We start from the raw sequence: 57,671 nt of genomic DNA on the forward strand, positions 1-57,671 counted from the left end.
AAAACTGCGCCATCTAAAACATGCTAAGCAACTTTTATTTCACCTGACCTCTTATAAAAACTTCAAAGGTCGATTACAATACCGCCATCTAAAAGGCAGCTGCCTTTATCTGCAAGCAAATAGAGTGGATTTTCTTCTTCATGGCAATCAAACTTGCAATTAATGGTTTTGGTCGAATCGGGCGCAATATCGTCCGTGCTCTGTATGAATCTGGGCTTGAAGATCAAATCAAAATTGTCGCTATTAACGAATTAGCCGACCCTAAGGGCATTGCCCATCTCCTTAAATACGATACATCTCACGGCCGCTTTTCTTTCCCTGTTAATCTTGGTGAAGATACTTTAACGGTTGCTAATGATTCTATTGCTTTGTTTGCAGAAGAAAACCCTGTAGAACTGCCTTGGAAAACACTTGATGTTGACGTGGTTCTTGAATGCACTGGGGTGTATCACTCTCGTGAACATGCAGAGCTACACATAACTGCTGGTGCAAAAAAAGTATTGTTTTCACAGCCTGCAGATGCTGATGTTGATGCCACGATTGTGTATGGTATTAACGATGATGAATTAAAAGCAGAACATACCATTGTTTCTAATGGCTCATGCACCACGAATTGTATTGTGCCAGTGATTAAAGTGTTAGATGACGCATTTTCGATTGAATCTGGAGCAATTACGACGATTCATGCCTCGATGCATGATCAGCAAGTGATTGATGCCTATCATCATGATTTACGTCGTACTCGTGCTGCAAGCCAGTCTATCATTCCGGTAGATACTAAGCTTGCTCGAGGTATTGAGCGTATTTTACCTAAGTTTCATAGCCGCTTTGAAGCTATCGCTGTTCGTGTACCAACTATCAATGTTACGGCGATGGATTTAAGTGTAACAGTGAATACAGATGTCAATTTAGCGACTGTCAATCAAGCACTTAAGTTAGCAGCCAAAGATCGTCTTGAGGGTATATTAAGCTACACAGAAGAGCCATTGGTATCAGTAGATTTTAATCATGACCCACATTCTTGTATCATAGATGGCACTCAGACACGTGTTAGTCATAAACGACTGATAAAGTTGTTAGTATGGTGTGATAATGAGTGGGGCTTTGCGAATCGTATGCTCGATACCGCGCGTGCGATGATGGCTGTAAGTCAATAATTTATAAATATAATATTAGTATCGTTAACAAAGGAGAAGTCCATGTCGGTCATTAAAATGGCAGATTTAGATTTAAACGGCAAACGCGTGTTAATTCGTGAAGATTTAAATGTGCCTGTAAAAGAAGGTAAAGTGACCTCTGACGCACGTATTCGTGCAGCATTACCTACAATCAAATTAGCGTTAGAAAAAGGCGCTAAAGTAATGGTAATGTCACACCTTGGCCGCCCTACGGAAGGGGAATATGATGAAGCCTTTTCACTTGCCCCTGTAGTTAATTATTTAAATGACGCACTTGAGCAAACTGTTCGTCTTGAAAAAGACTACCTAGAGGGCGTAGACGTTGCTGATAACGAAGTAGTTGTTTTCGAAAACGTCCGTTTTAACGCTGGCGAAAAGAAAAACGACGAAGCTCTGTCTAAAAAACTAGCTGCATTATGTGATGTTTACGTAATGGACGCATTTGGTACAGCTCACCGTGCACAAGCATCTACTCACGGTGTGGGTTTATTTGCTGACGTTGCATGTGCAGGCCCACTACTTGCAGCAGAGTTAGACGCACTAGGTAAAGCACTTGATAAACCAGCTCGTCCTTTAGTAGCTATCGTTGGTGGCTCTAAAGTATCGACTAAGTTAACTGTACTTGATTCACTTTCTAAAGTGGTTGATCAACTTGTAACAGGTGGTGGTATTGCTAATACCTTCATTGCAGCGGCAGGTCACCCGGTAGGTAAGTCTTTATTTGAAGCTGATTTAATTGATGAAGCAAACAAATTAAGTGCGGCGGCAAAAGCCAATAACGGTGAAATCCCGGTACCAACTGATGTTGTTGTAGGTAATGAGTTCTCTGAATCTGCAGTGGCAACATTAAAAGATGTGAATGAAGTAACAGACGAAGATATGATCTTCGATATTGGTCCAGATACAGCAAACCAATTAGCAAAAATCATTGCTAATGCAGGTACCGTTGTATGGAATGGTCCAGTAGGTGTATTTGAATTTGATCAATTTGGTAACGGCACTCGTGCTATTGCTGATGCGATTGCTAACTCAAATGCATTCTCGATTGCTGGTGGCGGTGATACGCTTGCAGCGATTGATAAATACGGCATTGCCGATAAAGTTTCTTACATTTCAACCGGTGGTGGTGCTTTCCTTGAATTTTTAGAAGGGAAAAAATTACCAGCAGTTGCTATGCTTGAAGAACGCGCTAAGTAATTAGTGCGTATACCAGCGTAATTATTAAGTAATTACGCTGGTTTAGCTGTTTATAAAATACCTCTCACCCTCGTTTTATTTACAGCTGTTACGGTTAGCGCAAGCTTTTCGTGATGCAGTGATGCATCAAAAAATAACTTATCCGTTCAAACTAGATAGTAGGGAACTACTGTCGATACAATTTGGAGAATACCAAATGGCTTTAATCAGTATGCGACAACTTCTTGATCATGCAGCTGAAAATGGTTACGGCGTACCTGCTTTTAACGTTAATAACCAAGAGCAAATGCGTGCAATTATGGAAGCGGCTGATAAAACAAACAGCCCTGTAATTGTACAAGGCTCAGCAGGCGCACGTGCCTATGCTGGTGCCCCTTTTATTCGTCATATGATTTTAGCAGCCGTTGAAGAATGGCCTCATATTCCAGTTGTAATGCACCAAGACCACGGTACTTCACCAGGTGTATGTCAGCGCTCAATCCAGTTAGGCTTTTCATCAGTTATGATGGATGGCTCATTAATGTCTGATGGTAAAACCCCTTCAAGCTACGAATACAATGTTGATGTGACTCGTCAAACCGTTGAAATGGCCCATGCGTGTGGTGTATCTGTTGAAGGCGAGCTAGGTGTTCTAGGTTCACTTGAAACAGGAGAAGCAGGTGAAGAAGACGGTGTTGGTGCAGAAGGTAAACTTTCTACTGATCAAATGCTAACAGATCCTGAAGAAGCAGCTGATTTTGTTCGTAAAACTAAAGTTGATGCACTTGCTATCGCTTGTGGTACTTCACATGGTGCGTATAAATTCACTCGTCCACCAACAGACGATATCTTAGCAATTGATCGCATCAAAGAGATCCACGCACGTATCCCTAACACTCACCTAGTAATGCATGGGTCGTCTTCAGTACCACAAGAGTGGTTAGAAGTGATCAACCAATACGGTGGTGAAATCCCTGAGACCTATGGTGTGCCAGTAGAGCAGATCATCGAAGGTATTAAATACGGTGTTCGTAAAGTAAATATCGATACTGATCTTCGTTTAGCGTCAACAGGTGCTATTCGTCGTCACTTGGCTTTAAATCCAGCTAACTTCGATCCACGTAAATACCTAGCTGAAGCAACGAAAGCAATGACAGAGATCTGTGTTGCTCGTTACGAAGCCTTTGGTACTGCGGGTCAAGCAGCTAAGATCAAGCCTATCTCTTTAGATGATATGCACCTTAAATACTTATCGGGTGAACTTGATCCACAAATCAAATAATTGATAGTAAATTGAAAAAACCGGCTTCTGATGCCGGTTTTTTTATGCCTTGCTCAAGCCGGATCAACGATATACTTACTCGTACATTTCAGGATCAATGTTTTACTAACCTTGGCTTTCACAGATCATTATTTTACTAGTTGGATACTGATCAATGACTTTTTATTGTTCACCTTTTAAACGAATTACAGATCACCTTAACATTAAATCAACAAGTTATCTTATTCTCTAAGTAAAAAACTGATCTGAGATTGATCAACTTAGTAAAAACCTGATCCTGATCTGGTTAAGTTAGTAGATCAGTGATCCGTAATTTTTAGGCGAAATATTTCCCCCTTGCCTTGACCAAAAGCCCTTTATGTTCGATTTTTAAGTTACTGCTTAAATTAAGGATCGCTACCATGAATAAACCTGCCATGATGTTGTCGAGCTTTGCAATGTGCTTTATTTCATTTCATAGTGCTGCTGAAGCCGTAGATGTGTATGGTCGGGCCCATTTAGGGGTTGCTAATAGCGATACTGGCGATGGCAGTGAAACTTCCATTGAGAGCTATAACTCACGTATGGGGATCAAGGGTAGCGGTGAAATAAGTGATGGTTTAAAAGCTGTATATAAGTTTGAATTTGCAGTAAATGCGGCTGATCAAGATAGTGATGGTAAAACTGAAGAGAATATTACCGCTCGTAATCAATATGTTGGCCTTCAAGGCAGTTATGGGCAGGTAGTGCTTGGTCGTCACGATACCGCGTTAAAGGTATCGCAGGGTAAAATTGATTTAATGAACGACTTTAATGGAGATGTTAAAGCCTTGTTTAATGGTGAAAATCGTCTTGGCGACGTGGTTCATTATAGTTCGCCCGTTGTCGGCAATATGCAATTTGTGGTCACTTATATTGCTGAAGATAATTCCAAACAAGATGAAGAAACCGGCGTTTCTGCGGCATTTATGTATGGCGATAGTAAATTTAAAAAAGCGCCTTACTTCGTAAGTGTTGCCCACGATAGTAAAGTAGCCGGCTACGATACAACACGGTTTACGGCGCAAGGTAAATTAGGTGATTTAACTTTAGGCGGTATGTATCAACAAAGTGAAAAAGTAACAGGTTCTGACAAAGAAGATGGTTTTTTAGTGAGCGCATCTTACAAAATCGATAAATATAAGTTACTAGCGCAGTATCAAGATACTGATGGCAGCTTTGGAAAGTTGAAAGACTCGGGTAGCGGTACCTCTGTTGGTGTTGAACGAAGCCTGTCAAAACAAGCACGTATGTATATGTGGTATACGCAATTCTCACTAGATAATAATGCTGATGAAGATCATGTGGCGGTCACTTTAAGGTATGACTTTTAATCTCGAATTCATCTTTTAAGCGTAAAAAATGGCTATTTTTGCATTGATTCTTTTGCGCTTTTTCAATTACTCGTTAGACTTTCATAAAAATGTCATACTTAGTCATAATAATGAAACCAGTTCGCTAACGAAAGAGATAAATTGGAATGTCACGTAAAGTACTAGTCGTCGATGACGAAGCACCTATCAGAGAGATGCTGGTTTTTGTTTTAGAGCAAAATGGTTTTCAAGCAATTGAAGCAGAAGATTATGACTCTGCAATTGAAGCAATGGTAGAGCCATACCCAGATATGGTTTTATTAGATTGGATGTTACCAGGTGGTAGCGGTATTCAAATTGCGAAAAAATTTAAGCAAAGCGAATATACTCGTCAAATTCCTATCATTATGCTGACAGCACGCGGCGAAGAAGAAGACAAAGTACGCGGTCTTGAAGTTGGCGCTGATGACTACGTAACAAAACCATTTTCGCCAAAAGAATTAATGGCGCGTATTAAAGCGGTTATTCGACGCGTTTCACCAACCTCATTAGAAGAAGCCATTGAAGTACATGGTTTACGTCTTGACCCTATTTCACACCGTGTAACATCAGAAGGTAGTGAATTAGATATGGGGCCTACTGAATTTAGACTACTGCATTTTTTCATGACTCATCCTGAACGTGTTTACAGCCGTGAACAATTACTTGATCATGTATGGGGTACAAATGTATACGTAGAAGACCGTACTGTTGATGTGCATATTCGTCGTCTACGTAAAGCTATTGCACCATTGGGGCATGACCGTTTAGTGCAAACCGTTCGCGGTGCAGGCTATCGTTTTTCAAGTAAATTATAAGTGTCATAGGAATGACCTTAACAAGCTAATTTACATACTTAAGGTAAAGTGAGTGTATGTATCGAGTAGTGAATAAACAGGCGTTAGCAAAACGTCTGTTTATGTATTTCTTACCTTTGTTATTAGTTGGCGTACTTGTAGGTGCGCCTTTTTTGCTTTTATTTTTAGGTTCTTTTGCACTTTTAATTTGGCATTATCATCAATTATATCGCCTTAGTGATTGGCTTCTAAATCAACGTAGCTTTAACCCACCTGAAGGGGAGGGGGCTTGGGAGCAGGTCTTTGAAGGAATTTATCATTTACAACATCGTAACCGTAAAAAGCGCAATGAGCTGGCAGATTTAATTCGCCGCTTTCGAGATGGTGCAGAAGCCGTACCTGATGCGGTTGTAGTACTACAAAAAGATCTAAGCATCATTTGGTGTAACCAACTGGCTTTAAAAGTTTTAGGTTTACAGTGGCCAACTGATCATGGACAACGCTTAGATAATCTCATTCGCGATCCTAAATTTGCAAAGTATATGCATAAAGCATGTTTTGACGAACCACTTGAGCTTGATGGCGGCCATAGCTACGATCAAACGTTAGAGTTTCGTGTTATGCCCTATGCAAGTTCACAATTGATGATGGTGGTACGTGATGTTACACGTTTAAAGCAACTTGAGCAGATGCGAAAAGACTTTGTGGCCAATGTTTCTCATGAGCTGAGAACACCGCTTACTGTGGTGACAGGCTACTTAGAAATGCTTGATTCAGACAGCTTACCTCCCCCTGCTATGTGGCAAAAAGCACAAACAACCATGCTTGAGCAATGTCAGCGTATGGATAGCTTGGTTAATCAATTACTGTCGTTATCGCGAATTGAAGGAGCGCGTCGGCAAGATAACGACAAGCCAGTAAATGTGCCTCAGCTACTTACTTATATTCAAACCGAAGCAAAGTCATTAAACCAAGAGAAAGGCCATGAGCTTATTTTTAATGTTGATGCAAGTTTAGATATTAAAGGGGCCGAAGACGAATTAAGGAGTGCCTTTTCTAACTTAGTATTTAATGCCATTCATTACACAAAGCCAGGTGGCAAGATTGTGGTTGATTGGCAGTTTAAAAATAACCAAGCCGCGTTTAGTGTGACCGATAATGGTGATGGTATTGCCGCTGAGCATATTAATCGTTTAACCGAGCGCTTTTATCGTGTTGATAAGGCTCGTAGCCGCACTACAGGTGGTTCTGGTTTAGGTTTAGCTATTACAAAACATGTGCTTACAAGACATGACAGTCGCTTAGATATCAGCAGTAAGTTGGGACAAGGCTCGACCTTTGCGTTCGCATTCGGTAGCGATAAAGTCGTGCGTATTGCTAATAAAACGGAAAAAACCGAAAAAACAGCAAAGTCATAAAAATGTCATTTAAGGGTAATCTAACTGTCATCTAGTGTCATTAGAGTAGACCGCAGTTAGGAAATGGGACGAACAAATCGGAGTAACCCCTATGAAATTCAAAAATCTCGTTGCCGCAATGGGTGTGGCTGTAACAACATTTGTATCAGCACAAGCAGCTGCAGTTGATAAAGATATGCCTGAGTACACTAAAACAAGTGGTATCTCTGGTAACTTCTCATCTGTAGGTTCTGACACTCTTGCTAACATGATGACGTTCTGGGCAGAAGAGTACAAGCGCTTCTATCCAAACGTAAACATTCAAATCCAAGCAGCGGGTTCTTCAACTGCTCCTCCAGCATTAACTGAAGGTACAGCAAACTTCGGCCCAATGAGCCGTCGTATGAAGTCAAAAGAAATCGAAGCATTCGAAAAGCGTTACGGCTACAAGCCAACTGAAGTACGCGTTGCAATCGATGCTCTAGCTGTATTCGTACACAAAGATAACCCAATCAAAGGTTTACGTATTGACCAAGTTGATGCGATTTTCTCTTCTACACGTAAATGTGGTGCAGATGCACAAGTTAATCGTTGGAGCGAAGTAGGTCTTGAGGGTGATTGGGCTGCAAAAGATATCCAGCTTTACGGTCGTAACTCAGTATCGGGTACTTACGGTTACTTCAAGAAGAAAGCACTGTGTAAAGGTGACTTCCGTAACAACGTAAACGAACAACCAGGTTCTGCATCCGTAGTACAGTCAATCTCTTCTTCTGTGAATGCGATTGGTTACTCAGGTATCGGTTATAAAACGTCAGGTGTACGTACAGTACCTCTTGCTAAGAAAGGTGATAACTTTGTTGATGCAACATTAGAAAACGTTGCAAAAGGTAAATACCCACTATCTCGTTTCTTATACGTTTATGTGAACAAGCACCCTAACAAACCGCTTTCACCAATCGATGCAGAGTTCTTAAAAATGGTTCTTTCTGTAGATGGTCAAAAAATTGTTGAGAAAGATGGTTATGTGCCACTTTCAGGCAAAATGGCAATGGCTGAACTTAAAAAGCTAGGCCTTCTGTAACAACCATACAGACATAGATGAAAAAACCGCTCATTGAGCGGTTTTTTTCGTTTAGCTTTTGGCAAATAGCTTGGCTTTTATTCGCTTTTGAGCGAGGCGTACTTGTTTACGCTTTTTACCTGATGGTGCCTTAAAGCTTTGAATTGGCATTACCGTTGGGTATTCATTGGGTAATGTAGGCACACTAAAGTTAGCGTGTTCATCTTTAGGCAAAGCAATTTCTTGTTGGTGTACACGAAGTGCCGCTAAGGTATCATCGTTTTCAACTTCGCTTGGGCATAAAAATAAACCCATTTTACGCATTTTAACACCTAAGCCGATGCTGCTTGAGTAGCGCACAATTGGTGCTGCCAAAATAAGGCCCACTAAAATCGGTGATAACCACCAAAAGAAAGTCGGTGTGTAATAGTAAGCAACCGAGCCCCAAATAATCGCCGTAATAGTCGAAAATAATGTATAACCAATCGCTTCTTTCCACGGCACCATTCTGCCTTCCCGAGGCTGTGCATCCCAACTTACTTTTTTACCTAAAAATACGCACACTACAAAATAGCTATGAAATACCATCATTAGCGGTGCAATCACTATCGCAAAAATCGTTTCGATTAGTGAACCTGCAATTAGCTTCATAGTGCCACCAAAGGCCTTATTACGGTGAACTAAAGTCACAATAACACCCATTAATTTAGGTAGTAATAACAGCACTGCAGTAATAAATAACAACGAATCAATTAAGTCAGTTTTGGCAATTTGCCAAGTTGGGAAAAGCTGATAAGCATGGTTAAAGTACACGTCGCTATTAAGTGCACGAGTCACCGCATCTAATGTGCTTAATGCCAGCATAGATAACCAAATTAACGATGAGATATATGCTGTGGCACCAAATAAAAAATGCATTTTACTCATTAGCTTAAGACCCGATTTAGGCAATAAACCTAAATGCTGGATATTACCTTGCACCCAACGTCTATCACGGATTGCGTAATCGAGAATGTTACTTGGTACTTCTTCGTAGCTACCTTCAATATCACTAAGCAGTAACACATCCCAACCACTACGATGTAGAAGTGAAGCTTCTACGAAGTCATGGCTTAAGATTTCACCACCAAATGGGGCATTGCCTTTTAGAACTGGCAAACCGCAGCATTTAGTGAATGCTTCAACGCGAATAATCGCATTGTGACCCCAGTAATTTGCTTGGTTTGTTTGCCAAAAAGCAGACCCTGTTGCCAACATTGGGCTATATAAAATGGATGCAAACTGTAAAAAGCGACCAAAAAAAGTGTCTTGGCGAACTGGGATGGGAATAGTTTGGATCAAACCTGATTTTGGATTACTGATCATGCTAGAAGTCAGCTCAAGCATACATTGACCCGTCATAATGCTATCGGCATCAAGTACAATCATGTGATCGTATTGGCTGCCCCAACGTTCGCAAAAGTCAGTTAAATTACCTACTTTACGGTGTTTATTGTCTTCACGGCGACGATAAAAAGTGTGCTTAGCTAAATCACCTAAGCGCTCAGTGAGTGCATTCCACGCTTTAAGTTCATTACGTGCAATTTCAGGGTTTTGGGTGTCACTGAGCAAGTAAAAATCATAATGTGGCATTTGCCCTGTTTTAGCCAGCGAGCGTAAACTTACCTCAAAACCTGCGATTACACGCTCTGTATCCTCGTTGTAGATAGGCATAACAATGGCTGTTTTAGTTTGGCTCAAGGCATGCTGATTAATTTCGATTGGCTTTTGACGTTTTAAGGTTAAAGGGTCAATACGAAATAATTGCAGGATGAAGCCCATGCAGCCACTACAAAAAGCTGTAACGATCCACGCGAAGGTAACTGTAAATAATGCTAGTAAAGCGTACTCAAGCGGTGTCATGCCGTTAGAATTTAAAATATCGAACATGATCCACACGCCGTAAGCGGTAATGGTGAGCGCTAGGCTCGAAAAAAGCCAAGCGCGGGTTTTCTTAAATGGCATTGCTGTTGCCTTTAATTCTTTACTATTGGACGTCGTTTGGATACCAGACATAGCTCCATACCTCGCTGATTTCTTTATCACGTAGTTTTAACGATAAGCGCATATCAACAGGCTTATCTCCCTCTGGCGCCACTTTAAAGGCTACGCGCCATCCTTGATTGTTTGGTAACTGTTGTACCGTTTTATCACTTATTTGCCCTGCAGAGAGTGTAAGATCCGCTTGCATGGCGAAATTAGCAGATAATTTGTTAATAGTTTCCCCACTAAAGTCGACGGTAAATTGGCGATGGCTTTTAGGTGGTGGGTTCTTCTCACCCGGAAGTGCTGCACTGCCAATTCGGGTTCTTAAAACACTCGCTTTATCTTGAGCTGCAAGCGTGGCATTGAAAGTCGAAAGCTTGTAACTAAAACTTAAGCTGTCACCAGCTTTCATTGGCTGATCTGGCACCCAGTAGCTAACAATATTGTCGTTGGTTTCTGTATCTGTAGGGATTTCTACTAGCTCAACACGACCTTTACCCCAATTACCCACTGGCTCAATCCACATGCTTGGACGGTTGTGATAATGCGCTTCGGTATCAAGGTAGTTATTAAAGTCACGATCTCGCTGTGCTAGACCAAACCCTTTCGGGTTGTCGTAGCTAAACGAAGTAACGCTCAATTTCTTCGGATTATTCAATGCACGCCAAACCCATTGGCCTTGTTCTGATTGCATTAAAAGGCCATCAGAGTCATGTACTTCAGGACGGTAATCATCAAAGAACTTGGTACTGTTTTCGCCGTGATAGAACATGCTTGTTAACGGGGCAATACCGAGCTTTTTGATGTCTTTGCGTGCAAAAATTTGCAGCTGTGTTTTCACTTCAGTATTCGTTGAAGGTGTTAACTCAAAACGATATGCGCCTGAAACTGATGGGCTATCGAGTAGTGCATAGAGCACGATAGTTGTGTCTTCTGGTGCCGGTTTTACTAACCAGAACTCTTTGAAAACGGGAAACTCTTCACCTGAGCTGAGTGCTGTATCAACTGCAAGACCACGAGCTGACAGACCATATACTTGATGCGGGCCAACTAAGCGAAAATACGAAGCACCTTGGAATACAGCTACTTCATCTTTATATTCGTTGTTATTCAGTGGAAAATGCAAACGAAAACCCGCGTGGCCCAGTTGCGTATTAGCAATGGCAGTATTGATCTCTTGCTCTAACGGTGCAGCGGTTGCATCGTAACGATAGTAATCGGTTTTAAACGGTAAACTTTTTACTTCAGCATTTTGCTCAAGGGTATTTATTGCAACTGGTGAGCGATATAAAAAACCTGGGTGGAATAACTGCACTTCATAAAGGCTTTGATCTTTCCAAATTGCTTGCTCAGTACGAAAACGGATTGCACGATAGTCCTGATAACCAATGCTAGTTAATGCTTCAAGTTCTAATTCTTTAGGCGCAACATACGGCTCAGATGCTAATTTTTTCGCACGTGCGGTGATAACTTCAAATAACTTTTCTTGAGGTATAGTGATCATTGCAGGCTTAAGCTCAACAGCGGCATTATCCTTTACTTGCTGTTTTTCATTTTCGGTAGCTTGAACCTCTGCGGCTGTTTGTTCTGTTTTAGTCGCTTTTGGCTGGTCTGGTTCTTCAACAGCGTAACTATGACCTGCACTCATGGCTAATAATACGCCCAAGAAGGTCTTCTTTTTGACAGCGCTGAAGAGCTTAGTTCGGGTTTCTGGTCTCATTCAATTTTCCTTTAGCCGTAAATCACGTTAATTCATTCATACCCCTTAGCAATTCCTGAACCCAAATAAAAAATAATATTCTCAATGACTTTGAGTTGGTACAGCTAAATGCGAAGAGTAAAATTTTGAAATTAGTGAGAAACAATTACATGGTTGCAGTTGTTTATTCGTCACCAATATGGAGAAGTTTAATGAACGAAAGCTTGCCCTAATATGAATAGCTTAATGGGTAAATAAAAATATGAACAAAATTACCAGAGGCTTAATTATGAAAGCGAAATTGTAATCGAGGAAAGGGGGAGTATAGGCACTGAACAGGCTTTCAGTGCCTCAAAATTAATCTAAACGAATCAATGGTATTATTTAACTTCGCCTAATTTTTCTGCATTTGCTTTACATTGATTGTAAGCTTCAATGCACTTATTGCTACAGACTTTATGAACTAAGCCATCAGCGGTACTTTGTTGTTCACAACTTGCTTCACATTGATAGTTTTGTTGAGCACATTGCTGCATTTCTGGATTGTCAATTTTGTTTGAGCAGGCAGACAGTAATGTCATTGCAAACAATGTAGCTGCAATTGCTGGTAGTTTTTTCATGCTTATCCCTAGTTTATGTCTTTTCTTTGCAATCCATCTTACCCAGATTACAGCTATTTAATCCAGCTCAACTTGTAAATTGTCAATTAAACGCACTGAGCCTAAATAGGCGGCAGCTAAAATAACAAGTTGTTTGTCAGCCGCAGTGGCAGCTTTTAGTGTTGAACGATCTGCTATAGCGTAGTAGTCAGGCTTTAGCCCTGCAGCTTCAAGCTGTGCTTTTGCAGCAGCTTCGAGTGCAGCAATGTCATCGTTACCTTTTTTAAGTGCCGCTGCAGTATTGTTTAGTGTGGCAAACAGAACTTTTGCTGTGTCTTTTTGCTCGTCAGATAAGTAACCATTACGAGAGCTCATCGCTAGGCCTGATATTTCACGGCAAGTTGGAACGCCAACAATTTCAACAGGGATAGATAAGTCGCGCGTCATGGTTTTAATGACTTGCAGCTGCTGAAAATCTTTTTCACCAAAACAGGCAAAATCAGGTTGAACTAGGTTGAATAACTTAGTGACAACCGTTGCGACACCTTTGAAGTGACCAGGACGTGAGCCACCACAGTAACCCATAGAGACACCAGGTACATCGACAAAACTTTGCTCGCCTAAACCATTTGGATAAATGGTCTCAACGGATGGTGTAAATACAATATCAGTACCAAGATCAGCTAAACCTTGTTTATCTTCGTTTAATGTACGCGGATAGCTATCAAGATCTTCATTTTTACCAAACTGCATCGGGTTAACAAATATACTCACGACTACTTTATCAGCGAGTGTCTTGGCTTTTTCAACAAGTGAAAAGTGGCCTTGATGTAAATTGCCCATAGTAGGCACTAGCGCAATGCTTAAGCCTGCTTGACGCCAAGCCTTGATTTGACTGCGTAAGGATTTTATTTCAGTGATTGATTGCATTTATTTAAACTCGTGTTCGGCACTTGGGAAAGCACCACTTTTTACATCTTCACAATACTTTTGCACTGCAGCTGGCATATTGCCGGTTTCTAACAAAAAGTTCTTTGAAAACTTTGGAATATAGCCTGCAGAAATACCTACTAGGTCGTGCATTACTAAGATTTGACCATCGGTCTGATTACCTGCCCCAATACCGATCGTAGGAATGCTCAGCTCATCTGTAATACGCTTAGCAAGCTCACTAGGAATACACTCTAAAACAAGTAATTGTGCACCAGCAGCCTCAAGTGCTTTAGCATCGCTAACCATTTTGTCTGCTTGAGATTGCTCTCGGCCTTGAATTTTAAAACCGCCAAATACGTGTACTGATTGTGGTGTTAGGCCTAAGTGACCACAAACAGGAATACCTTGCTGGGTCATCGCACGGATGCTGTCGTGAAGCCATTCACCACCTTCAAGCTTGACCATGTTTGCCCCTGCACGCATAAGCTCAGCAGCATTTTTACAAGCATCAGTTGGGTTGGCATAAGTCATAAATGGTAAGTCTGCAATAACAAATAACTCACGGCTACCTGCTCGTACGCATCGCGTATGATAAGCAATATCTGTGTTGGTTACCGCTAATGTATCATCAGCACCTTGCAAAACCATACCTAACGAGTCACCCACTAAAATCACTTCGACGCCATTATCATGAAACAATTTAGCAAAACTGGCATCGTAGGCCGTTAATGCGGTGATTTTTTGTTGTTCATGTTTCATTTTATTAAGTGTTGAAACGGTGATTTTAGACATAATTTCCTCTAAGGCTTAGCCTTGGTTGATTACTGCTGAGGGAGTTGTTGTAAACCGTTTAAAGGTAACGTTTTTGTTATATCAGCAAGTGATTGATTACTCGGTAGTACAAGCGTTGGCGCAATTTCCAACAATGGATAAACAACAAATTCTCGCTGTGTTAGGCCATAATGAGGCACGGTCAAGCGAGGGGTGTCTATCACGTCATTACCAAACAATAGAATATCTATATCAAGGGTGCGAGGACCCCAGCGTTCTTCTTTTCTAACACGGCCATGTTCAAGTTCGATAGCTTGAGTTAAATCAAGCAATTGTTCTGGCTCAAGTGCAGTTTTAACACAAGCGACCGCATTTACATAATCGGGTTGATCTTGAGGCCCCATAGGTTTGCTTGCGTAGTCATGCGATACACAAACAAACTCAACATCTTTTAATGCTTTTAGGGCAGCGACAGCAGCATGAATTTGTTTACGTGGCGCGTTTAAATTAGCGCCTAAACCTAAATAAACGGTATGCATGCTTAGTCTACTTTTTTCTTGCGCGGACGACGGCGACGTTTAGGACCGCCTTGGTGCCCTAAATTTTTAACCATCTCTTTTTGGCCATTGATGTCTTGGCTTAGGTAGGCTGTCCACCAATCTGCTAGCTCTTTCAGCTGTTCTTCACCTGCCTGCACACGAAGTAGTAAGAAGTCATAGGCGGCTTTGAAGCGAGGCTGTTGAGTGAGCCTGTAAGCGCGCTGACCACCTCGTTTATCAAGGCGTTGTTGAATATGCCAAATATCGCGTGCACCAAGTGTGAAGCGTTTGGGTACTGCGACATGTTGTGCGTTTTCACTCAGTACTTTATTCATCGCTTGTGCAAATGCATCGTACTCTGAAAGTTGATCACGTAGTTGTAACTTCTTAGCAATACTCAGTAATGGGAACCACAACAAGGCTGCAAAAATAAATGCTGGGGTGACTTTTTTATCTGCGTTAATACGTTTATCGGTGTTTTTAAACATTTGCAGGATAAACGCATGTTCTAGGCCATCAGGGTTTGCATCTAAGATTTTATCAAGCGCTGGGAATAATGCTTTGAATAACCCATACTGGCGCAGCATTAAGTAGTTTTCTTCAGCTTTGCCGTTTAAGAACAACTTAAGTGATTCTTCAAATAAACGAGCAGGCGGAATATGGTCAAGTAAATTAGCAAGGCCTTTAATTGGCTTTTCGGTGCCTGGTGCAATGCTCATGCCCAGTTTTGTTGCAAAACGAACAGCACGCAGCATGCGCACAGGGTCTTCCCTGTAGCGTGTTTCAGGGTCGCCAATAAGCTCAATTTGTTTTGCTTTTATAGCACTAATACCGTTGGCATAGTCATAGATACAAAAATCGTTAATTGAGTAATAAAGTGCATTAATAGAAAAATCGCGTCGCTCGGCATCTTCTTCGATGCTGCCATAGACATTATCGCGAAGTAGTTGTCCGTGTTCGCTTGATTGGCTAATTTGATTTTTACTTTCGTCAGCTTCGTGATGACCTCGCATGGTCGCCACTTCAATCACTTCTCGGCCAAATACAATATGGGCTAAACGAAAACGACGACCGATTAGGCGACAGTTGCGAAATAGCTTTTTGATCTGTTCAGGCGTTGCGTTTGTTACAACATCGAAGTCTTTAGGTTGTTGACCTAACAATATATCTCGAATACAACCACCAACAAGGTAGGCATCAAAACCACCTTCTTTAAGGCGGTATAATACTTTGATTGCATTTGGGCTAAATTGTTTGCGTGAAATACCATGTTCACTGCGCTCGATCACCAAAGGTAATTCGCTCGTTGATAAAGCATCACTTGATGTCGTGGCATTTGGGCCAATAATTTGCCGACAAAATTGAAAAAGCTTGGAAATAATAATCTGTCTCCTACGACGCGGACTTTGCGACTCATCAAGTATAGCGTTTGTTTGTTACTTCGCCGATGTGAGATTGACGTGTAATCAATGTGTTTTAAATGACGCTAAATTAAGGTGTTGATGATTCGCACACTTTGGGTCGCTATCATATACCAGCAGGGCTGAAAAATTAAGTTACTCGGCCTTTAAAATTGGCAATTTATTTTTCAATAGGAACAAAGTCACAAAAAGTAGAGTTCGAATCCTCGTTAACTTGTATTTCTTGTACCTTTGGAATGTATTCAAGACGGTAAGTTTCGACTGCCCATGCTAGCATTTGTTCTATATCTAATGACAGTAGAGAGACTTCTGGCTTTAAACCTAAAAAGCGAAAGGCATCGAACAAGGCCGGTTTTGGATCTGATTTCGCTATTGCTGGCGCGTAATTCTGTTTCGATAGCTTAAAACCAGGTTTAGCAACCGCTAACGGTAGATGTGCATATTGTGGAGCAGGTTTATTGAGTTGCTTAAACAAACTGAGTTGTCGTGCAGTTGGCTCAATTAAATCAGCGCCACGAACTACTCGTGTTATATCTTGTGCAATATCATCAACGACCACGACCAGTTGGTAAGCAAATAAACCATCACTTCGCTTTATTAAGTAGTCTTCTTTGGCAAGTTGGCTATTTACACTAACCTCACCTTGAATTAAATCATGATAGTGACTTGTTGCATATTGCTGGGTTAAACGCAGTGCTGAATCAGCTAAAGAGTGGTTTTTATCTCGGCAATGGCCTTGGTAAATTCCCCCGATAGCTTTAATTTCTTTACGGGTGCAATGACATGCATAAACAAGGTTTTGTGAAATTAGCTCATCAACAATTGCTTGGTATTGCTCATGACGCTGGGTTTGGTAAATGACGGGCTCGTCCCAGTATAGGCCGTAAGCCTCTAGGGTATGTAATATATCGTCGCTAGCACCGCTTACAACACGCGTTGTGTCGATATCTTCAATGCGTACTAACCATTTTCCTTGATTGGCTTTTGCATCAAGGAAGCTACCCACAGCCGCTATAAGTGAGCCAAAATGTAATGGCCCTGAAGGGGATGGCGCAAAGCGGCCACGATATTCACGCATTGGCGTGTTAACGGCTGTGGTAGACATGGGCTAATTAAAGGATATTAACCGCGTCCAGATTGCTTTTCTTTAATTTCCGCAAGCGTTTTGCAGTCTACACATAAATCAGCTGTAGGACGCGCTTCTAAACGGCGGATACCAATTTCAATACCACATGATTCACAGAAACCAAAATCGTCTTCTTTGATTAATTGAATCGTTTTTTCTATTTTCTTGATCAGTTTACGCTCGCGGTCACGAGTACGAAGTTCTAATGAGAATTCTTCTTCTTGTGCTGCACGGTCTACTGGATCTGGAAAGTTAGCTGCTTCGTCTTGCATATGCGATTTAGTACGGTCTACTTCGTTACGTAAATCGTTACGCCAAGCTTCTAAAATTGTTTTGAAATGAGCACGTTGTGCTTCATTCATATACTCTTCACCTGGTTTTTCTTGATATGGATCCAACCCGGCTTGAGCCAATAACCCTAGTCTTTTTTGGTCTGGCATAACTTTCTCCTAAATCCTTAATATTTTGCCCAGCATTAGCCGGCGGCTATAAATAGCAGAATCATTAGGTTGAGGCAAATTTTTTTTTAATTAATCCTATAGGCCTCGAGCTGATGATTGCTCAAATAATTATGGGCGGTTTTGTAAGCCCTTAACTATCCGTTAATTTTTTAAAATTTGCATAGTTATATGGGCAAAAAAAAATAATACAACTTAAATCGTGTTATTTACTGCTGTTTTAAGAAAAGAGTTGTTTAAGGCTGAAAACTACACTTTTCCTGCAATTGAATCTCGTTGGCTGAAATTTTTGCTTTATAAGCAATCACTTCAACTCCTTGCTCTACTGCATGAGCTAAAAGTTGCGCATATTTGGGATCGATATGAGCTGCAGCACTTACTTGATTAATACCTTCATGTAAAACTGCAAACAGTAAGACTGCACGATGCCCTTGTTGCACCATTTCTACTAGTTCCCTTAGGTGCTTTTGACCTCGTTCAGTTTTTGCATCTGGAAAATAACCTTGCCCAGACTGCGGCTCTAATTGCGAGAGTAAAGTCACTGATTTTACTTCAATATAACAATGGGACTTGTTTTCATCTGTTAATAAAAAATCGATACGGCTATTTTCTTGGCCGTATTTTACTTCTGCTGTAATTGTTTGGTAATCAGCTAGTTCAGCAATAGTGCCAGCATTGAGAGCCTCTTGCACAATTCTGTTTGCAATAGCGGTATTGACACAAATTAAATGATTAAATTGATTCTCTGTTAGTTGCAGTGAATGGGGGTATTTGCGTTTGGTGTTATCACTGGTTGAATAAAAAGCGTTAAACCCTGGCTCAGCACAGCCCGTCATCTTTCCTGTATTGGCGCAATGCGCTGTAAACTGCTCGCCTTCAGCCGTTTTTAAGTCGGCTAAAAAGCGTTTGTAGCGTTTTATTAAGGTGGCTGATTGTAATGCAGGAGTGAACTTCATGGCTCTAATAATTTCGTTTTTCTTTATTGTATGTCATTCATTACGAGGATTGAACCACTCAACATAATGCTATTTATCGCAAGCTGTTGGGAACTTACGTTGGCTGTAGTAAACTCAGGCAACATTTTTAGCGCAAAGAGTATTCTAACATGTCAGAAAAATTTTTAGTTCAACTTAGCGAGCAGGGCGCTGCCGCACACTGGGGCGAAAAAGCCGCTCTTTCTTTTACTGAACAAGGCGCAACTGTTCATTTAACTGAGCAAGATACACTTAAAAACGTACAAAAAGCAGCACGTACGTTAGCTAATCAAGGCTTAAAAAATATTGCTTTAGTGGGCGATGTTTGGTGTACAGAAACACAATGGGCTTTTTATCAAGGCTTTGTTTCACCAAAAAATTTAGATGCAATTGAGTTTGTTGAAAATGCAAAAACAGACGGCAAAGAACTGGCTTCTTTAAAGCAAGCTGCGACTTGGGCTCGTCAAATGATCAATGGCACAGCTGATGATATTTTCCCTGAGAGCCTAGCTGGTAAAGCGGCAGAATTCATTCAGTCATTAGCGCCTGAACACGTAAGCTATCAAATCATTAAAGGTGATGCTTTATTAGAGCAACAATGGATTGGTATCCATGCGGTAGGCCGTGGTAGTGAGCGTCCACCGGTATTATTAGCATTAGATTACAACCCAACGGGCGACGAGAACGCGCCTGTTGCAGCCGCTTTAGTTGGTAAAGGTATTACGTTTGACTCAGGTGGTTACTCAATCAAAGCAAGTGAAGGCATGTTAGGCATGAAATGCGACATGGGCGGCGCAGCAACTGTGACTGCAGGTTTAGCACTTGCTATTAGCCGTGGTATCAACAAACGCATTAAGTTGTTCTTATGCTGTGCTGAAAATTTAATTTCAGGCCATGCCTACAAACTTGGCGATATCTTAACGTATAAAAATGGTACAACGGTTGAAATCGTTAACACTGATGCTGAAGGTCGTTTAGTACTAGCTGATGGCTTAATGGCAGCAAGTGAGTCTGGCGCGCCATTAATCATTGATGCGGCAACCTTAACAGGCGCTGCGCTTGTTGCTGTAGGCCAAGAGTACAATGCATTGTTTGGTCTTGATAAAGAGCTTGTACGTGACGTACAAGACTTTGCAGAGCAAGAAATGGAAGCTGCTTGGCCACTACCACTTGAAAAGTGGCACCAACAAAATTGCCCGTCGCCATATGCTGATACGGCAAACAGTCGTCCACAAAAAGGTGGTGGCTACGGTGGTGCTTCTAATGCGGCTGGTTTCTTATCACGCTTTGTATCAAATGAAGGCAAAGGTTGGGTCCATATTGACCTTGCTGCAGCATTTAACATGGGTAGCACAAGCGAGTGGGCTGCAGGTGCAACAACTCAAGGTATGCGTACCGTTGCAAGAACTTTACTAGAAAAAGCGTAAGCAATTACTTTATCTAATTAAGCCCCTTAACTTTATCTAAGTTAAGGGGCTTTTTTGATCTAAAGGGTAATTTTACAAACTGATACAAGCTTTTTTGAGTAAATTAGTATAAAATCACGCCCCACATTTTCTCATCCTGTGGTTAGTTTTTATTAAATTAGCTACACTTGAATGATCAATTCACACTGGGGTCTCTATTTATGTCAGATAAGTGCTATATCACTGCGCAGCAGCTTCTTGAAGATTCATTTCGTGTTGCGGCACAAGTTTATGAAGATGGTTTCCGTCCTGATTTCATCATTGGTATTTGGCGTGGTGGTGCTCCAATTGGTATCGCAGTTCAAGAATATTACGACTACAAAGGTATAGAAACTGACCATATTGCAGTGCGTACTTCTTCGTATTACGGTATTAACCAGCAATCTAAAGAGATTAAAGTTCACGGTTTGCATTACATCATTGAAAATGCCAATGCGGATAACTCATTACTAATCGTTGATGACGTGTTCGATTCTGGCCGCAGTATTTTTGCATTGAAAGAAAAGCTGTCGGAGTTAATGCGTTTAAACCTACCTCGTGATATTCGCGTTGCATGCCCATACTACAAGCCGAAGAACTCAAAGGTAGACATGGTGCCAGATTACTTCATTCATGAGTCTGAAGAGTGGTTAGTGTTCCCTCATGAACTTTCAGGCCTAACGCCAGACGAAATTATCGAAGGTAAATCTGATTTAGCGAACATCCACGACATTTTACTTGAAAAGTAACCTTGTCCAAATTTTTCATAAAAGGCTCTTAGTGAGCCTTTTTTATTGTCTTAAATTAAGAGCGTAAAACTCCCCATTGATAATAGTGGTAGTTTAAGCAGCGTAAATGCATTGATGCTTATCACAAAAGAGAAACTTGGTGTTTATGTATATTTTTTAAAGGCAATAAAAAAACCGCGCATAAGCGCGGTTTTAAAAGCTTTATTAGCGTTGTGGACTAGCCACCGTTACCAGAACCACCAGTACCACCAGTACCACCAGTACCACCTGTGATTGGTTGCTCAACAACTTCACAAACTGTAGGAATATCAAGAGTTACAGGTGTTGTGTTTACCTCTAAATCTTGAGAAAGCCATTGTCTATTACCATAGTCATAATATCTAATTGAATAGCTTGAACCTTCTTCTAAAGCAACATTAAATGTAGCACCTTCTCCATAGTAAGTATTTACAAGTGCATTACCTGAGAATAGACGAGAATATGTAGGTGTAGGAACTGGATCAACGTTAACATCAAAGTCTTCAGTGTTACTACAAACTAACTGAGTAGTAACTTGCTTAGAAATAACGCCAGGGTTTGAAGTAGTTAGCTTTAAAGTTTCGCCATCTAAATCACAAATATTACTAACGCTCAATTTCGTAGCAGTAGTACCCGCATCACTTGCTAAACCGGCTAAAACGTTTGCACCATTTTGACGTATTTTCAATGTTACAGGGAAGCCAGGAGGATTAGCTATATTAGCTTGTGAATAATCGCCTCTATTAGCTCTTAAATTACGAACATTACGGCGGAAACCGTTATTCTCAATTACTAGACTATATCGGCCAGCATTTGGTTGGTCGTTACTGTCAACAATATCGAATGATACGCTAGAACATTGATTGTTGTTGAAGTAATCTAAGTTCCAATAAGATAAGTGATTAACGTCTACAGAAACGTCAAACGTGTCTGCACTATCATTGTCTTTAACTTCACCATAGCTTTCAAAAGACCACTTACCCGCGTCTTCATCATAACTCCAAACTGGGAATACATCACCTACAGCGATTTTTCGAGCTGTTGGAGAAGTTAACGTACAAACACCCATGCTGTAGCCATTAGCTTCTGCATATGCCGAAAGGTTAGTTGTACCAGCCGGAACTGAAACTGGACATGGGTTTGAAGTATTCTGATCTACCTGCATTGCAACAGTAAGAGAGTTTCCTTCACCGAATGTTTTTACTTTATTACCAGCATCATCAGTAAGCTCGATTGCAACGAAACCACCTGATGTAAATGAACCAGAAACATTTGAATCTGAGCCATCAGGGTTTGCAACAGAAAGGGCTAAACCACCAGGAAATGCATCAAGAGATGAATTTTCAACTGTAGCGCTATCAGCTTCAGTTTCATTACGTGTTGCTTCGTTAGCAAAGTAAGCCACAGTGATTTCAGGCACTGTTTCTAAAGCTGTACCGTCAGCAGTTAAAAACTGAGTACCGTTTTTAATTTTAACAGTAGTACCACCAACAGCAACGCCAGCTTTGTTTACAGATTGAGGAAGTTCAATTTCTTCTTTATCACCAGAAACACTTAAGCCGGTTGTTGGATCATAGGCTACAGTTGTATTTTCACCTTCAGGTACTAAAGATTCTAATGATTTAGTTTCTGCAACAATAGGAACATCAGAATCAGCTAAATTACGTGGCGTTAGTCGGATTTCATCAGCTGCTACGTTTTCAGTAGTTGTTACTGTGAATGAGCCAGAATTATTTAAGTATCCTTCAGCAGAAACAACATAATCGTAAGTTACGCCGTCAGCAGGGATCGACTCAAGAGTAAAGCTGAAAGCTCCATCTGTAGTTGACTTGTCTTCATCAGAAAGTGCATCACCAGCAACACTTAGTAAGCCATCTTCAGAAGATGTAAATGTGATGGTTGCCGTCACTGATTCATCAAGCAATTCGCCTGTAGCATCAATTAAGCTAACAGAGATAGCACCTGCTTGAGTCTCAGCTGCCGTAGGTGGAACTGCTACATCTTGTGTTGGAACTGGTGGCTCAGGCACTGTGTCGTTTTTGTCGTCATCACTCAAACAACCACTTAAGCTTAAAGTGACACCTAACGCTAGCGCTAGCTTGGTTAGTTTAAATTCATTGTTTCCCATAATCGTTACCTTTCTTTCCTTTCTCGTAAAGTAATCAGACTTTTGTTAGAGCAAATAGTACCGGTTTGTGCACCGAAAAAACGCCACACATGGTTATCTGTTATTGAAGGATAAGCGTACATTATATATACGTCAAGTGAACATTATATATACCTTCATTAATAAAATAAGAAAGTTCTGTCTTATCTTTCAAGTGCAACAGCTGATAACAAACCGCTTTGCTAAATTGTAATATAGAGTCTTACTGTTAAGAAGCTTAACTCTATGAATATTTATAGATTATCCAACTGAACTTGTGCTGACTTTGCTTTTCAGTTTGGTAATATTATTTTAAAGCATTTAAGAAAAATTTGTAACACATTTATAACTGCGCAAAACTTTCGACGTAGTCACTAAGCTTGTCGATATCTACCACTTGTAAGCCTTGAGTACTTCTCTTTACTAAGCCTTTTTCAACTAATTCTGTTACAACGCGTCTATAAGCTCTTTCGGTGGTGGCAAAGCGCTCAGCTTCTGCATTTACGGTAGGGTAGGCACGCAGTAATGTTGGGTTATTATTCTCAGCTCTTAATAAGCAATCTTTAGCTATGTTGTAGCTAAGTGGTAATAGCAGCTTATCTAAATTTATTTTTTGGTTTTCTTGGAATTTAGCAGCGATTGTTTGCGCTGTGTATAAGCTTAGCTCTGGTTTTTCTAATAGTAGTGCACGCCAATGTTTAAGCTCAATTAGGTTATAACTTACATCACTAAAGCACGTTACTGTATAAATACACGGGTAGTTATTCAGTGCTTCAATCTCACCAATCAGGGTGTTATTACAGTCAAGTTGACCTAAAAGAAGGCGTCGGCCGTTACCCACGTCATAGCTGAATGACACCGTGCCGCTTCTAACTAATACGAGTTTTGATAAAGGTTGATCCTGATGGATCAGCACTTCTTTTTTAGCTTGTTGAAAACTGCTGCCAGCAAATGTCAGTAATTGGTCAACAAGATAGCTTGAAAAATGATATTGAAACATTAACGCCGCTCTTCGGACAATTGTCCTATTTATTACATCTTAATGACGTTAGCATTAAGATTCTAAGAATTTACGCTAACTTGCTAGTAAGGTGTTTCACGTTACTGATACCTTCATTTCCCGTGTAATGATTTTAAAGCCAAGATTTTTCTGCAGCTTTACAAGGTTTTTAGTAAGTTAGCTTTTTTATTTTATTGTCAAAGTAGCACTGAGTGCGTCAAAAAAAATGACAAGCTCCAATGCTAACCTAAAGCCTAGGAGAGAACAATTGAGTTGGGAATATTTAGGCTATTTAGCGTCAGCACTTTTGGTTGCTTCTTTGACAATGAGCGATGTTGTTAAGCTACGTTGGCTTAACCTAGCAGGATGTATTGCATTTACCTTCTACGGGCTGGCAATTGGTGCTGTTCCTGTGGCCTTTACCAATGGTTTACTAGCATTTGTGAATATTTACCACATCATAAAATTAAAGCGTCAGCAAAAAGCTGACGCTAAGTAACACTTAGTAATACTAATCTTCTTTTTTATACTTAAGCTGGCCCGCAATCCAAGTTTGTGTCACATTTATATCGTGGATCTCTGAGACTGGCGCTTTGTAATAGTCTTTATCAATCAAGATAAAGTCAGCCCACTTTCCTTGCTCTAAACTGCCAAGTTTAAACTCTTGATGTGCAGCATATGCACCACCTAAAGTAAAAGCACGTAAAGCTTCATCACGCGATAGTAGCTCTTGTGGTCGCCAGCCGCCTTCTGGCAGCTGATTATGATCCATGCGAGTAATGGCTGAATATAAGCCGTCAAACGGATCAGCAAGCTCTACTGGAAAATCAGAACCCGCCGCAATCACTGAGCCTTGCGCTAAAAAGGTTTTCCAAGCGTAAGCCCCTTCAAGTTGTTTTTCAGTTAAACGTTGCTCTGCCATATGCATATCAGATGTTGCATGAACAGGCTGCATTGATGGAATGATTTTTAACGTTTTAAAACGAGGAATGTCTTCAGGAGTAACAATTTGTGCATGTTCAATTCGGTTACGAAGTAAAATTCCACCGGTTTTTTTAAACACATTTTCATAGGCATCTAGCACTACGTGATTGGCTTTATCACCAATTGCATGGGTGTTAGCACTAAAGCCATGGGTAAAGCTTAAGTTGAATAGTTGCTCAAGCTTTTCTTGGGTTTCAAGCATTAAGCCATGGTGATTTTTTCGATCTGCGTATTCCTCGATTAGGGCTGCACCACGACTTCCTAGCGCACCATCAGCATACACTTTGACACTACGAATCGACAGCATGTCATTCATATCTTTATATCGGCCCGCTTTAAGCATTGTTTCTAGCTGAGGATCAGCAGCACTTAGCATGGCTACTATTCTAACGGGAAGGGTGCTTTGTTCAGAGCGCTGCTTATACACTTGCCAGGTATCATAATCGATACCGGCATCATGGGTTGATGTAATCCCTAAACTAAGTAGATGTTTACCTGCATTATCTAATGCAGTATTAATGCTGGCATGGCTTGCTTTTGGTACATGCTGAGTAATAAGCGTTTCGGCTTTATCAATGAATACCCCTGAAGGTAAACCAGAATCCAGTTTTATAATTTCACCACCGGCAGGAGAGCGAGTTTCTTTGGTGATACCTGCAAGCTCCATTGCTTTTGAATTTACCCACACAGCATGGCCATCAACTCGAGAAAGCACTACGGGTTTGTCTTTTAAATACTTGTCTAAATCAGCAGCATTTGGGAACTGTCCACCAGGCCACTGCTCTTGGTTCCAACCTCGACCAATGATCCAACCTTGTTTATCTTTGGCAAACTCAGCTAGCATTTTGCCAACTTCATCTGCCGAGCGAGTACTTCTAACATCAAGTTGAGAAAGGTTATTACCTAAACCAATCACATGGCCATGGGCATCAATCAAACCAGGCAATAACGTAGCTTGTTGGCCATCAATCGTGGTGGCATCAGGAAAGCTTTTTTTGATTGTATCATTACCGGTTTTTACAACTTTACCGTCTTTAAAAACCAGTGTTGAAAAGTGTTGAGTTTCACCTTTGTAGGTTGGTGTGTAACCATTTACATTGTAAATTACTGTGGTATTGGCAAAACAACTTATCGAAGCTGTTGCCAGTAAGCTGATGATGAGTTTCATAATCTTCTAATAGTTTTTATTGAATTATGAAAACATTATCAGAGTTGCAGTAAACTGCAACTCAGCAGCAATTAAATAATCAAATAGACATTTTTATTTACTTGCGTAGACCTTAAATTCACTCAGCGATAATTTATTATCTTTATCGCTGTCGTAATTTTTAAAACGTGACCATAGAGCAGGATCTCTTGCAGACTCTGAGCGAGTAAGGTAGCCATCGTCATTACGGTCAAGTTGTTTAAATTTTTCACCAATACTATCTGCAGCAAAACCCAATGTGCTAAATCCACAACATAAAATTAGGCTGGCAAAGGTTAATTTTGACATTACTTTAACTCTTGTTTGTTAAATAGTGTTTAAATTCTAGGAGCGAAATTTGTTGATCTTTATCTGTATCCCACTCTGCCATGCGTTTTTGCAAGTGTGGTTGGGATGACAGTTCTTGCAAAGACAAAAAGCCATTTTTGTCTTTATCTAGGTGATCAAATCTTTGTTTTACATCCAATGCTAAGCTATTGAAGCTTATTGTAATTAAGGTACATGAAGCAAGCCAGAAAATTCTCATAATTACACTCCTTTATAAATAAAAGTGCTTGCCATAATTTAACTCCCATAATTTAAATCCGTTTACACATTCCCTCTGGGATTATGGCAAGCACTTTAAGCCGTTAAGGTTTGAATTTTTCAAACTCTTGTTCAGACAAAACTTGATCGCCGTTTTCATCTAGGTCGGCAAATTGCTTAAGTAAGTTATCGTGCTTAGTCGCTTCAGCTAAAGAAATCTCACCGTCGGCGTTTGTATCAAATTTAGCAAATCGAACATCCATTTGTGATGCTAAAACGGTAGCGCTGATAACTAAAAACATGAGTGAAAACGCTGCTAAAAGTTGTTTCATTACAATCTCCTATTGAATAAACGACTGAAACTCAGAAAATGAAATTTGACCATCTTGGTTACTATCTATTTGAGTAAAGTTGCTATGTAATAATGCATCTTCAGATGCCTCTGCTTCACTCAAAAAGCCGTTACTGTCTTTATCTAGCTCGTTAAAAGTCGTTTGCAGATCGAATGCATAACAGTCTACCGTAACTAGGTTTATCAACACTGCGGCTGAAATGGCCGTAATCTTCATTTTGTGTCCTAAATGACTAATTTACTTTGTAGTTATCAAAATTGGTGCCAGTTTTTAAATGTGTTAATTATCAGTGGGTTATATATTTTGTGTGGTTTTTAATGCGAAATAGTTACAGAGTATTGTGTCTTTTTTGCAACGCTTTTTAGGCGACTAAGCTTTATTCTCCTTGTTTCAATGAGTTAGCGTGTTGCTAAATAGCAACTATGTATCAGTTTTTGGGTAAAAGTCAGTACTTTTTAAGGTCGGATTCAGCGAGTGTCTAAGTTTATTCACTAATAATCAGCATCAGCAATTATGTTGAGAGTGAATATGCAAAATAAAGTAGCGATAAAAATGAAACAGTTAGTCAACTGGCGGCCTAGTCTCATTAGTCAGTTCGTTTGTAGTATTTTGCTGTCTTTACTGCCGTTATCTTTAGTGGTGATTTTGTTTTTAAATGCCCTTAATAAGCAGCTTGCGCTGACCCAAGAAATCGTCGGTGACAATTACGAACTTACCAAAGCATTCAATAATCTTAAACAAGACTTAAATAGTTTAGAAAGGGCTACTCGACAAAATTGGGTGCTTAAGAGTGAATCTCTCGATAGCCTGATTGCTAACAAGTGGCAATCTTCTTTGCAAAGTGTTGATGAGCTTATTTTTTTGAGCCCTACAGCTGATTATGTGTCGCAGTGGCATCAGCTTGCTGAGGTATTACAATTTGCAGAGCAGCATTTGCTAGTTGAACAAAAGCAAGATGGTGAGCTGTTTGCTCCTGCTAGCAAGCTTATCAGTGAACAAACAAACTGGCTTAAAGAGCAAAATGAATTACGGATCACAAAAAACCAACAGCAATTAAAAGCACTACAAGCTTCATTTATTAATTGGTTAATAGCTTTAATTCCACTCACGCTATTGGTAGGTGGTGGATTTCTATGGCGGATAAGCGGACGCCTACGAGAGCTTACTAATGTTATTGATAAATTAGGGCAAGGGCACTGGCAGCAAAAAATTCATGTTCGTGGTTCTTCAGAATTAGTTGAATTAGGCAATAAACTTGAATGGGTACAAGCACAGTTACATATGCTTGAGCAGCAAAAAGATACTTTTTTGCGTCATGTGACACATGAGTTGAAAACCCCCCTAGCTTCTATGGTTGAAGGCACAGATTTACTTGCAGATGAAATTGTTGGCCCAATCAATAGCGAGCAACAAGCAGTCCTTGAGCTAATAACACAAAGTATGGTGCGACTTAGAGTCATGATTGAAAGCTTATTGAGTTACAACGCTATCCGCACTAGTAAGCAAAGCCTGAGCGAGCTTAATTTTAACGTGATGATGAATAAAATTGAGCGTCATTTTGAGCACCGACTATCTGCGCGTGACTTATCCATTGTTTGGGTTAACGAGTTACCAAATAAAGCCTTGTTTATATCAATAGAACTACTTGAAATGGTGCTTATTCAGCTGACCTCAAATGCGTTAAAGTTTTCGCCAGAACATGAGTCAGTGATAATCAAGGCAAGCTTAAAGCAGGGGCAATTAATTTTGAGTGTAAGCGACTTAGGCGAAGGCATTGATGATACTGAAAAAGCCGCTGTGTTCGGGGCTTTTTACCAAGGCAAGAATGCAAAACAACATACTGAAATGAGCAGCGGACTGGGTTTAACCATAGTCAAAGAAACCGTAGATCAATTAAACGGTAAGCTCTCTATTACTGATAATGACCCTCAAGGGTGTGTATTTACAGCCATTTTACCAATTCAATTAACCCAAGGAGTTAACTGATATGGGCTTAGCTAATAAAGCCAGTTTTATGCTTGTTATAGGCACGTTTTTTATAACTGGGTGCACGCTCACGCAAAAGAATGTTGAGCCAGAACAAGTAGAGCCGAAAGCAGAGGTTAAACCTGATGGGCAACCTAACCCTAAACCTCGACCAAAAAGTGAGCCTTTGTATCCGTCCGCAAGTACCGTTATTGCATGGCATGCTGCCAAGTGTGGTGGCTTTAAAGCAAAATCTGACAAAGTAAATTATGTTGGTGAGAATGAACTAAAACGTCTTTTTGAGTCGATATGTTTATTCGCTGCTTCAGAACCTGAAAAGGCCCTTAACCTGCTTGATAAAAGCGACCGTGCTTATTATTGGCCAGATGATATTAAGCAGTATCTTTGGCTACAAAAGCAATATTTACAGCAAAGTTTAGCGGCAAAACAAGCAAAGCAAGCGCTGAGTGATGAAATGGAAAAAACCTTATCGTCGCTTGCGACTATCGAACAACAACTTCTGCTACGTGAAGAAACCAAGGAGCAGTAACCATGAATGAAGTAACAAAACCACGAGTTCTATTAGTTGATGACGATGCTAGTTTATTAAAGTTATTGGCGATTAGAATTGAGTCTAAAGGCTACTTGGTAAGTACTGTTGAAAGTGGCATTGAGGCATTACAAGCGCTAAAAAGCCAAACCTATGATGCGGTGATCACTGACTTAAGAATGGATGAAATGGACGGCATGGCCCTGCATCGCCAGCTGCAAAGTCGTTATCCTTCGATGCCGGTGATTATGATGACAGCGCATGGTTCGATTCCTGATGCAGTTGAAGCAACTAAACAAGGTATATTTGCGTTTATTACCAAGCCGGTTGATAAAGATGAGCTGTTCGACAGCCTTGCTAAAGCTATCGAGATCCATGGTGTACATGGTGATGAAACACCGACACAAACAAATATTGTCACCCGCAGCGGCGCGATGTTGCATTTACTTGAGCAAGTTAAATTGCTTGGCCCAACGCAAGTGAATGTGTTGATTTCCGGTGCCAGCGGAACAGGTAAAGAGCTGCTAGCACAAGCGATACATCAACATAGCCATGTTAGTGAAGGGCCATTTGTTGCTATTAACTGCGGCGCTGTGCCGGGGGAGCTTTTAGAATCTGAATTGTTTGGTCATAAAAAAGGCGCGTTTACAGGCGCGGTAAAAGACCACCAAGGTTTGTTTCAACAAGCCCAAGGTGGTACCCTTTTTCTAGACGAAATAGGTGATATGCCGCTAAATTTACAAGTAAAGCTGCTAAGGGTTTTACAAGAGAAAACCATTCGCCCTGTGGGCTTTCAAGAAGAAATCCCAATTGATGTGAGGGTGGTGTCAGCGACTCACAAGAACCTCCCTGAGGCAATCAGCAACCAGCAATTCCGTGAAGATTTATATTACCGATTAAATGTGGTGAACTTAAAACTCCCCCCGCTTTGTGAGCGCAGAGAAGATATTAGTTTGCTAGCACAGCATTTTGCAGGTTTAATTGCTAAACGTATGGGACAAGAGCAAAAGCAATTTGCTAATGATGCGATGCATGCCTTGGTTCGCTATGACTGGCCGGGTAATATTCGTCAATTACAGAATGTGATAGAGCAGGTAGTAGCCCTAACACCCGGTAAAGTGATTGCAGCTCAGCTCGTAGAAAGTGCATTAAACAGCAATGCTAGTATTGCTGAGCCGCTTTCTTTAAATGATGCAAAAAAAGAATTTGAGCGAGATTATTTAATTAATACGCTGAAAATGTCAGCGGGTAATGTTGCCGAAGCCGCTAAGCTTGCGAAACGTAATCGCTCAGATTTTTATAAATTAATTAAAAAGCACAATATTAATGTTGAAAGCTTAATATAAGGAAAAACATGGCACTTTTTTTAGTCTATTTGGGCGGTCGTATTCAAGGATGCCACATTGAAATGCACGATGTTAGATTTGTCGTAGGCGATAACATTGAACAAACCTATTCAAAGCTTAAAGCACAGTGGGTGGGTGATAAAAGCAAAGTACATATGGATAGCTACATGCAAATTCAGCATATCGATGGCTATCAGGTTGAAGTAGTTGATACTCAACATAGCCAAGCTGAAAAACTGTATTTTGTGAATTTAGGTGCCTATCGAGCAGATAGCCTCGCTGAGCAACATGATTTTGCCTTGTACGTTGCGCGTAGCAGTGAAGAAGCAAAGCAACGCGCTAAAGAGTCTTTATTGGCTGGAATGACTCATCTTCATAAAGATGATTTACACGATGTGGACGATTGTTTTGCGATTGATTTGCTTGATAGCAACTTATCAATCAAATTAACGCCAAGTGGGCAGGCACAAGCCATGAAGCCCGACTGGTTTGGTTATCATGTATTGTGATATCTATGCTCAATAATACTTAATTAAGTGAGTTGGTATTAACTATTCTTGGTTATCGTTTTTGCTGGCAACTTTAAAGGCGATAATTACTAATCCAAACAAGGCAAATGGAAGTGCAGCAAGTAAATACTCAACGGTATGACTGTCTTGATAGTTAGGCTGAAGTAGGAAGTGCCCTGCAACACAAAGCAGAATAGCCACGAATAAAACAGGCAGTAAAATCAGTTCTTTTTTAGGTGAGTGTTTTTTCATTACAGAATGCCATCTTTAGAAAGTGCGCCATTGTAATGATCTCGGCTTACTCAGGTCAAATAAGTTGCTTTGTAGTTCGCTTTATATTGCGCTGTATCAACTTTTTTTGTGTCAGTTTTTACTGGCTGCTTTTTTGGAGCCGCTTGTTTATCTGTTACTTCATTATGGTTAAATAGCCCCATAATGAATTCAATCTCTTCACGTTGTAATCCAGATCGCATGATGCTCTCCAAAAATATTTTCCTTTTGTAATACAAATATTACGTTCTGTAATCTGAATTATTGGTGAATATAACGTCTCTAAACTGTAATCATATGTAACGCAAATATGCTTATTTAATAGGCAGCTTCACAGTAAACACAACACCTGTGCCATCATCTAAATTTTCTGCCAATACCTTACCGTGATGGTAATCGCAAATAAGCCTTACAATATATAGACCTAAACCCAAGTGGGGCTGCTGCTGATGTTGTTGGCTCCTCACAGATACCATTGAGTCAAAAATGTGTTCAACTAAACCATCGGGTAACAAAGGCCCTTGGTTGCTAATCGTTAATAGCGCATGTTGATCTTGCTTGGTTAAGCTAACTGAAATTGTGCTTTGTGGGGTTTTAAATTCAAGTGCATTGTTGATAAGTTTATCGAGTAATTGGGCAATAAACTCTGGTGCTCCACTGACATTTAATGGTTCTTTATCAAGCGATAGAGTAAATAGGCTTTCACCATAGGTTATTTGATAGCCTTGCATACATCCAGTGATCACCTTGGTGAGATCAAACTCTTCTGTTTCGGCGTTTTGAATGCTTTGTTCTAGACGCGTCGCTTCACTCATGGTGGTAATAATTTTACCTAATCGCTCAACCCCTTCACTGGCACGGTCTAAGTATTTTTGGCTGAGCTCAGATTGTGGCTGCATTTGTAAATTTTCAAGAGATGAACGAACAACAGCCACAGGTGTACGCAGCTCATGGGATAGCCGTGATGACATATTTTCTAAATAATCAGTATAACCACTTAAGCGACTAACAATATTGGCAAAGCTGCGAGAAAGGTCGCCAATTTCATCATTAGAGTCGGCATAGGTTATGTTGCCAGTGATCCGCCCTTGGGCATCAATGGCTTGTTCAGCATTATCACGTAAGCGGCGGATACGGCTGGAAATTCTTGAAGCAAAAAAGAACAGGGTCACAGTGCCAACAAGCATCACCGCTAAAATGACATTAAATAGCTTTTCTAGTGACTTGTTACGTAATGTACGCACGCCGTTGGTAGTTTCTTCTGCGATTACTGCACCAATTACTTTATCTTGGATCCAAATAGGGTAGGCGGCCGATAAAATAACGGCTTTGTTATCTGGAGTTAAGCGCCATGATGATGCGGGTTTTCCTTTTAAGGCACTCGCAATATGTGTGCCTTGCATCGCTGCTACGTCATGTAAGGTATCAATGAATTCATTCTCTGGGCGCGTCAGAATCTTATAGTACAGAGGGTGTAAGTAATCTTGCTCAAATCGTTGCCACCAGGTTGTTGCGGGCTCCTCTTTTAGGCCGTCTGCCCAAACGCCATCGGCATGATGAATAGAGCCTGATTGCGCAAGTACACGATGATGGTTATCGACCACCCAAATTCGACTGCCACTGTGGCCCATGCCTTTCAAAATACGGTTAATTTCTGGCGAAGGTACTAAAACAGAGCCGATATCATTGGGGTTTTGTAGGTTTGAGGTCGACATAAGCTGAGGCTCAACCTTGTCTTCATCCCAATCTTCAATCGCAAAACCAAGCTTATTACCTAGCATCGCAAGCGGAAAACGCAGCTCTATATTGTAACCCGTGTCGGTGCTTTTAAAATAACCTTGGATTTTCGTGACCGGCTCTTGTGTTGTAGCATCAAAGGCATTAACCCAGCCATCTTGACGAGCTGCCACCACATAACTTTTAAATTCACCTTCAGGTGTTTTTAACATGATTTGTAAGTGATCATTGCGAGTAAAGCTAAGCACATTTTTAGCACGATACACCAGTGAACTGTCTGTTACTTTAAATGCTGCATAAAGGTAGTTTTCGTATTTGCCTACCATGTGATCAAAACTTAGATCACTATCTTGATGATCGTTACTTAACCCCTGTAAGTAGCGCTTGTCATAATGCCAAAATAAACTTTGATAAGGTTGCCACTCCGACAATTTACCATCAAGTTGAATCGGGTTATTTAGGTTATAGGCATATAAATCTCGACCTTTTACAACTTGATCTAAAAAATTGGTTTGCGAGTCAAATAAAGCGGGCCGCTCATGTAATGCCGTTGCTAGCGCGCGGGTTGTACCAACTAAGGTTTTTTCTTGGCCTTGTCTTAAGAACTTTTCCATTTCCCAAACATATTCATAGCCAAGCCAAGGTAATAAAAACAAAAAGCAGGATAAGAAAATAAACTTTGTTCTAAGCCCAAAACGCAGCATTAAGCTTGCTCCCAGCGGTAACCCATACCGTACACTGTATCAATGCAGTCAAACGCATCATCTAAGGCGATAAACTTTTTACGAATGCGTTTTACGTGCGAGGTAATGGTGCTGTCATCAACATAAATTTTCGCATCACTCATTAATTCGTTACGGCTTTTTACATGGCCTGGGCGCTGTGCAAGTGAATGCACCATCCAAAATTCTGTCACAGTTAAATCAACCAGTTGCTCTTGCCAAAAAACCTGCATGCGCTGGGTATCTAACTTTAATGGACCGCGATGCAAAAGAGCGGTTTGATCAGCTGGTTGGTCGAAGGCATCAAGGCGCCTAAACAATGCGCCAATGCGAGCAGCAAGATGTGCCATACTGATGTCTTTGGTTAAGTAATCGTCAGCTCCCATACGCAGGCCGCATACGGTATCAATTTCGCTATCACGGGCGGTTAAAAATATAATCGGTAAGGTTTTAGATAGACTGCGTAATGTTTGGCAAAGTAAAAAACCACCATCCACTTCATGGCCAAGGCCAATATCAACAATGGCTAAATCTGGTAAAGATTGACTAAATGCCAGTTCAGCACTGGCTCTGTCAGCAAAGCCTACAACTTGATAGCCCTGAGCACTGAGCATTTCTGTGTAGTTTTCGCGGATTGCTGTTTCATCTTCAACGATTGCTATTTTCTTCATTGTTAATACTTACTTAAATTCTTTCTATAGCGAACTATACCTAATTTTTTGCCTTGCGTACTGGCAAAAACGCGATTGCCATTTTTCTGCCACAATTGCTCAGCAGTTTGCCTTTTTTGATCCCTTTTATTGCCATTTCGACTTGTTTCAATAGCTCCATACCAAGTTCGCAACACCAACCAATGTTGCCAAGCAATTAAGTAGAAAAAGGATTAAACCATGAAAAAATTAATTATTGCCGCTGTCATCACATCAGCTCTAACTGCAACCCCTTTTGCAGAAGCTGCGAGTAAAACAAAACAAGAGACACCGAAAGAAACGGCCATTGGCCTAGGTGCTGGTGCAGTTGTAGGTGGCATAGTAGGAGGCCCAGTTGGCGCATTTATTGGCGCGTTTGCTGGTGGCTTAATTGGCGAAAAAGAAGCGGCAGAAAACACCATTGATGAGCAAGCCCACGCATTAGTTTTAATGAAAGAGCAAACCGCAGATTACCAACAAGTGATTGCTGATAATGAAGCCCTTAGTGAGCAACTTGAATTATTAGCTGATGAAAAAGAGCAGTTACTACAAGCCCAATTAAACACCTTACTGGCTATGACGGTACAGTTTAAAACCGGCTCTAGCGAAATAGCTCCGCACTTTGCTAATCAACTCGACAAAGTCGCGCAGTTACTCATAGCCCAGCCAAATCTTGCTATCGATTTAAGTGGTTTTGCTGATCAGCGCGGTGATGAGCTAGCTAATTTAATGCTCTCGAAACAGCGTGTAAATGCAGTGCAAAGTTATTTGATTAAGCAAGGCGTGCCTCATACCCGTTTAACCGCAACCGCCTTTGGTGAGCAGCAAAGTGTCGCTGATTCAAATAACTACGAAGACAACGTGTTTGATCGCCGCGTAACCTTAACGACACGCCCTGTGGCACAAAGTCGTTTACGCACAGCGCAAAGTAACCACTAATTCATCTGTCGATGGAGTGACATAATATGTTGAGTAACCGTACCAAAAGGCTTCTTTTTGGGAGCCTTTTTATCCTCTTATTAGGCTATGCCGTTAATCCAGCATTTGCTGAAAATGCCAGTGCCGAACTGCGTTTTTATGATGACTCAAATAGCCAAGTGTCGTCGGGTTTATTAGTGAAAAACGATGTCACTATGACGCTCACCGGGCTTATTAATCATGTTGTTGTTAAACAGCGTTATCAAAACCCGCACCCATTTTCGGTAAATGCCCGGTATGTGTTTCCGTTGCCTGATGAAAGTGCTGTTCATGCCATGCAAATGCAAATTGGTGAGCGTATTATCACAGGCAATATTGCCCTTAAGCAGCAGGCTGAACAGCAATTTGAGCAAGCTCAAAAGCAGGGTAAACGTGCCGCGTTAGTGCGTCAGCAACGTGCTAATATTTTCTCTACCGATGTGGCAAACCTTGGAGCTGGTGAAGAAATTGAAATCACCTTGCAATATCAGGAGATCATCGGTTTTCGTGATGGTGTATTTTCATTGCGTTTTCCTACAACGATTACACCGCGTTACGAACCTTTGACGGCAGCGCTTCAGCAAACAGTTAATACAGAGAAAAAGTTTGAGCCAACAACTGACACAGAGCAAGTGGCATCAGCTTGGTTAAAACCTGTTTTTTACCGTGCGAAAAGCCAAGAGTCTGATGCGAGCTTAAACCTTGTTATCTCGATGGATATTGGCCTTGAACTGAGTGATATCAGCGCTAATTTAGCGGGCATGCAAATCGATAATCCAAGCTTTGGTCAGTACCAATTATCACTTAATCGTGATGTTCCAATGGATAGAGACTTTGAGCTCGAATTTAAACCCCTTGATAAAGCCCATTCACAAGCTGCATTTTTTACCGAAACAGTAGCAGGGCAAGAATATGGCTTACTGATGTTAGTGCCGCCAAGCGATCACTTTACCTCGCAGGCACGCCTTTCGCGTGAAATGGTGTTTGTTATTGATACCTCTGGCTCAATGCATGGTCAATCTATGGAACAGGCCAAACAAGCCCTGTTCTATGCCTTATCGTTATTAGATGAAAATGACAGTTTTAACATTATAGGTTTTGATGACGAAGTGTCGGTATTAAGTGATACACCTATGATTGCCAATGATTTTAACATCCGCCGCGCAGAGCGCTTTATTTATGGTTTACAAGCAGATGGTGGCACCGAAATAGCAAAAGCACTGACTCAGGTACTTGATGGTAAACAGCATGATGGTTTTGTACGCCAAGTGGTGTTTTTAACAGATGGCAGTGTTGGTAATGAAACGCAGCTATTTAAGCAAATTCAAACGGGTTTAGGTGACAGTCGGCTCTTTACTGTCGGTATCGGCAGCGCACCTAATAGCTTTTTTATGACTAGGGCTGCCGATATTGGCCGTGGTACTTTCACTTTTATTAGTAGTACCAGTCAAGTACAGCCAAAAATGCAACTGCTTTTTAATAAGCTGGCACACCCCGCTGTTACAAAGCTTGCTCTTGAAGGCGATAAAGGTGCACTTGAATATTGGCCATCGCCGTTACCGGACCTGTATTTTTCTGAGCCTGTTTTGGTTGCAGTAAAGCTTGATGGCAGTCAGCACTTAACGTTAAAGGGGCAAACAAATTCAGGGCCAATGACTATTAATTTAGCAACGAATAATGCCGCAAGCGGTGAAGGTATAGCAAGGCTTTGGGCAAGACAAAAAATTAAGTCTCTGCTGCTATATAACGAAAAACAGGCGGTACGCGCAGAAGTCGAAACATTGGCACTTCAGCATCATTTACTCAGCCCTTTTACAGCTTTTATTGCGGTTGATAACTATGCGGGTAATGAGATTGCAGAGCGTTCAATGCAAGTACGAAACAAACTACCGAACGGCATGACACTTCCGCAAACCGACGGACAAAGCCGGGTGTTTATGCTACTGGGGTTGATGTTGATTGCATCCTCGTGGTTATGGCAATGGCGACGCTAAAAAAAGCGCTGCCAGTTTGCTGCGCATTACTAGGTATCGCATTGTTTGCTAATGGGGGATATATGCAGGCGAAGGCTTGGCTTGCTCAGGTGTTAATTGAGTCGGCTTGGCAGCAAGCTTTGCTGAGTCCTTATGAGCAAGTAAGGCCATGGTTTTACGCCGATGGTTATGTCACCGCACACATAAATTGGCCAAGTCAGCAGCAAGAATTGACAGTACTTGCTGGTGCATCGGGGCGAAACCTCGCGTTTGCCCCCGGGCACTTTTTGCCAAGCGGTGAACTTGGCAGCTCAAAAGGGGTGTTAATAGCTGGCCATAACGACACCCACTTTGCATTTCTAAAACATGTTGTAGTGGGTGAGCAGTTCAGTGTGCAATTGCAAAATGGCCAGATTGAACACTATCAAGTTCGCAGCATAGATATTATTCATCAAAGCGAACAGGACTTTTTAGCTCAATCAGGCCTTTATTTATTAACCTGTTACCCTTTTGACTCGTTAGCTTCTGGAACTGAGTTTAGGCTACTGGTGTCGGCTGATAAATTATCGTCTACGTCAACTTTGAGTTCTTGATGGCGCTGACTAACAATAACACCGGCGAATACCACCGCAATACTCACCCATTGCCATACGGTTAGTACTTCGCCTAGTAGAATGGCTGACAAAATTAACGCAAAAATTGGAATCAGGTTTGAGTAAGCGGCAGCGGTTAACACCGACACCTTACTGATGGCGTAATTGTACATGCCATAGCCACCTAAAGTGACACAAGAACCTAAATATAAAATGCTCAGTAGGGCACTTAAATCGTGCTGATTTTCGCTTGGTAATTCGATAAAAAATAAAAAAGGCGCAAAGAACAAGCTACCACTAAACCCTTGAATTGCTATTAAGGTCAGCGGTGAGTAACGCGCTACTAAGTGTTTTACACTCACGGTATAAAATGCGGCGCATACCATCGCCATCAGCTCTAAAAAGTTACCAAGCAGTGGATTAGGGGCTTGTTCAGTACTTGGTGATAATAGCGTTAATAAAATACTGCCACCAATACACAAGGTAAAACCAACGACGATGGCTTTACTGATGTACTCTTTTAATATTAAGAACGCCAAAATAGCGACAATAATTGGCAAGCAAGAGACAATTACCCCTGCTTGCGATGCAGAAGTGTATTCTAGTGCATGGCCCTCAAATAAATAATAAAAGCAAGGCTCAGCTAGTGACATACCAATTAAGTACTTCCAGTCACCTTTTTTAAACTCAAAACGGATTATGTAGCGCCATAAACATAAGCTAATCAATAACGTGGTTAGCATTCTTAAAAAAATGACTAACACAGGATCATAAATATTGATTGCGTGCTTTAAAGCAATGTAGGAGCTGCCCCATAAAAAGGTCGCGATAATTAAGCATAAACTGGCTGGCATAGATGTCGCTATTGAGTAAAAAAACGAGAACGCGATCCTAGCATGAATTTATTTAACTTGTTCAAAAACTGTTAGCTGGTATATATATACCCAAACTACCTCAATATGCAGAATATAAGAATCAAATGCAAAGACCACACGTCGTTGTTGTAAAGCTGGGCACAAGTGTGCTGACAGGCGGTACCGACAAATTAGATAAAGCGCACATGGTTGAACTTGTTCGCCAATGTTGCGAATTAAAAAAACAGGGTTATCAGGTTGTTTTAGTATCAAGCGGCGCGGTTGCTGCAGGTCGTGAGCAACTAATTACCCCCTGTGGTCGTTCTTTGATTGAAAAACAAATGCTTGCCGCTATCGGCCAAGGCCAGCTTATTCATATATGGCAAAGTCTGTTCGCTTTGTATGGGGTGAATGTTGGGCAAATGTTACTTACACGTGCAGATGTAGAAGACCGTGAACGTTACTTAAATGCCCGCGATACCTTAAATGCGCTACTTGCACATAATGTGGTGCCAATTATTAACGAGAACGACGCCGTGGCAACCGCCGAGATTAAAGTGGGCGATAACGATAACTTATCTGCTTTAGTCGCGATATTAGCGAATGCAGAAAAGCTGTTACTGTTAACTGACCAAGAAGGCTTATTTACAGGCGATCCTCGCTCTGATGCCAATGCAACGCTCATTAATGAAGTAGAGCACATTAACGATGAGTTAAGAGAGCTTGCTGGTGGCAGTGGTACAGCTTTGGGGACGGGCGGTATGGCAACTAAACTTCAAGCTGCCGATATTGCACGTCGCGCTGGTGTAGAAGTAATTATCGCCAAAGGCGCGGGTAAAAATGTGATTCTAAATTGCATGGCCGATGAGCTCCCAGGCACACGCTTTTTAAAACTAAAGGCACCAAAAGATGGCCGTAAAAAATGGCTACTTGCAGGGCCAAAAAGTACGGGCCAGTTGGTAATAGACGATGGAGCGATCGTTGCGCTTAAAGAGCGTGGCGCAAGTTTGTTAGCGAAAGGAGTCAAAACTGTACGTGGCTGTTTTGAGCGCGGTGATTTTATTGACGTCGTGTCGAGTCAGGGGCAATACATTGCTAAAGGACTTGTAAACTTTGACCATCAAGAAATTGATCAAATTAAAGGTTGTCATTCATCGCAAATTACTGAGCTGCTTACATTTGCATCAAGCAGTGAAGTAATTCACCGAGATGATATGATTTTGTTATAGTTTTTTAGTAAATCTGATAAAGTTAACTAAACTAAAGTGAGAAACAGCTTTTGAGGCTTTAATAGATGGCAGCTAACCCTTGCGGACATGACTGGGTTGTAGATATTACGCAGCAAGAAGATGAATTAGGGTTGGATCGGGCACTAATTAATGCCGTGACTGAGTTAGAAGGATTCTCTCGCTTTGCTATCTATATTAATAAGTTCTTTAAACCAGGCCTTCCAGCACGACTTTTAAATAGAGATTCTGTTATCGAAGAGCTCAGCGAACATGAAGTCAATGAGCTCATCGAAAAAGTCAGCCGTAATAAAATTCGTATTAGCCGTAACTATGGGTATGTTTCTACCTATGTGCCTATTTATTTCATGGGTAACGTTATTGGTGTGTTAGTAATTGAGTCAGAGAAAGAGCTTTCAGAGCGTGTAAGTATGTTAGCTATTTACATGCTTAATATATATGCCAATCAGGTATCTTTGCTTTATAAATCTCAATTAGATCCTTTAACTGAACTGCTTAACAGACAGACCTTTGATAAAAAAGTAATTGAAATAGCTTCAGAAGCCTCATTGCATACCAAGGAGCTTGACTCTAAGTATCGTCATTGGTATCTGGCTATAGTCGATATTGATCACTTTAAACGTGTGAATGATAATTATGGCCACGTTATTGGTGATGAAGTTATCTTGTTAGTGGCACAACTATTAAAAAATAACTTTCGCATTGAAGATTACGTTTTTCGTTATGGCGGTGAAGAATTTGCCGTGTTATTTTAAGCAAGTGACGAGTTAGATGCACGAAATGCTCTTAACCGTTTTCGAGGTTGTGTTGCAGAATACCCATTTCCTCAGGTTGGTAATTTAACTGTGAGTAGTGGTTTTATGCCGGTTTACGAGTTTGAAATGGTTGCAAGCCTTGTACAAAAAGCCGATCAAGCCCTATACCATTCTAAAAATAGTGGACGAAATTGCGTTACTGCTTATTCCGAATTAGATATCCAACAAAGCCAACCTCTAGATGATGATTCAATAGAGTTGTTTTAAGGTGTTGCAGAGCGCCTTGCTGTGTTAAAATTGCCCACTATTTTTAGAACCCTATGAGAAGGTGAGATGAAGTTCGTTCGTTGGTTATTAGGCCGCATCATTTTGTTTTTTGATTTTGTATTCACACCACGTAGTAAAAAGCGTCCGGCAGCTGAGCAAGCGGCGCTTGATTCAGTAACATCACAATTTAAGCTATATCAATTTAAGGCCTGCCCATTTTGCGTGAAAGTACGTCGTGCTATTAAACGCCAAGGTCTATCAGTTGAAACCCGTGATGCAAAAGGTAACGAGCAGTTTCGCCAAGAGCTTTTAGAGCAGGGCGGAAAAGTTAAAGTACCATGTTTACGTATTGAAGAAAACGGCCAAGTAACTTGGTTGTATGAATCAAACGATATCATTGCTTATTTAGATAAAGTCGCTGCATAAGGCGGCTTTTCACTTCGATTATAGTCCGTGCTGTGCTAGCATTTGGGCAAATTTTTAATTGTCTTTTGAGAGATATTACCATGACAATTCGCACCCGTGTTGCTCCGTCACCAACTGGCGACCCGCACCTAGGTACTGCATACATCGCATTATTTAATTACTGTTTTGCTAAGCAGCAAGGCGGTGAGTTTGTGCTACGTATTGAAGATACAGACCAAGTTCGTAGTACACCAGAATCAGAGCAAGCTATTATGGATAGCTTAAAATGGTTAGGCTTGAACTGGGATCACGGTCCAGATGTAGGCGGTGAGTTTGGTCCATACCGTCAATCTGAGCGTAGCGATTTATATAAGAAATTTGCGCATCAGCTAGTTGAGCAAGGTAAAGCATTTTACTGTTTTGCAACGAGCGAAGAACTTGACCAAATGCGTGAAGAGCAAATGGCAGAAGGCCTACGCCCAAAATACGACGGTCGTGGTTTAAATCTTTCTGAAGATGAAATTAAAGCGAATCTTGAAGCTGGTAAACCTTACGTAATACGTATGAAGATCCCAAGCGAGGGTACGTTTAAGTTTAACGATTATCTGCGTGGCGAGATTGAGATCCCATGGGAAAATGTAGACATGCAAGTGCTACTTAAAGCTGATGGTTTCCCAACTTACTTCCTTGCAAACGTTGTTGATGATCACCACATGCAAATTAGCCATATTTTCCGTGGTGAAGAATGGATCAACTCAGCGCCTAAGCTATTAAAATTATATGAAGATTTTGGTTGGGAAGCGCCTGTATTAGGTCACTTACCGTTACTTCGTAACCCAGATAAATCAAAGCTATCTAAGCGTAAAAACCCAACTTCAATCAATTACTACAAAGAAATGGGTTACCTACCAGAGGCACTATTAAACTATTTAGGCCGTATGGGTTGGTCAATGCCAGACGAGCGTGAAAAGTTCACGTTAGCAGAGATGATAGAACACTTTGATATGAAACGAGTGTCGCTTGGTGGTCCTATCTTTGATATTGATAAGTTAAGCTGGTTAAACGGTATGTGGATCCGTGAAAACTTATCTGATGCAGAATTAATGCAACGTTTTGTTGATTGGAAATTTAATTCAGAGCTATTCGCGAAAGTATTGCCAGAAGCAAAAACGCGTATTAATACGCTTTCTGACATGGTTGATCTTGCCGGTCACTTTGTGGGGGGTATTCCAAGCTATGATCCTGCGCTATTAACGGCAGGTAAAGCAGATGAAGATGTAATCCGTCAAGCATTGCAGTTCTTCATCTGGCAATTAGAAGGTTTACGCAGTTGGGAAAAACCAGCGATTTTTGCTATCGCAAAAGAAGTGGCGACTTTCCATGAATTGAAGATTAAAGACTTTCTTGAGCCAATTTTTGTGGCTATCACAGGTAAGACTTCATCAACATCAGTACTTGATGCAATGGAAATTTTAGGCTCAGATCTTTCGCGTGCTCGTTTACGTGTTGCATTAGCACACTTAGGTGTGTCTAAAAAGCAAGCGAAAAAAATTGAGCGTGCATACCGCGATTATCCACAAGCTTAATCGTATAATTAGTTGCAAAAACCGAGCTTATGCTCGGTTTTTTGTTTTTGAAATCAAGCTAATTCACACTTTTAACAACATGCTTAATTAAGAGGTCTATTTTAAGGCAAGAACCCCTTATCAGTAACAAGAAAATAGTTGTTGATTACTCAACCCTCCTTCGTTTTTATAAAACTATTCGCGTGCAGCTTTCCTATAACACTCAATAGGAATGGGGATTTTAAAAATATTTTTCCCTCTTCAAAGTAACTTCAATGTTAACGGTGTGTACAAAACGCTACACGAATTTGCAACAGTTTTAAAACACCCTGTGGTTATATTGTAGTCGCAAGCAGTGAAATGGATGTTCACAGAGCTTGAATAATTACTCTAACTAACTATCCAGGGGATACTTATGCAAGTCAAAACACTTTCGATCGCTGTCGCTGCAGCTCTCTATAGTGCCAGTGCTGCACACGCAGTGGGTGTTGATAACAATCTAGTCAAACACCAATTAAAAGCACCTAATATTACATTTGAAGAAGTAAAAGCGTTTAGCAAAGAGCTTAGTCAAGGTAACTCTTCAAGCATGTTGCAAAACGATGGTCTTAATGTTCAGCTAAACAGCAAAGCTAATAAATTTAAAGAAGAAGGCATTGATGGCGAACATATTTACATCATTCGTTTACGTGATAATGCTGTTGCCCTAGAAGCACGCGATTTAACCTCGCCATTATCACAATCACTTCAAGCACAAGGCGTTTCAAAAGTATTCGAAAAAGGTCAAGCGGCAGTCTCTGCCGTAACTGACTATCAAAATAAATTACTTTCAAAACAACGTACTGTAATGCAAAGCGTCACAGCCGTGACAGGCCGTACAGAGATGCGTCGTCAATTCACTAAAGCATTAAATGGTTTCTCTGTAAAAATGACAGAGCAAGAAGCAATGCGCGTTGCCGAACTTGGTGCGGTTGTTTCTGTGATGCGCTCTAAGAACTATGACTTGCTTTCAGATGAAGGTCCTAAGCACATTGGTGCAGATCAAGTTTGGAATGGTTCAAGCGTTCCAAGTGGCATCAAGGGTAAAGGTGAAGGTCAAATCGTTGGTATCATCGATACCGGTATTAACTCAGATCACCCATCATTTGCGGCCGTTGGCGGTGATGGTTACGAACATGAAAACCCGTTTGGTGCGGGCGTTTATGTAGGTGACTGTGTTGAAGAACCTGAAGAAATTCAATGTAATAATAAATTAATTGGTGTGCGTTCTTATGATGTGATCACTGATTCGTTTGATGCCATGATCCCTGGTTGGCCAGCAATTGGTGAAGATTATCAAGGTCACGGTTCGCATGTTGCATCAACTGCTGCTGGTAACGTGGTTAAGAACGTACCATTTATGCTTCCAAGCTACGGTGAAAATACCGATGGTAATATTTTAAAAGAAGACCTTTTCCCTGAAATCTCAGGTGTGGCACCGCACGCAAATATTATTGCTTATCAAGTATGTTACCCATCAAGTGATGAATACGTTGGCTGTCCCGGCGAGGCACTTGTTGCAGGTATTGAAGATGCGATATCGGATGGTGTTGATGTAATCAACTTCTCAATCGGCGGTGCCGATTCAAATGTTTGGGCAGATCCAGTGCAACTAGCATTCTTAGCAGCACGAGAAGCGGGTATCAACGTTGCAGCTGCGGCTGGTAACAGTGGTCAAGCTTGTGGTTCATCAGAATGTTTTGGTTATCTTGATAACTCATCACCTTGGCTTGCACAAGTTGCTGCAACAACTCATGGTCGTACTGTCGCTGTTGAAACTGCGGTAGAGTTTGCAGGCTTTGCGGACGAAACTTTGGGTTCAGAAGTACCAAGCTGGTCAGAAATGGGGCTTGTTGGGGGATCAATCAACAGTGAAGAAATTACTGGTGTGGTTGTTTGGGCTAAAGATTACGAAGACGTAAATGGCTATAAAGATTACAACGGTTACTGTACTGCAGATTACCCAGAAAATACTTTTAACTTCTACAAAGATGGTACTGAAATCGCAGGTGCGGCCGATGGTAGCACGAATGTTATTGTTATCTGTCAGCGCCATGATGCCAATGACCCAGAAGCTAACGCGCGAACCGCAAAAGTAGATCATGTTAAAGCAGGCGGTGCAGATGGTTTCATCCTGTTTAACCGTGACCGTGATCAAGGTACTGTTCCTCAAAGCTATTCATTACCAGGTGTTCACTTTACATATGATCAATGGAATGGAGTATACCCAGAAGATGGTTTAGAAGACTGGGTAGATAGTTATTCAGAGAAAGGCCACATGGTTACTATTAAACCAACCGTAATTGAGCGTCGTGTGGATGCTGAAGATGCGGATTGGCTAGCTACTTTCTCATCACGTGGTCCGTCATACTCAAACGTTGAAGTTTTAGCGCCGACTCTAGCTGCACCAGGTGTAGATATTTACGCAGCTTACTCTGATGAGCATCCGTTCGTGACGCCGCATGGCCAAGATTATGCGGCAATCAGCGGCACGTCGATGGCATCACCACATGTTGCCGGTTCAATGGCATTACTTCGTCAGGTTCACCCTGATTGGACTGCTGCTGAAGTACAATCAGCATTATCAATGACAGCTGAGAATGTTGTTAAATATCACCGTTTAAACGACCAAAATGATGTGGTTGCAGATGCGAAAACTTATCGCTCTGGTGCTGGTCGAATTAATGTAGCATTAGCAGCAAAGGCTGGCTTTGTTATGGATGAAACTGCTGATAACTTTTTAGCAGCAGATCCATACAATGGTGGTACGCCGCATAAATTAAACTTACCAAACCTTGTTAACTTCTCATGTGCGCCAGAGTGTCAGTGGGTTCGTACCATTAAGGCAACTGAAGATGGCACGTGGACTGTAAGTCATGAAGATGTTGAAAACTGGGCGTTTGATGTTAATTCACAATCAGCTCAAAACGGTGTGAACATTGATATCTTCCCGAAAACCTTCACGCTGAAAAAAGGTGAAACACAAACAATCATTGTTAAAGCATCAATCATGGATACCCAAGATTGGTTCAGTAACTCTGAAGTTGAGCTTCATACAAACCTTGTTTTCCAAGCCGAAGAAGCGAATATCCCTGATGCGCATTGGCCTGTGGCATTCAAATATGACCGTGGTAACTTACCATCATCATTAGAGACGACAGCTCACTCTAATGAGGGAACATATGTTGCTAAGGGCATTGTATTGCCAAATGTAGAAGCGCCAGTAGCACGTGCATATCAGCCAGTAAAAGCAGATATCACAACGGTGACTTTACCAAAAGATGATGAACGTACCTTCCCTTGGACGATGAACCGCACAGGTGATGTGGATACAGCTGATATTTTAGATGAAGCAACATTTACTAAGTTTGTGACAGTACCAGCTAACTCAAAACGTTTTATTGCAGAAACTGTTGCTGTTGAATCTGAACTAGAAGGCACCTTGAATGTATTAAACCCTATTATTTATGTAGGTAAAGACTACAATGGTGATGGGATTGTTCAGCCACAAGATGAAATTTTGTGTGCATCTAACCACAAGATTTATAAAAACTTCTGTAATATTAATAACCCAGAAGAAGGCGAGTATTGGGTTGTTGCTTATAGTCCGAATAAAGCGTCAGTGGGTGCAGTTGAAGAAACCTTTGAACTTGCAACAGCGGTTGTCTCAGACCAAGTTGCTTCAGGTATGACTGCGAGCCTTCCAGGAAGTGATGGTCAAAATACTGTTGAAATGACTGTTGACTGGGATATGGACCTTGATGCTGACAGTGTGTACTACTCACTTCTTGATGTAGGCACGTCGGCAGTAAACCATGGCAACCTAGGTTCTATTCCATTTAAACTTAATCGTGGTAATGACGTTGCTCATCTTGATGCGCCATATACAGGTGCAAAAGTAGGCGATATGGTACCTTACACGTTTGAAGTGTTAGCGAATAACTCAGGTGTAGACCGTGAGTTCTCATTGGAACTTGATATCCCTGCAGGTCTTGATATCAAAGCAGAAAACGTAATGGTTTCAACAGCATCTGAAATCAATGTTGAAATTGCTGACGGCAAAGTAATTGTAACTGGCACACAAGCGGATACTCGCGATGTTGAGCCTGACTATATCGTAACCGATAACATCACTGATGAAATGTGCCGTACGCCTGATTTTGGTAACTCAAACCCAGGTGGCTATGTTGACTTGGCAGAGTTCGGTATTATGCCTATGCTATCTGGTTTTGATGAGGATAACCTGTACAACTCTCGCATGGGTTATTCACTCCCAATTGCTAGTTTTTATAATGGCGCATACGACACATTCAGCCTTTATAATAATGCTGAAAATACTAATATCCAAAACTCGATAATTCAAATTCGTGGTATGGGTACAGTAAACACCAATGGCAGCCGTTACTTCTACCCTGTGCATAATCCGTTCCCTTATAACTCATTCCCATATGAGAACATGGGTCCATTATGGCGTGGTTGGGAATTTAGTGACCACGGTTTATTGCGCTCTGTAATGTCGGTTGGCTTATCGTCTGACGAAGGTATTTCACTTGCAAGCACAACAACAGGTTGGGGTATCGTTGAGTGGGATAACGCATCAGACTACGACAACCCTGTTTATGATCGCTCTACGGGTAAATACACTTATACAAAACGTGATAACTCATTTGACTTCCAAGTGTTATTCAATGCTAATACTCGTTTTGGTAAAGGTGAACATGAAATTTACTACGCATACGATAATTTAGATTTTGGCAGCACTCGTCCTGCAGGTAGTATCGGCTTACAAGGTTTCCGTGGTGCGCAGTATGAGTATGGTCCACTTGAAAATTACCGTGGTATCCAAATTGCTTATAACAACCTAGATGAAGTAATTAGCGATGATTATGTTGTTTGTATGGATTACATAGGTCCAGAATCATCACAGTTTGAAGTGACTGCATGGGCTGAAGTTATGCCTTCGGCAGCAGGTCAAACACTTGAAGTTGGTGCGAAAGCTGCTATCTCAGGTCTTAATGACATGATTTCAACAGCGACACTGGCAATTCCGGGTAATATCACTGTTGTTGCACTTGATGACATGGTAACTACTGAGGAAACACCAATTAGCTTTGAAGTTCATCACATTGATGAGAAGAACTCGAAGAATGAAATCTCAGTAATTTCTGATGATGTTACCTATGAAGTTGATGGCGATACAGTAACGATTACACCAAACGAGAACTTCTCTGGTGAAACAGAAGTAACTGTAATGGTGTCTGATATCGAATATCCATCAGATGCTGCAAGTACAACCTTCATGTTAACGGTTGAAGCTGTTAATGACGCACCAGTTGTAGTTGTTGAAGCAAGTGCTCAGCAAGTTACTGAGGGCAGCGTTATTACTTTAGATGCATCTGCATCACATGATTTAGACAACGATGAGTTAACTTTCTCATGGGAAGGCCCAGGTGCAATAGCAAGCCCAGCATCAGCAATCACTGAAGTATCAGGTTTAACGGCTGGTGAGCATCAGTTTACTGTAACGGTAAGTGATGGTATTGAAGCGATGGAGCTTGGTGTAACTGTGACGGTAACCGCACAAGAAACAACAGTGGTTCCTGAAGAAAAAGCGAAATCATCAAGTGGCTCACTTGCTTGGTTAACTATGTTATTAGCAGGTTTTGCAGGTGTTCGTCGCCGTGTAAAACGAAACTAATAAATCCCTAAGTATGTTATGTGACAAAGGGCCCTAGGGCCCTTTTTTGCGTCTAGTAAAACCTAATGGGCATTTATTAATAACCAAAAAGAATATCTAAAATTGAAAACCTATGTAGCAAAATGTACAGGCAGTTTTATATTTTTTTCAGTGTGTTAATTTAAAGATAAGGTATAAAAGGGATGCCTTGTGCACTTTGTATGGTAAAAAAATTATACAAAGATGCGTGCAAACGATATGATCGTTCCCGATTGGGTAAAGACTAAAAAGTTTTTAGTAGTATTAAGTTGTCATAATAATTATTTGTTATGACATAAAGGTGAATTGGGTTAATGAAGAAATTGTTTGGCTTAGTGTGTTGTTTATCTGCATCAACTGCATTTGCGCAGGTTGAAGGTATACAGCCGCAATTAATTAAAAAGTCGACAATACATGCCAGCATCACAGTTGGCTATGGGGGTATTGAAAACCCAGTACTTGATGCTGATGACGTCACTTCGCCAATTCTGCCAAGCTTTGCTTATTACAGTGATAATTGGTATTTCGATGACTTTTCTGTTGGCTACAGTTTATATGAAACAGAAAAGTTTTATGTCGATTTACTTGGTCGCTTTAATGACGATGGCTTTTTCTTTGAGCTTGATGGAGTAGATAAACTTTATGCGGTAGGTGTTGTAAGATCGAGTTCAGGAAGACCAACTTTACCAACAGCTTCACCCATTGAGCTAACGCCCATAGAGCGTGACCTTTCTTATATGGCTGGGCTATCGTCTGCTGTAAACGTTTATGATGACATCTGGTTAAGTGCAGCTTATGTGAACGATGTGACCAATGTTCATAATGGTTATGAAATCTTGTTTAACGGCTACCAAATATTTGAGCTGTTTTCTGGTACTGCTGGTATTGAGGCGGGCATTAATTACAAAAATGAAGAGTTGATTGACTATTATTACACAGTTTACCCAACTGAAAGTAAAACCCGCTTACTAAGCTACAATTTAGAAAGTGCCACCAACTACTATTTGAAAGTGAGCTATGAATATCCGATCAGCGATAGTTTCAGTCTTGATTTCAAACTCAAACATACATGGCTAGACAGCAACTTAGCCAATTCAAACATGATCAATAAAAACGGATACTTCTCAGGCTTTACAGGTATTACCTACCACTTTTAGGCCAGTGTATTGTGATTTGTGCACCGCCCGTTTGTGGGCAATTGGCTAAGCTTATTTTACCGCCATGCCAACTGGCAATACGATGAACTATATAAAGCCCTAATCCATAACCACTAGCCAACTTATCTCCTTCACCTTGTTTAAAAGGCTCAATCAGCGCATCTGCATTAATTGGTAAGCCAGGTCCATCATCTGCAATACTTATAAGGTAATAGCCCGCTTGTTCTTTACTGCTTATATGGATAGTGTTTTTTGCGTATTTAGTGGCATTGATCAGTAAATTTTGCACTGCAATAGCCATAAAGCTTGCTTCACAATAGGCAGTATCTACTTCAAACGCTGAAATGAATTCGAGTTCTTTGTATAAATCGAATTTAGCTACTTCCGTATTGATAAGTTTAGTTAAGTTAACTTTCTCCTGATTAAACACGCTTTGCTGGTGCTCTAAGCGAGCAAACGATAAGTATTGCTCTAAACGTAATTCAATTTCATCGATATCGCGTTCTATTTGCCTACTTTCTTGTGATTCTAACTCAGCAATCGATAAAGCAAATCGCATACGGGTAAGAGGCGTACGAATTTCATGAGAAATAATGCGTGATAAATCGTTATGTAATTGCACAAATTTATTAATGCGCTCAGACATATGGGTAAACGTGCTAGCCAATGGCGCGATAGATGAATTAGGTTTTATATCTAGCTCTATCCGCTGTGGCTTTTTGCTAAAGTGGTAGGCTGCGCGTTGTAATAAACTCAAATCACGAAATACAGGGCGAATGAACAACAAGATCATGGCACCAAGTAAAAAGTAAAAGGAAAAAAATGCAAACCAGTCAGTCTTTGCTTGTGAAATCAAGGAAATAGGGCCTATTTTTTGAATGCTGCCGAAACTTCCTTTCAGGTATATATACTGCTGATTATTCTCGGTGACGCTGATAATGCCATCTTTATTGAAACTAGCTTGCAATGAATCGGGTAACACAAGTTCGTTTTGGTTAAAGGTACTGATCCTCGATGCTTTTTGCTCTGCGATTTGCGCAAGTTCTGCGACGCTGATTTGCACACTCGGTATCTGCTCAGAGAAAAATTGATTATAAAGCTGACCAAAAGCCAAAACTAAGGCAATTAAGCTGACAGTGATAATTAAATACAGCTTAAAAAATTGCTGTTTCATATTTTTGAAATATCCAGGCTGTATCCTTTACCCCGAACAGACTTAATATCCAACGACTCCTTATGTTTGCTAATGGTTTCTTTAAGCTTTTTACGTAAACGGCTAATTTTTAAATCAATAGCTCGGTCAAGTCCATCATACTCACGACCAATAACATGCTTAAATAATACTTCTCGAGAAACCGGTTGGGGTGTGCTTTTAGCTAGATAGGCAATGATCTCAAACTCACTTTCATTGAGGTTCAATGCAGTATTATGAAAGTAGATATCACGTTTTTTAGTGTCGATACGCAAAATATCACTTTGATGTGAAAAGTTATCTTGGCCAACAGTATGGGCGATAATTGTTTTAACCTTAGCTAATAACAGTTCAGGCTTAATGGGTTTTACAAGGTAGTCATAGGCGCCTAAGTTCAAACCTTTAATTTGTGATTGTACTGAGTCCAGCGCTGTTAAAAAAATGACAGGACAACTGTATTTTTCTTTCAACTGGGAAATTAACTCAAAGCCATTGCCATCCGGTAGCATAACATCACAAATAATTAGTGAAGGCATGAAGGTGATTTCACTGCTACGGTAAGCCTCCGTAGTATTAAACACATCAATTGTATAGCCATGCTTTAACAAAAATGTTTGAATTAAGCTTGCTAATTTCACATCATCTTCAATTATAAAAATATGCTGCATTATAAACTCCAGCCAAAGCGCCGCTTTATTCGGTAATCTTTAGCTTCATAGCTTGCTATTGAGAGTAGTTGTTGTTTAACAACCTGATTACTCAATGGATTTATTAATTTCACAGTAAGTGGGTGCTCAGTTTTAATCTTAAACTTTTCGCTAATTAAACCTCCTTGTTTATAACACTGCGTATACTGTGGACGCTGAGTTATTTCTAAACAAAGCTCTTTAAAGGGAGCAATTCGAAAATGAATTTGTATATTAAATTCACAGACCTTTTGTTTCGTATCTGTCACACACACTGTGGGAGAGACTTTAAAAAAAGGTTGCTCAGGATTGTCATCACTTAAGCAAAGCGACGAAAAACAAAGACAAAAAAACAGCAATAGCCAACTTAATCGGTATATCATCTAACCAAGTCTCTGTTTTTTAATAGTCTTTTCTTCAAAGTAACAATAACCATCGAAAATTGATGTAACCTGCTCAACTCACTTTGAGTACTCATTTTTTTGCCGCTTATTATAATTGTTATTTATGCAGCCTATGAGCGGCGATTACACGATAAAAAAGCGGTTCTATCATACCTTACTTATCGTTGTAGCTACAAATAGGTGCTATGCAAAGCCTGTATTTTCAGCTTGTTGGCATATTTCTTAATGTTTAAAAAGTTAGTTTGTTGTTTTAAAAAGAAAACTGAATTTATATTTAGTTTTAGCTAATAGTTTTTCATTATGTTTAGCTGAGTCTAAGTGTTTACTAATCTGCTTTATTTGTTAATCCTTTCGTACAAATTGATACAATTTAGATTTAGCCTATCGAAACCAATATTTTAGCTGATGTCATTAAACATCTCCTAAGTTCGTGATTTATAATTAACAGATTCGACCTCTATTTTCTATTTTTCTGGTAGTATAGTCAGGTTATAAGTAGTTTAAGCAGTGAACAATTATGTTAAGTCCTTATTATCAGCAGCATGCTGATTACGTTTCTATCTCACGTGAGCAAGGCTGTCGTTTCGCCAAATTAGTGGCTGATGATTTCAATCCGTTACACGATAAAGACGCTAAAAAGTTTTGTGTACCGGGCGATTTACTTTTTTCGCTGGTTTTAAACCGTTACGGCATAAGTGAAAAAATGGAGTTTACTTTCGCTGGTATGGTTGATGAAAATTCAAAGCTAACTTTCCCTGAGGGTGCTGATGAGTTTGCGATTACCGATGGCGAAAAAGTAATGCTAAAAGTTAAACGAGAAGGTGCTGTTAGCCAGTGTCCAGAATTAACGAATAGCTTAATTAAAAATTATGTTGAGTTTTCTGGTACTACGTTTCCGCATGTCATCATCCCATTAATGGGTAAGCAAGACGTGATGATCAACCCTGCGCGCCCTATGGTGATTTACGAGTCAATGCTGATTAACCTAGATCGTCTTGATATTAGCGCACCTGAATTACAATTTGCGGAACCTGATTTTGAATTTACTGGCAAGCGCGGAAAAATTACGCTTCGCTTTAACCTTTTAGAAAACGGCAAGAAAGTAGGCTCAGGTGAAAAGCACATGCTTGTATCTGGTATTCGTGATTATTGCCAAGCAACGGTTGATGACTTAATTAGTTTTTATAATCACCGTAAAGAATCACTTAAACCAGAGTAATCTCTACATTTGCTATAAAGGGCGCTCATTGCGCCTTTTTTGTTGCTGATGTTCAGCGTACAATAGCGTTTTTATAGCCAAATGTACTTCAGAATATGTCAGTAGCGACCTTTTCAGAGTTAAATCTTGCACCTGCATTGCTAAGTGCTTTGCAAGAAGAGAATTATCACACCCCCACAGCAATTCAAGCGCAAACCATCCCACTCATTTTAGCGGGAGCTGATGTAATGGGCAGTGCACAAACCGGAACGGGCAAAACAGCCGCCTTTGTTTTACCACTACTGCACAACTTGATGTCTGCTGAAGTACTCCCTGATGCTGTTAAGGTACTTATTTTAACGCCCACCCGAGAGCTCGCTCAGCAAGTATTTGCAAGTGTAGAGCGCTATGCTGCGCACACAGATATAAAAGCGGCGCTTGCTTATGGCGGCGCCAGTATTGGCCCACAAATTAAAGCCATAAAAGCTGCACAGGTTGTCATCGCAACACCTGGGCGCTTACTTGATCATGTGATCAAGGGCAGTATTAAGCTCTCTAGTATTAATGCTTTGGTATTCGATGAAGCTGATCGCATGCTTGATATGGGCTTTATTGACGAGATCAATCGTATCTTGCGTCACGTGCCAAAAGATCGTCAAACCTTACTGTTTTCAGCAACATTTGACGACAGCATCTTTAAGCTAAGTAAGCAGTTATTGAATGATCCTAAATTAGTTGAAGTAAATAAACGCAACTCAGCAGCGGTTGAAGTTGAGCAGCTAGTTTATGCGGTTGATGAAGATCGTAAGCGTGAACTGGTATCGCATATGATTGGTATGAAGAATTGGCAGCAAGTACTAATATTCACTCGTACTAAACAAACCGCTGATGTGCTTGCAAAAGAAATGTGTAAAGACGGTTTAAAAACTGAATCTATTCATGGTGATAAAAGCCAAGGAGCACGAGATAAAGCGCTACATAACTTTAAATCCGGTGCAACAAGAGTACTGGTAGCGACAGATGTTGCTGCTCGTGGCCTTGATATTGCTTCGTTAAAGTATGTAATCAATTACGAACTGCCTTATGTGGCCGAAGATTATGTACACCGTATTGGTCGTACAGGTCGTGCTGGCGAGAAAGGGATGGCGATGTCGCTGGTTAGTATTGATGAGCAATGGTTACTGGATGAAATAGATATCTTACTCGACACGAGACTTACTCCACAGTGGTTACCAGGATATGAGCCTGATTTAACCAAAGAGCCAAAACAGGTTCGTAAAAATACAAATAAAGCACGGCGCTCGCGTGATAAAAAACGTATCTTAGGGCAAAAAAGTAGGAGACGTTCCTAAATTTGGCATATATTTATACTATCCTCAGGCTAAAGTTGAGAGTTTAGTATGTTAGAAGAAAATAAGTGGGTTTTTCGCCGCGCTGATAAACAATTTTCCTTAGAAAAGTGGCAGAAAACAATTAATCTCATGACTGAGTTGTTTTCTGCTCCTGCGGGTTTTATCGTCCATAAAACTGACAATGTTTATCGTATTATTGTATCCAGTGAGCAGCAAGAAAACCCCTATGAAGCAGGGGCTGAATTAAATGCTGACGATAATATCTTCTGTAAAAAAGTTGTGCGAGATATGGCACCACTTTATGTTGATCATGCAAGTAAAGACTCTCAGTGGGATGATAGCCCACTAGTGAAAGATGGTTTTGAATCTTACCTTGGTGTACCTATTAGTTGGCCTAATGGTGAACCGTTTGGCACATTTTGTGTAATGGATTTTAAGCAGACTCACTATCAACAGAGCTTTTTAGAATTAATAGAGCAACTTCGCGATATGGTTGAGGACGACCTTGCTTTGTTAGATAATTTTACGCAGATGCGTGAAATTGCCATGCTCGATTCACTTACCAATATTTATAATCGCCGCGCAATAGACCTACTTTGCCAACATAAACTGAATATATCGAAACGTCTTGGCTTTGACATTAGCTGTTTGTTTATTGATATAAACAGTTTTAAACCGCTCAACGATACTTACGGCCATGAAGTTGGCGATCTCGCGCTTATTTGTTTAGCTGACACTATGAAAGAGTGTCTTCGTGAAACCGATATTATTGGCCGCTTAGGGGGCGATGAGTTTATTGCTTTATTGCAAGTTCAGCCAGGTGATTGCATAGAAAGCATAGCCGATAAGCTCAACACCACCTATCAATCTAATTTAGCAAAGCGGGGCATTCCAGTTACGAGTTTAAGTATTGGTTCTGGGGTGATAGCTCAGCCAAAAGAAAACTTTGCTGAGCTATTAAAACGAGCAGATGAAGATATGTATGAGAAAAAGCAAGCCTCGAAGGCAGCACGTTAAGCTATTTGTTTCTCAGCTAGGTTCAGCTCCATGGTCGCTTTAAGTAAACGATAAAGGTTAATTGACGCATCAATTTCTTCTTTACGATTAGTTAAGCTTTCGATATTTAAACCGAGCGGTACATCTAAATGCGCGCAGCTTTGTAAAATTAAGTCAAGATTCTCACGGCAAATACGCACCGATTCACTCAATGTATTTGCCGAATCTAACATACGGTACTTAGTCGCCTCTGGTACCGAAATTCCTAACCACTCCATAAATTCTAAGGTTTTTTCACCGCCACATGGAGTAAACGTTAGAATAATACGCTTTGGGGTTGTGCCTTGTGCTTTACAGCTGCGGGCATAGCTGGTGATCAAATCAATAGTCGCTTGGGCATTGTAAACGGCTTGTGAGATGAAAAACTTACAGCCTTGCGCTGTTTTTTCGACTAAACGTTCATGTTCATTACGTTTGCTAGCGTGACGCTCTGCAATAGTAACGCCACCTAAAAATACATCGCTATTCTGTTTTACTAGCGTTTTATAAGCATCAGAAAGGCTTAATTTGATGTCACCATGAGATGATGGACTACCTACTAGCACTAAGTTCTTTAATTCAAAATCATTTCGAGTTTCATTTAACCACTCGGTAAACTCAGCTTCACCACGTTGGGCAACACTTTTATAAGTGATTACATCCAGTTGTGAGAGGCTGCGAAGTAGTTGACTATATTCACGTGGATCAACCGTTTCTTTAAACGGAAAAGGGCGCGGTTTAGCAATTCGGCTGCTTTCATCTTGAATGTCGTAAATGATCACACCATCGTATTCAATTTCGTGCAAGCGACCTAGTAGCTTTTGGGCAATAGTTTCAAGCATGGCTTTATCAGTACCTGATTTTGGTGGTGTGGTACCGATAAGGTAGACGCCTTGATTGGTGTCTTCAATTTTCTCTTGTAATGATAAAGCCATAATCCTCATTCCAGCTTGTGCTAATGTCTATGTAAACAATATAGCAGCCATTTAGACGTCTAGATAGATTTTTCTGATGAAAGTTTTTCAATGACTATGAATTTTACTCAAGTTGAATGTGAGGTGTTCTACGAAATTGACACACCTGTTTACATAAATTATAGCCCTGACCCTCATATTTTCTGGCGCTTTGATGCATAATCAGGCTGCAATCATTATGAGAAAAATAACTAACAAGGGAACATTATGAAATTTAGATTATTAGCAACCAGTTTTGCTGTAACACTTGCGCTGAGTGGCTGCGCAAGTAACTCACAGTCA

At 40.7% G+C, this 57,671-nt stretch carries 54 protein-coding genes (1 of these 54 running past the window's edge); 28 read left to right on the plus strand and 26 right to left on the minus strand.

Going from position 1 to position 57,671, the window contains the following annotated elements; genetic code table 11:
• The first annotated feature begins 140 nt into the window (after positions 1–140).
• From epd to HCZ11_RS14465, 7 genes are all read left to right on the plus strand, one after another.
• Positions 141–1,157: an erythrose-4-phosphate dehydrogenase gene (gene epd, locus HCZ11_RS14435; protein ID WP_167658744.1), complete on the plus strand. Its 1,017-nt coding sequence runs from the start codon at positions 141–143 to the stop codon at positions 1,155–1,157.
• A 42-nt stretch (positions 1,158–1,199) separates the two neighbouring features.
• Complete coding sequence (locus HCZ11_RS14440; protein WP_130050721.1) at positions 1,200–2,375, plus strand: phosphoglycerate kinase; 1,176 nt, start codon at positions 1,200–1,202, stop codon at positions 2,373–2,375.
• Positions 2,376–2,571: 196 nt separating this feature from the next.
• On the plus strand, positions 2,572–3,636 hold the full coding sequence (fba, locus tag HCZ11_RS14445; protein WP_063703260.1) for a class II fructose-bisphosphate aldolase: 1,065 nt from the start codon (positions 2,572–2,574) through the stop codon (positions 3,634–3,636).
• Positions 3,637–4,037: 401 nt separating this feature from the next.
• Positions 4,038–4,988 carry a porin gene (locus HCZ11_RS14450; RefSeq protein ID WP_130050722.1) on the plus strand — a complete coding sequence of 317 codons (951 nt, stop codon included), beginning with the start codon at positions 4,038–4,040 and terminating at the stop codon, positions 4,986–4,988.
• A gap of 146 nt (positions 4,989–5,134) precedes the next feature.
• On the plus strand, positions 5,135–5,824 hold the full coding sequence (gene phoB / locus HCZ11_RS14455) for a phosphate regulon transcriptional regulator PhoB (RefSeq protein ID WP_036970740.1): 690 nt from the start codon (positions 5,135–5,137) through the stop codon (positions 5,822–5,824).
• Positions 5,825–5,880: 56 nt separating this feature from the next.
• Entirely contained in the window at positions 5,881–7,221 is a 1,341-nt protein-coding gene (gene phoR / locus HCZ11_RS14460; protein WP_167658745.1) for a phosphate regulon sensor histidine kinase PhoR, read from the plus strand.
• 91 nt (positions 7,222–7,312) lie between these two features.
• Positions 7,313–8,281, plus strand: a complete 969-nt coding sequence (locus HCZ11_RS14465) for a PstS family phosphate ABC transporter substrate-binding protein (protein WP_167658746.1) — start codon at positions 7,313–7,315, stop codon at positions 8,279–8,281.
• A 51-nt stretch (positions 8,282–8,332) separates the two neighbouring features.
• Here the strand turns inward: HCZ11_RS14465 and mdoH are convergent, their stop codons facing one another.
• From mdoH to sfsA, 10 genes are all read right to left on the minus strand, one after another.
• On the minus strand, positions 8,333–10,315 hold the full coding sequence (gene mdoH / locus HCZ11_RS14470) for a glucans biosynthesis glucosyltransferase MdoH (RefSeq protein ID WP_130050725.1): 1,983 nt from the start codon (positions 10,313–10,315) through the stop codon (positions 8,333–8,335).
• On the minus strand, positions 10,287–12,005 hold the full coding sequence (locus tag HCZ11_RS14475) for a glucan biosynthesis protein (RefSeq protein ID WP_167658747.1): 1,719 nt from the start codon (positions 12,003–12,005) through the stop codon (positions 10,287–10,289). Before HCZ11_RS14475 ends, mdoH begins: the two co-directional genes overlap by 29 nt.
• Positions 12,006–12,364: 359 nt before the next feature.
• The gene (locus HCZ11_RS14480; protein ID WP_062564854.1) at positions 12,365–12,604 is read right to left on the minus strand and encodes a hypothetical protein; all 240 of its coding nucleotides are present in this window, start codon (positions 12,602–12,604) and stop codon (positions 12,365–12,367) included.
• A gap of 57 nt (positions 12,605–12,661) precedes the next feature.
• A complete protein-coding gene (panC, locus tag HCZ11_RS14485; RefSeq protein ID WP_167658748.1) occupies positions 12,662–13,513 on the minus strand; it encodes a pantoate--beta-alanine ligase in 852 nt (283 codons plus the stop codon).
• Positions 13,514–14,308 (minus strand): 3-methyl-2-oxobutanoate hydroxymethyltransferase, encoded by a 795-nt coding sequence (panB, locus tag HCZ11_RS14490; RefSeq protein ID WP_130050728.1) that lies wholly within the window; start codon positions 14,306–14,308, stop codon positions 13,514–13,516.
• A gap of 29 nt (positions 14,309–14,337) precedes the next feature.
• Positions 14,338–14,826 carry a 2-amino-4-hydroxy-6-hydroxymethyldihydropteridine diphosphokinase gene (gene folK / locus HCZ11_RS14495; protein ID WP_130050729.1) on the minus strand — a complete coding sequence of 163 codons (489 nt, stop codon included), beginning with the start codon at positions 14,824–14,826 and terminating at the stop codon, positions 14,338–14,340.
• Between the two features lie 2 nt (positions 14,827–14,828).
• Positions 14,829–16,115 carry a polynucleotide adenylyltransferase PcnB gene (gene pcnB, locus HCZ11_RS14500; RefSeq protein WP_233786756.1) on the minus strand — a complete coding sequence of 429 codons (1,287 nt, stop codon included), beginning with the start codon at positions 16,113–16,115 and terminating at the stop codon, positions 14,829–14,831.
• Between the two features lie 292 nt (positions 16,116–16,407).
• The gene (gene gluQRS, locus HCZ11_RS14505) at positions 16,408–17,352 is read right to left on the minus strand and encodes a tRNA glutamyl-Q(34) synthetase GluQRS (protein WP_167658749.1); all 945 of its coding nucleotides are present in this window, start codon (positions 17,350–17,352) and stop codon (positions 16,408–16,410) included.
• Between the two features lie 17 nt (positions 17,353–17,369).
• Positions 17,370–17,813, minus strand: coding sequence for an RNA polymerase-binding protein DksA (gene dksA / locus HCZ11_RS14510; protein WP_130050732.1), 444 nt, complete (start codon positions 17,811–17,813; stop codon positions 17,370–17,372).
• Positions 17,814–18,067: 254 nt separating this feature from the next.
• Entirely contained in the window at positions 18,068–18,787 is a 720-nt protein-coding gene (gene sfsA, locus HCZ11_RS14515) for a DNA/RNA nuclease SfsA (RefSeq protein ID WP_167658750.1), read from the minus strand.
• 149 nt (positions 18,788–18,936) lie between these two features.
• Between sfsA and pepB the strand changes: the two genes are divergently transcribed.
• Entirely contained in the window at positions 18,937–20,232 is a 1,296-nt protein-coding gene (pepB, locus tag HCZ11_RS14520) for an aminopeptidase PepB (protein WP_167658751.1), read from the plus strand.
• A 200-nt stretch (positions 20,233–20,432) separates the two neighbouring features.
• A complete protein-coding gene (locus HCZ11_RS14525) occupies positions 20,433–20,999 on the plus strand; it encodes a phosphoribosyltransferase (RefSeq protein WP_054560872.1) in 567 nt (188 codons plus the stop codon).
• Positions 21,000–21,216: 217 nt separating this feature from the next.
• Here the strand turns inward: HCZ11_RS14525 and HCZ11_RS14530 are convergent, their stop codons facing one another.
• Entirely contained in the window at positions 21,217–23,145 is a 1,929-nt protein-coding gene (locus tag HCZ11_RS14530) for a hypothetical protein (RefSeq protein WP_167658752.1), read from the minus strand.
• Positions 23,146–23,506: 361 nt separating this feature from the next.
• Positions 23,507–24,163 carry a Crp/Fnr family transcriptional regulator gene (locus HCZ11_RS14535; RefSeq protein WP_130050736.1) on the minus strand — a complete coding sequence of 219 codons (657 nt, stop codon included), beginning with the start codon at positions 24,161–24,163 and terminating at the stop codon, positions 23,507–23,509.
• 268 nt (positions 24,164–24,431) lie between these two features.
• On the opposite strand from HCZ11_RS14535, the gene HCZ11_RS14540 reads away from it, so the two are divergent.
• Positions 24,432–24,662 carry a YgjV family protein gene (locus HCZ11_RS14540; protein ID WP_130050737.1) on the plus strand — a complete coding sequence of 77 codons (231 nt, stop codon included), beginning with the start codon at positions 24,432–24,434 and terminating at the stop codon, positions 24,660–24,662.
• A 12-nt stretch (positions 24,663–24,674) separates the two neighbouring features.
• Here HCZ11_RS14540 and HCZ11_RS14545 read toward each other — a convergent pair whose 3' ends face one another.
• The 5 genes from HCZ11_RS14545 to HCZ11_RS14565 all read right to left on the minus strand — a co-directional run bounded on the left by HCZ11_RS14545 (position 24,675) and on the right by HCZ11_RS14565 (position 27,448).
• Positions 24,675–26,315: an amidohydrolase gene (locus HCZ11_RS14545; protein WP_167658753.1), complete on the minus strand. Its 1,641-nt coding sequence runs from the start codon at positions 26,313–26,315 to the stop codon at positions 24,675–24,677.
• Positions 26,316–26,408: 93 nt separating this feature from the next.
• Positions 26,409–26,642, minus strand: coding sequence for an EF-hand domain-containing protein (locus HCZ11_RS14550; RefSeq protein WP_130050739.1), 234 nt, complete (start codon positions 26,640–26,642; stop codon positions 26,409–26,411).
• 4 nt (positions 26,643–26,646) lie between these two features.
• Positions 26,647–26,880 (minus strand): EF-hand domain-containing protein, encoded by a 234-nt coding sequence (locus HCZ11_RS14555; RefSeq protein WP_130050740.1) that lies wholly within the window; start codon positions 26,878–26,880, stop codon positions 26,647–26,649.
• Positions 26,881–26,983: 103 nt separating this feature from the next.
• Entirely contained in the window at positions 26,984–27,211 is a 228-nt protein-coding gene (locus HCZ11_RS14560) for a hypothetical protein (RefSeq protein ID WP_130050741.1), read from the minus strand.
• 9 nt (positions 27,212–27,220) lie between these two features.
• On the minus strand, positions 27,221–27,448 hold the full coding sequence (locus tag HCZ11_RS14565) for an EF-hand domain-containing protein (RefSeq protein ID WP_130050742.1): 228 nt from the start codon (positions 27,446–27,448) through the stop codon (positions 27,221–27,223).
• Between the two features lie 312 nt (positions 27,449–27,760).
• Between HCZ11_RS14565 and HCZ11_RS14570 the strand changes: the two genes are divergently transcribed.
• Genes HCZ11_RS14570 through HCZ11_RS14585 form a run of 4 tightly spaced genes read left to right on the plus strand, consistent with a single transcriptional unit; the run spans position 27,761 to position 31,602 of the window.
• Positions 27,761–29,218, plus strand: coding sequence for a HAMP domain-containing sensor histidine kinase (locus HCZ11_RS14570; RefSeq protein ID WP_167658754.1), 1,458 nt, complete (start codon positions 27,761–27,763; stop codon positions 29,216–29,218).
• A gap of 1 nt (position 29,219) precedes the next feature.
• Positions 29,220–29,747 carry a hypothetical protein gene (locus tag HCZ11_RS14575; RefSeq protein WP_130050744.1) on the plus strand — a complete coding sequence of 176 codons (528 nt, stop codon included), beginning with the start codon at positions 29,220–29,222 and terminating at the stop codon, positions 29,745–29,747.
• Between the two features lie 2 nt (positions 29,748–29,749).
• On the plus strand, positions 29,750–31,093 hold the full coding sequence (locus HCZ11_RS14580; protein ID WP_167658755.1) for a sigma 54-interacting transcriptional regulator: 1,344 nt from the start codon (positions 29,750–29,752) through the stop codon (positions 31,091–31,093).
• A gap of 8 nt (positions 31,094–31,101) precedes the next feature.
• Positions 31,102–31,602: a DUF1543 domain-containing protein gene (locus HCZ11_RS14585; RefSeq protein WP_130050746.1), complete on the plus strand. Its 501-nt coding sequence runs from the start codon at positions 31,102–31,104 to the stop codon at positions 31,600–31,602.
• 42 nt (positions 31,603–31,644) lie between these two features.
• Here the strand turns inward: HCZ11_RS14585 and HCZ11_RS14590 are convergent, their stop codons facing one another.
• From HCZ11_RS14590 to pdsR, 4 genes are all read right to left on the minus strand, one after another.
• Positions 31,645–31,854 carry a hypothetical protein gene (locus HCZ11_RS14590; protein WP_054551195.1) on the minus strand — a complete coding sequence of 70 codons (210 nt, stop codon included), beginning with the start codon at positions 31,852–31,854 and terminating at the stop codon, positions 31,645–31,647.
• A 50-nt stretch (positions 31,855–31,904) separates the two neighbouring features.
• Positions 31,905–32,075 (minus strand): hypothetical protein, encoded by a 171-nt coding sequence (locus HCZ11_RS14595; RefSeq protein WP_167658756.1) that lies wholly within the window; start codon positions 32,073–32,075, stop codon positions 31,905–31,907.
• A 111-nt stretch (positions 32,076–32,186) separates the two neighbouring features.
• Positions 32,187–34,313, minus strand: coding sequence for a proteobacterial dedicated sortase system histidine kinase (gene pdsS / locus HCZ11_RS14600; protein ID WP_167658757.1), 2,127 nt, complete (start codon positions 34,311–34,313; stop codon positions 32,187–32,189).
• On the minus strand, positions 34,313–35,002 hold the full coding sequence (pdsR, locus tag HCZ11_RS14605; RefSeq protein ID WP_063527939.1) for a proteobacterial dedicated sortase system response regulator: 690 nt from the start codon (positions 35,000–35,002) through the stop codon (positions 34,313–34,315). Before pdsR ends, pdsS begins: the two co-directional genes overlap by 1 nt.
• Positions 35,003–35,221: 219 nt before the next feature.
• Between pdsR and pdsO the strand changes: the two genes are divergently transcribed.
• Genes pdsO through HCZ11_RS14620 form a run of 3 tightly spaced genes read left to right on the plus strand, consistent with a single transcriptional unit; the run spans position 35,222 to position 38,543 of the window.
• Complete coding sequence (gene pdsO, locus HCZ11_RS14610) at positions 35,222–35,959, plus strand: sortase-associated OmpA-like protein PdsO (RefSeq protein WP_167658758.1); 738 nt, start codon at positions 35,222–35,224, stop codon at positions 35,957–35,959.
• A 26-nt stretch (positions 35,960–35,985) separates the two neighbouring features.
• Positions 35,986–37,971 (plus strand): marine proteobacterial sortase target protein, encoded by a 1,986-nt coding sequence (locus HCZ11_RS14615; protein WP_167658759.1) that lies wholly within the window; start codon positions 35,986–35,988, stop codon positions 37,969–37,971.
• Complete coding sequence (locus tag HCZ11_RS14620) at positions 37,959–38,543, plus strand: class GN sortase (RefSeq protein ID WP_130050751.1); 585 nt, start codon at positions 37,959–37,961, stop codon at positions 38,541–38,543. The genes HCZ11_RS14615 and HCZ11_RS14620 overlap by 13 nt, the downstream gene beginning before the upstream one ends.
• On the opposite strand, the gene HCZ11_RS14625 is transcribed toward HCZ11_RS14620, so the two are convergent.
• On the minus strand, positions 38,453–39,397 hold the full coding sequence (locus tag HCZ11_RS14625) for a DMT family transporter (protein ID WP_130050752.1): 945 nt from the start codon (positions 39,395–39,397) through the stop codon (positions 38,453–38,455). The genes HCZ11_RS14620 and HCZ11_RS14625 overlap by 91 nt on opposite strands.
• A 125-nt stretch (positions 39,398–39,522) precedes the next feature.
• Between HCZ11_RS14625 and proB the strand changes: the two genes are divergently transcribed.
• The 7 genes from proB (at position 39,523) to HCZ11_RS14655 (ending at position 50,548) form a co-directional block, all read left to right on the plus strand.
• Positions 39,523–40,626 carry a glutamate 5-kinase gene (proB, locus tag HCZ11_RS14630; RefSeq protein ID WP_167658760.1) on the plus strand — a complete coding sequence of 368 codons (1,104 nt, stop codon included), beginning with the start codon at positions 39,523–39,525 and terminating at the stop codon, positions 40,624–40,626.
• A gap of 65 nt (positions 40,627–40,691) precedes the next feature.
• On the plus strand, positions 40,692–41,399 hold the full coding sequence (locus HCZ11_RS14635) for a diguanylate cyclase (RefSeq protein WP_254869156.1): 708 nt from the start codon (positions 40,692–40,694) through the stop codon (positions 41,397–41,399).
• A 90-nt stretch (positions 41,400–41,489) separates the two neighbouring features.
• The gene (locus HCZ11_RS19680; protein ID WP_254869157.1) at positions 41,490–41,666 is read left to right on the plus strand and encodes a hypothetical protein; all 177 of its coding nucleotides are present in this window, start codon (positions 41,490–41,492) and stop codon (positions 41,664–41,666) included.
• 66 nt (positions 41,667–41,732) lie between these two features.
• On the plus strand, positions 41,733–42,092 hold the full coding sequence (locus HCZ11_RS14640) for a glutathione S-transferase N-terminal domain-containing protein (RefSeq protein WP_054560852.1): 360 nt from the start codon (positions 41,733–41,735) through the stop codon (positions 42,090–42,092).
• Between the two features lie 80 nt (positions 42,093–42,172).
• Positions 42,173–43,657 carry a glutamate--tRNA ligase gene (gene gltX, locus HCZ11_RS14645; protein ID WP_130050755.1) on the plus strand — a complete coding sequence of 495 codons (1,485 nt, stop codon included), beginning with the start codon at positions 42,173–42,175 and terminating at the stop codon, positions 43,655–43,657.
• A gap of 394 nt (positions 43,658–44,051) precedes the next feature.
• On the plus strand, positions 44,052–49,373 hold the full coding sequence (locus HCZ11_RS19745) for a S8 family serine peptidase (RefSeq protein ID WP_167658761.1): 5,322 nt from the start codon (positions 44,052–44,054) through the stop codon (positions 49,371–49,373).
• Positions 49,374–49,705: 332 nt separating this feature from the next.
• Positions 49,706–50,548 carry a MipA/OmpV family protein gene (locus HCZ11_RS14655; RefSeq protein ID WP_167658762.1) on the plus strand — a complete coding sequence of 281 codons (843 nt, stop codon included), beginning with the start codon at positions 49,706–49,708 and terminating at the stop codon, positions 50,546–50,548.
• On the opposite strand, the gene HCZ11_RS14660 is transcribed toward HCZ11_RS14655, so the two are convergent.
• Genes HCZ11_RS14660 through HCZ11_RS19800 form a run of 3 tightly spaced genes read right to left on the minus strand, consistent with a single transcriptional unit; the run spans position 50,532 to position 52,809 of the window.
• A complete protein-coding gene (locus HCZ11_RS14660; protein WP_167658763.1) occupies positions 50,532–51,722 on the minus strand; it encodes an ATP-binding protein in 1,191 nt (396 codons plus the stop codon). The genes HCZ11_RS14655 and HCZ11_RS14660 overlap by 17 nt on opposite strands.
• The gene (locus HCZ11_RS14665; RefSeq protein WP_130050759.1) at positions 51,719–52,408 is read right to left on the minus strand and encodes a response regulator transcription factor; all 690 of its coding nucleotides are present in this window, start codon (positions 52,406–52,408) and stop codon (positions 51,719–51,721) included. Before HCZ11_RS14665 ends, HCZ11_RS14660 begins: the two co-directional genes overlap by 4 nt.
• The gene (locus tag HCZ11_RS19800) at positions 52,408–52,809 is read right to left on the minus strand and encodes a DUF3019 domain-containing protein (RefSeq protein ID WP_130050760.1); all 402 of its coding nucleotides are present in this window, start codon (positions 52,807–52,809) and stop codon (positions 52,408–52,410) included. Before HCZ11_RS19800 ends, HCZ11_RS14665 begins: the two co-directional genes overlap by 1 nt.
• A gap of 538 nt (positions 52,810–53,347) precedes the next feature.
• On the opposite strand from HCZ11_RS19800, the gene HCZ11_RS14675 reads away from it, so the two are divergent.
• From HCZ11_RS14675 to HCZ11_RS14685, 3 genes are all read left to right on the plus strand, one after another.
• Positions 53,348–54,049, plus strand: a complete 702-nt coding sequence (locus HCZ11_RS14675) for a DUF3581 domain-containing protein (protein WP_130050761.1) — start codon at positions 53,348–53,350, stop codon at positions 54,047–54,049.
• A 95-nt stretch (positions 54,050–54,144) separates the two neighbouring features.
• Positions 54,145–55,380 (plus strand): DEAD/DEAH box helicase, encoded by a 1,236-nt coding sequence (locus HCZ11_RS14680; protein ID WP_167658765.1) that lies wholly within the window; start codon positions 54,145–54,147, stop codon positions 55,378–55,380.
• Between the two features lie 48 nt (positions 55,381–55,428).
• Complete coding sequence (locus HCZ11_RS14685) at positions 55,429–56,397, plus strand: sensor domain-containing diguanylate cyclase (protein WP_167658766.1); 969 nt, start codon at positions 55,429–55,431, stop codon at positions 56,395–56,397.
• Here the strand turns inward: HCZ11_RS14685 and HCZ11_RS14690 are convergent.
• Positions 56,394–57,350, minus strand: a complete 957-nt coding sequence (locus HCZ11_RS14690; RefSeq protein WP_130050764.1) for a methylenetetrahydrofolate reductase — start codon at positions 57,348–57,350, stop codon at positions 56,394–56,396. The two genes, HCZ11_RS14685 and HCZ11_RS14690, sit on opposite strands and share 4 nt — an antisense overlap.
• Positions 57,351–57,596: 246 nt before the next feature.
• Between HCZ11_RS14690 and HCZ11_RS14695 the strand changes: the two genes are divergently transcribed.
• Positions 57,597–57,671, plus strand: the beginning of a protein-coding gene (locus tag HCZ11_RS14695) for a pitrilysin family protein (protein WP_167658767.1). 2,811 nt of this gene lie beyond the right edge of the window; the window shows 75 of its 2,886 coding nt (coding positions 1–75); its start codon is at positions 57,597–57,599; its stop codon lies beyond the right edge, outside the window.

Origin of the sequence: Pseudoalteromonas sp. HF66 (assembly GCF_011806445.1) — a bacterium.
Lineage (GTDB): Bacteria > Pseudomonadota > Gammaproteobacteria > Enterobacterales > Alteromonadaceae > Pseudoalteromonas > Pseudoalteromonas apostichopi.

Coding starts and splice junctions, on each gene's coding strand:
- HCZ11_RS19800 (WP_130050760.1), bottom strand. CDS start 52,809: ATGATATACCGATTAAGTTGGCTATTGCTGTTTTTTTGTCTTTGTTTT.
- epd (WP_167658744.1), top strand. CDS start 141: ATGGCAATCAAACTTGCAATTAATGGTTTTGGTCGAATCGGGCGCAAT.
- HCZ11_RS14570 (WP_167658754.1), top strand. CDS start 27,761: ATGCAAAATAAAGTAGCGATAAAAATGAAACAGTTAGTCAACTGGCGG.
- phoB (WP_036970740.1), top strand. CDS start 5,135: ATGTCACGTAAAGTACTAGTCGTCGATGACGAAGCACCTATCAGAGAG.
- HCZ11_RS14675 (WP_130050761.1), top strand. CDS start 53,348: ATGTTAAGTCCTTATTATCAGCAGCATGCTGATTACGTTTCTATCTCA.
- HCZ11_RS14640 (WP_054560852.1), top strand. CDS start 41,733: ATGAAGTTCGTTCGTTGGTTATTAGGCCGCATCATTTTGTTTTTTGAT.
- proB (WP_167658760.1), top strand. CDS start 39,523: ATGCAAAGACCACACGTCGTTGTTGTAAAGCTGGGCACAAGTGTGCTG.
- pdsS (WP_167658757.1), bottom strand. CDS start 34,313: ATGCTGCGTTTTGGGCTTAGAACAAAGTTTATTTTCTTATCCTGCTTT.
- HCZ11_RS14635 (WP_254869156.1), top strand. CDS start 40,692: ATGGCAGCTAACCCTTGCGGACATGACTGGGTTGTAGATATTACGCAG.
- HCZ11_RS14450 (WP_130050722.1), top strand. CDS start 4,038: ATGAATAAACCTGCCATGATGTTGTCGAGCTTTGCAATGTGCTTTATT.
- HCZ11_RS14595 (WP_167658756.1), bottom strand. CDS start 32,075: ATGCGATCTGGATTACAACGTGAAGAGATTGAATTCATTATGGGGCTA.
- HCZ11_RS14680 (WP_167658765.1), top strand. CDS start 54,145: ATGTCAGTAGCGACCTTTTCAGAGTTAAATCTTGCACCTGCATTGCTA.
- HCZ11_RS14550 (WP_130050739.1), bottom strand. CDS start 26,642: ATGTCAAAATTAACCTTTGCCAGCCTAATTTTATGTTGTGGATTTAGC.
- HCZ11_RS14535 (WP_130050736.1), bottom strand. CDS start 24,163: ATGTTTCAATATCATTTTTCAAGCTATCTTGTTGACCAATTACTGACA.
- HCZ11_RS14615 (WP_167658759.1), top strand. CDS start 35,986: ATGTTGAGTAACCGTACCAAAAGGCTTCTTTTTGGGAGCCTTTTTATC.
- HCZ11_RS14440 (WP_130050721.1), top strand. CDS start 1,200: ATGTCGGTCATTAAAATGGCAGATTTAGATTTAAACGGCAAACGCGTG.
- HCZ11_RS14565 (WP_130050742.1), bottom strand. CDS start 27,448: ATGAAGATTACGGCCATTTCAGCCGCAGTGTTGATAAACCTAGTTACG.
- HCZ11_RS14590 (WP_054551195.1), bottom strand. CDS start 31,854: ATGAAAAAACACTCACCTAAAAAAGAACTGATTTTACTGCCTGTTTTA.
- mdoH (WP_130050725.1), bottom strand. CDS start 10,315: ATGTCTGGTATCCAAACGACGTCCAATAGTAAAGAATTAAAGGCAACA.
- HCZ11_RS14575 (WP_130050744.1), top strand. CDS start 29,220: ATGGGCTTAGCTAATAAAGCCAGTTTTATGCTTGTTATAGGCACGTTT.
- pdsO (WP_167658758.1), top strand. CDS start 35,222: ATGAAAAAATTAATTATTGCCGCTGTCATCACATCAGCTCTAACTGCA.
- HCZ11_RS14525 (WP_054560872.1), top strand. CDS start 20,433: ATGTCAGATAAGTGCTATATCACTGCGCAGCAGCTTCTTGAAGATTCA.
- panC (WP_167658748.1), bottom strand. CDS start 13,513: ATGCAATCAATCACTGAAATAAAATCCTTACGCAGTCAAATCAAGGCT.
- gluQRS (WP_167658749.1), bottom strand. CDS start 17,352: ATGTCTACCACAGCCGTTAACACGCCAATGCGTGAATATCGTGGCCGC.
- fba (WP_063703260.1), top strand. CDS start 2,572: ATGGCTTTAATCAGTATGCGACAACTTCTTGATCATGCAGCTGAAAAT.
- HCZ11_RS14555 (WP_130050740.1), bottom strand. CDS start 26,880: ATGAGAATTTTCTGGCTTGCTTCATGTACCTTAATTACAATAAGCTTC.
- HCZ11_RS14690 (WP_130050764.1), bottom strand. CDS start 57,350: ATGGCTTTATCATTACAAGAGAAAATTGAAGACACCAATCAAGGCGTC.
- HCZ11_RS14620 (WP_130050751.1), top strand. CDS start 37,959: ATGGCGACGCTAAAAAAAGCGCTGCCAGTTTGCTGCGCATTACTAGGT.
- pepB (WP_167658751.1), top strand. CDS start 18,937: ATGTCAGAAAAATTTTTAGTTCAACTTAGCGAGCAGGGCGCTGCCGCA.
- HCZ11_RS14665 (WP_130050759.1), bottom strand. CDS start 52,408: ATGCAGCATATTTTTATAATTGAAGATGATGTGAAATTAGCAAGCTTA.
- HCZ11_RS14660 (WP_167658763.1), bottom strand. CDS start 51,722: ATGAAACAGCAATTTTTTAAGCTGTATTTAATTATCACTGTCAGCTTA.
- sfsA (WP_167658750.1), bottom strand. CDS start 18,787: ATGAAGTTCACTCCTGCATTACAATCAGCCACCTTAATAAAACGCTAC.
- HCZ11_RS14685 (WP_167658766.1), top strand. CDS start 55,429: ATGTTAGAAGAAAATAAGTGGGTTTTTCGCCGCGCTGATAAACAATTT.
- HCZ11_RS14580 (WP_167658755.1), top strand. CDS start 29,750: ATGAATGAAGTAACAAAACCACGAGTTCTATTAGTTGATGACGATGCT.
- phoR (WP_167658745.1), top strand. CDS start 5,881: ATGTATCGAGTAGTGAATAAACAGGCGTTAGCAAAACGTCTGTTTATG.
- gltX (WP_130050755.1), top strand. CDS start 42,173: ATGACAATTCGCACCCGTGTTGCTCCGTCACCAACTGGCGACCCGCAC.
- dksA (WP_130050732.1), bottom strand. CDS start 17,813: ATGCCAGACCAAAAAAGACTAGGGTTATTGGCTCAAGCCGGGTTGGAT.
- folK (WP_130050729.1), bottom strand. CDS start 14,826: ATGCATACCGTTTATTTAGGTTTAGGCGCTAATTTAAACGCGCCACGT.
- HCZ11_RS19745 (WP_167658761.1), top strand. CDS start 44,052: ATGCAAGTCAAAACACTTTCGATCGCTGTCGCTGCAGCTCTCTATAGT.
- HCZ11_RS14585 (WP_130050746.1), top strand. CDS start 31,102: ATGGCACTTTTTTTAGTCTATTTGGGCGGTCGTATTCAAGGATGCCAC.
- HCZ11_RS14560 (WP_130050741.1), bottom strand. CDS start 27,211: ATGAAACAACTTTTAGCAGCGTTTTCACTCATGTTTTTAGTTATCAGC.
- HCZ11_RS14480 (WP_062564854.1), bottom strand. CDS start 12,604: ATGAAAAAACTACCAGCAATTGCAGCTACATTGTTTGCAATGACATTA.
- HCZ11_RS14545 (WP_167658753.1), bottom strand. CDS start 26,315: ATGAAACTCATCATCAGCTTACTGGCAACAGCTTCGATAAGTTGTTTT.
- HCZ11_RS14475 (WP_167658747.1), bottom strand. CDS start 12,005: ATGAGACCAGAAACCCGAACTAAGCTCTTCAGCGCTGTCAAAAAGAAG.
- panB (WP_130050728.1), bottom strand. CDS start 14,308: ATGTCTAAAATCACCGTTTCAACACTTAATAAAATGAAACATGAACAA.
- HCZ11_RS14530 (WP_167658752.1), bottom strand. CDS start 23,145: ATGGGAAACAATGAATTTAAACTAACCAAGCTAGCGCTAGCGTTAGGT.
- HCZ11_RS14465 (WP_167658746.1), top strand. CDS start 7,313: ATGAAATTCAAAAATCTCGTTGCCGCAATGGGTGTGGCTGTAACAACA.
- HCZ11_RS14655 (WP_167658762.1), top strand. CDS start 49,706: ATGAAGAAATTGTTTGGCTTAGTGTGTTGTTTATCTGCATCAACTGCA.
- HCZ11_RS14625 (WP_130050752.1), bottom strand. CDS start 39,397: ATGCCAGCCAGTTTATGCTTAATTATCGCGACCTTTTTATGGGGCAGC.
- pdsR (WP_063527939.1), bottom strand. CDS start 35,002: ATGAAGAAAATAGCAATCGTTGAAGATGAAACAGCAATCCGCGAAAAC.